This window comes from Streptomyces sp. NPDC052496, from assembly GCF_040679095.1.
Taxonomy (GTDB): domain Bacteria; phylum Actinomycetota; class Actinomycetes; order Streptomycetales; family Streptomycetaceae; genus Streptomyces.
The window spans coordinates 170,093-227,372 of record NZ_JBFAUH010000016.1 but is presented as its reverse complement, the minus strand read 5'-3'; the positions used below and the strand labels follow the sequence as shown (position 1 = coordinate 227,372).

48 protein-coding genes and 1 pseudogene (2 of these 49 cut by a window edge) are annotated in these 57,280 nt (G+C 73.7%); 19 read left to right on the top strand and 30 right to left on the bottom strand.

Annotated features, from left to right (window positions below; all coding sequences use genetic code 11):
• A protein-coding gene (locus tag AB0L45_RS22620; protein WP_365842578.1) for an aldehyde dehydrogenase family protein crosses the window boundary here: on the bottom strand, positions 1-369 show its 5' end (the start). Its footprint begins 951 nt before the window's first position; only the first 369 of its 1,320 coding nucleotides appear in the window; the start codon lies at positions 367-369; its stop codon lies off the left edge, out of view.
• 153 nt (positions 370-522) lie between these two features.
• Between AB0L45_RS22620 and AB0L45_RS22615 the strand changes: the two genes are divergently transcribed.
• Positions 523-951 carry a MarR family transcriptional regulator gene (locus AB0L45_RS22615; RefSeq protein WP_365842576.1) on the top strand — a complete coding sequence of 143 codons (429 nt, stop codon included), beginning with the start codon at positions 523-525 and terminating at the stop codon, positions 949-951.
• 181 nt (positions 952-1,132) lie between these two features.
• Positions 1,133-3,286, top strand: coding sequence for a restriction endonuclease (locus AB0L45_RS22610; protein WP_365842574.1), 2,154 nt, complete (start codon positions 1,133-1,135; stop codon positions 3,284-3,286).
• 303 nt (positions 3,287-3,589) lie between these two features.
• Here AB0L45_RS22610 and AB0L45_RS22605 read toward each other — a convergent pair whose 3' ends face one another.
• Both AB0L45_RS22605 and AB0L45_RS22600 read right to left on the bottom strand, forming a co-directional pair.
• A complete protein-coding gene (locus tag AB0L45_RS22605) occupies positions 3,590-4,537 on the bottom strand; it encodes an aminoglycoside phosphotransferase family protein (RefSeq protein WP_365842572.1) in 948 nt (315 codons plus the stop codon).
• 197 nt (positions 4,538-4,734) lie between these two features.
• A pseudogene (locus AB0L45_RS22600) lies at positions 4,735-5,030 on the bottom strand (alpha/beta hydrolase); the annotation flags it as partial.
• Between the two features lie 317 nt (positions 5,031-5,347).
• Between AB0L45_RS22600 and AB0L45_RS22595 the strand changes: the two are divergent.
• The 8 genes from AB0L45_RS22595 (at position 5,348) to AB0L45_RS22560 (ending at position 14,392) form a co-directional block, all read left to right on the top strand.
• Complete coding sequence (locus AB0L45_RS22595; RefSeq protein WP_365842570.1) at positions 5,348-6,526, top strand: CapA family protein; 1,179 nt, start codon at positions 5,348-5,350, stop codon at positions 6,524-6,526.
• Positions 6,527-6,710: 184 nt separating this feature from the next.
• Entirely contained in the window at positions 6,711-7,364 is a 654-nt protein-coding gene (locus tag AB0L45_RS22590) for a TetR/AcrR family transcriptional regulator (protein ID WP_365842568.1), read from the top strand.
• 183 nt (positions 7,365-7,547) lie between these two features.
• Positions 7,548-8,771: a cytochrome P450 gene (locus AB0L45_RS22585; protein WP_365842566.1), complete on the top strand. Its 1,224-nt coding sequence runs from the start codon at positions 7,548-7,550 to the stop codon at positions 8,769-8,771.
• Positions 8,772-8,814: 43 nt separating this feature from the next.
• Positions 8,815-9,009 (top strand): ferredoxin, encoded by a 195-nt coding sequence (locus AB0L45_RS22580; RefSeq protein ID WP_030022493.1) that lies wholly within the window; start codon positions 8,815-8,817, stop codon positions 9,007-9,009.
• Entirely contained in the window at positions 9,006-10,283 is a 1,278-nt protein-coding gene (locus tag AB0L45_RS22575) for an FAD-dependent oxidoreductase (protein WP_365842564.1), read from the top strand. Before AB0L45_RS22580 ends, AB0L45_RS22575 begins: the two co-directional genes overlap by 4 nt.
• Positions 10,284-10,372: 89 nt before the next feature.
• Positions 10,373-12,796: an excinuclease ABC subunit UvrA gene (gene uvrA / locus AB0L45_RS22570; protein ID WP_365842562.1), complete on the top strand. Its 2,424-nt coding sequence runs from the start codon at positions 10,373-10,375 to the stop codon at positions 12,794-12,796.
• Positions 12,797-12,897: 101 nt separating this feature from the next.
• Positions 12,898-13,110: an EF-hand domain-containing protein gene (locus AB0L45_RS22565; RefSeq protein ID WP_150245704.1), complete on the top strand. Its 213-nt coding sequence runs from the start codon at positions 12,898-12,900 to the stop codon at positions 13,108-13,110.
• 601 nt (positions 13,111-13,711) lie between these two features.
• Entirely contained in the window at positions 13,712-14,392 is a 681-nt protein-coding gene (locus tag AB0L45_RS22560; protein ID WP_365842560.1) for a transglycosylase SLT domain-containing protein, read from the top strand.
• A gap of 127 nt (positions 14,393-14,519) precedes the next feature.
• On the opposite strand, the gene AB0L45_RS22555 is transcribed toward AB0L45_RS22560, so the two are convergent.
• Complete coding sequence (locus AB0L45_RS22555) at positions 14,520-15,962, bottom strand: amino acid permease (protein WP_365842558.1); 1,443 nt, start codon at positions 15,960-15,962, stop codon at positions 14,520-14,522.
• Positions 15,963-16,123: 161 nt separating this feature from the next.
• Here AB0L45_RS22555 and AB0L45_RS22550 point away from each other — a divergent pair, with 161 nt between their 5' ends.
• Positions 16,124-16,345: a dodecin gene (locus AB0L45_RS22550; RefSeq protein ID WP_365842556.1), complete on the top strand. Its 222-nt coding sequence runs from the start codon at positions 16,124-16,126 to the stop codon at positions 16,343-16,345.
• Between the two features lie 70 nt (positions 16,346-16,415).
• On the opposite strand, the gene AB0L45_RS22545 is transcribed toward AB0L45_RS22550, so the two are convergent.
• The 9 genes from AB0L45_RS22545 to AB0L45_RS22505 all read right to left on the bottom strand — a co-directional run bounded on the left by AB0L45_RS22545 (position 16,416) and on the right by AB0L45_RS22505 (position 26,956).
• Positions 16,416-17,288: an ABC transporter permease gene (locus tag AB0L45_RS22545; RefSeq protein ID WP_365842554.1), complete on the bottom strand. Its 873-nt coding sequence runs from the start codon at positions 17,286-17,288 to the stop codon at positions 16,416-16,418.
• The gene (locus AB0L45_RS22540; RefSeq protein WP_365842552.1) at positions 17,285-18,064 is read right to left on the bottom strand and encodes an ABC transporter ATP-binding protein; all 780 of its coding nucleotides are present in this window, start codon (positions 18,062-18,064) and stop codon (positions 17,285-17,287) included. Before AB0L45_RS22540 ends, AB0L45_RS22545 begins: the two co-directional genes overlap by 4 nt.
• Complete coding sequence (locus AB0L45_RS22535; RefSeq protein WP_365842550.1) at positions 18,061-18,819, bottom strand: PIG-L family deacetylase; 759 nt, start codon at positions 18,817-18,819, stop codon at positions 18,061-18,063. Before AB0L45_RS22535 ends, AB0L45_RS22540 begins: the two co-directional genes overlap by 4 nt.
• A complete protein-coding gene (locus tag AB0L45_RS22530; protein ID WP_365842548.1) occupies positions 18,816-19,478 on the bottom strand; it encodes a DUF1796 family putative cysteine peptidase in 663 nt (220 codons plus the stop codon). The genes AB0L45_RS22535 and AB0L45_RS22530 overlap by 4 nt, the downstream gene beginning before the upstream one ends.
• A 65-nt stretch (positions 19,479-19,543) precedes the next feature.
• The gene (locus tag AB0L45_RS22525; RefSeq protein ID WP_365842546.1) at positions 19,544-21,064 is read right to left on the bottom strand and encodes a glycoside hydrolase family 3 N-terminal domain-containing protein; all 1,521 of its coding nucleotides are present in this window, start codon (positions 21,062-21,064) and stop codon (positions 19,544-19,546) included.
• Positions 21,065-21,238: 174 nt separating this feature from the next.
• Positions 21,239-22,432: a hypothetical protein gene (locus tag AB0L45_RS22520; protein ID WP_365842544.1), complete on the bottom strand. Its 1,194-nt coding sequence runs from the start codon at positions 22,430-22,432 to the stop codon at positions 21,239-21,241.
• Positions 22,433-22,704: 272 nt separating this feature from the next.
• Positions 22,705-23,166 (bottom strand): universal stress protein, encoded by a 462-nt coding sequence (locus AB0L45_RS22515; protein ID WP_365842542.1) that lies wholly within the window; start codon positions 23,164-23,166, stop codon positions 22,705-22,707.
• A 101-nt stretch (positions 23,167-23,267) separates the two neighbouring features.
• Complete coding sequence (locus tag AB0L45_RS22510) at positions 23,268-26,129, bottom strand: peroxidase family protein (protein WP_365842540.1); 2,862 nt, start codon at positions 26,127-26,129, stop codon at positions 23,268-23,270.
• Between the two features lie 83 nt (positions 26,130-26,212).
• Positions 26,213-26,956 (bottom strand): PAS domain-containing protein, encoded by a 744-nt coding sequence (locus tag AB0L45_RS22505; RefSeq protein ID WP_365842538.1) that lies wholly within the window; start codon positions 26,954-26,956, stop codon positions 26,213-26,215.
• Positions 26,957-27,061: 105 nt separating this feature from the next.
• Between AB0L45_RS22505 and AB0L45_RS22500 the strand changes: the two genes are divergently transcribed.
• Positions 27,062-30,262 carry a cytochrome P450 gene (locus AB0L45_RS22500; protein WP_365842536.1) on the top strand — a complete coding sequence of 1,067 codons (3,201 nt, stop codon included), beginning with the start codon at positions 27,062-27,064 and terminating at the stop codon, positions 30,260-30,262.
• 184 nt (positions 30,263-30,446) lie between these two features.
• The gene (locus AB0L45_RS22495) at positions 30,447-31,622 is read left to right on the top strand and encodes an FAD-dependent monooxygenase (protein WP_365842534.1); all 1,176 of its coding nucleotides are present in this window, start codon (positions 30,447-30,449) and stop codon (positions 31,620-31,622) included.
• Positions 31,623-31,644: 22 nt separating this feature from the next.
• Here AB0L45_RS22495 and AB0L45_RS22490 read toward each other — a convergent pair whose 3' ends face one another.
• The 7 genes from AB0L45_RS22490 to AB0L45_RS22460 form a co-directional block, all read right to left on the bottom strand.
• Positions 31,645-32,412 carry an endonuclease/exonuclease/phosphatase family protein gene (locus AB0L45_RS22490; protein WP_365842532.1) on the bottom strand — a complete coding sequence of 256 codons (768 nt, stop codon included), beginning with the start codon at positions 32,410-32,412 and terminating at the stop codon, positions 31,645-31,647.
• A 196-nt stretch (positions 32,413-32,608) separates the two neighbouring features.
• Positions 32,609-33,121: a DUF2165 domain-containing protein gene (locus AB0L45_RS22485; protein WP_365842530.1), complete on the bottom strand. Its 513-nt coding sequence runs from the start codon at positions 33,119-33,121 to the stop codon at positions 32,609-32,611.
• 74 nt (positions 33,122-33,195) lie between these two features.
• Positions 33,196-35,208, bottom strand: coding sequence for a glycogen debranching protein GlgX (glgX, locus tag AB0L45_RS22480; RefSeq protein WP_365842528.1), 2,013 nt, complete (start codon positions 35,206-35,208; stop codon positions 33,196-33,198).
• Entirely contained in the window at positions 35,208-36,461 is a 1,254-nt protein-coding gene (locus AB0L45_RS22475; protein ID WP_365842526.1) for a hypothetical protein, read from the bottom strand. The genes glgX and AB0L45_RS22475 overlap by 1 nt, the downstream gene beginning before the upstream one ends.
• Positions 36,462-36,473: 12 nt before the next feature.
• Complete coding sequence (locus AB0L45_RS22470; protein WP_365842524.1) at positions 36,474-37,604, bottom strand: cupin domain-containing protein; 1,131 nt, start codon at positions 37,602-37,604, stop codon at positions 36,474-36,476.
• Between the two features lies 1 nt (position 37,605).
• On the bottom strand, positions 37,606-39,414 hold the full coding sequence (locus tag AB0L45_RS22465; RefSeq protein ID WP_365842522.1) for a GMC family oxidoreductase: 1,809 nt from the start codon (positions 39,412-39,414) through the stop codon (positions 37,606-37,608).
• A gap of 12 nt (positions 39,415-39,426) precedes the next feature.
• Positions 39,427-40,497, bottom strand: coding sequence for a gluconate 2-dehydrogenase subunit 3 family protein (locus AB0L45_RS22460; protein WP_365842520.1), 1,071 nt, complete (start codon positions 40,495-40,497; stop codon positions 39,427-39,429).
• Between the two features lie 92 nt (positions 40,498-40,589).
• Between AB0L45_RS22460 and AB0L45_RS22455 the strand changes: the two genes are divergently transcribed.
• The 3 genes from AB0L45_RS22455 to AB0L45_RS22445 all read left to right on the top strand — a co-directional run bounded on the left by AB0L45_RS22455 (position 40,590) and on the right by AB0L45_RS22445 (position 44,993).
• Positions 40,590-41,576: an NADPH:quinone reductase gene (locus AB0L45_RS22455; RefSeq protein WP_365842519.1), complete on the top strand. Its 987-nt coding sequence runs from the start codon at positions 40,590-40,592 to the stop codon at positions 41,574-41,576.
• A 133-nt stretch (positions 41,577-41,709) separates the two neighbouring features.
• On the top strand, positions 41,710-43,125 hold the full coding sequence (locus AB0L45_RS22450) for an NAD(P)/FAD-dependent oxidoreductase (protein ID WP_365842517.1): 1,416 nt from the start codon (positions 41,710-41,712) through the stop codon (positions 43,123-43,125).
• On the top strand, positions 43,125-44,993 hold the full coding sequence (locus AB0L45_RS22445; protein WP_365842515.1) for a transketolase: 1,869 nt from the start codon (positions 43,125-43,127) through the stop codon (positions 44,991-44,993). Before AB0L45_RS22450 ends, AB0L45_RS22445 begins: the two co-directional genes overlap by 1 nt.
• Positions 44,994-45,058: 65 nt before the next feature.
• On the opposite strand, the gene AB0L45_RS22440 is transcribed toward AB0L45_RS22445, so the two are convergent.
• A complete protein-coding gene (locus AB0L45_RS22440) occupies positions 45,059-45,703 on the bottom strand; it encodes an endonuclease (protein ID WP_365842513.1) in 645 nt (214 codons plus the stop codon).
• 284 nt (positions 45,704-45,987) lie between these two features.
• On the opposite strand from AB0L45_RS22440, the gene AB0L45_RS22435 reads away from it, so the two are divergent.
• A complete protein-coding gene (locus AB0L45_RS22435; protein ID WP_365842604.1) occupies positions 45,988-46,971 on the top strand; it encodes a phosphatidylinositol-specific phospholipase C domain-containing protein in 984 nt (327 codons plus the stop codon).
• Between the two features lie 22 nt (positions 46,972-46,993).
• On the opposite strand, the gene AB0L45_RS22430 is transcribed toward AB0L45_RS22435, so the two are convergent.
• The 5 genes from AB0L45_RS22430 to AB0L45_RS22410 all read right to left on the bottom strand — a co-directional run bounded on the left by AB0L45_RS22430 (position 46,994) and on the right by AB0L45_RS22410 (position 52,135).
• Entirely contained in the window at positions 46,994-48,025 is a 1,032-nt protein-coding gene (locus AB0L45_RS22430; RefSeq protein WP_365842511.1) for a trypsin-like peptidase domain-containing protein, read from the bottom strand.
• Positions 48,026-48,089: 64 nt separating this feature from the next.
• Positions 48,090-49,187: an alpha/beta hydrolase family protein gene (locus tag AB0L45_RS22425; RefSeq protein WP_365842509.1), complete on the bottom strand. Its 1,098-nt coding sequence runs from the start codon at positions 49,185-49,187 to the stop codon at positions 48,090-48,092.
• A 26-nt stretch (positions 49,188-49,213) separates the two neighbouring features.
• Complete coding sequence (locus AB0L45_RS22420) at positions 49,214-50,119, bottom strand: phosphatidylinositol-specific phospholipase C (protein WP_365842507.1); 906 nt, start codon at positions 50,117-50,119, stop codon at positions 49,214-49,216.
• 141 nt (positions 50,120-50,260) lie between these two features.
• Entirely contained in the window at positions 50,261-51,304 is a 1,044-nt protein-coding gene (locus AB0L45_RS22415; protein WP_365842505.1) for an aminoglycoside phosphotransferase family protein, read from the bottom strand.
• 72 nt (positions 51,305-51,376) lie between these two features.
• Positions 51,377-52,135, bottom strand: a complete 759-nt coding sequence (locus tag AB0L45_RS22410) for a DUF4239 domain-containing protein (protein WP_365842503.1) — start codon at positions 52,133-52,135, stop codon at positions 51,377-51,379.
• On the opposite strand from AB0L45_RS22410, the gene AB0L45_RS22405 reads away from it, so the two are divergent.
• Together AB0L45_RS22405 and AB0L45_RS22400 are read left to right on the top strand one after the other, a co-directional pair.
• A complete protein-coding gene (locus AB0L45_RS22405) occupies positions 52,110-52,775 on the top strand; it encodes a hypothetical protein (RefSeq protein ID WP_365842501.1) in 666 nt (221 codons plus the stop codon). The two genes, AB0L45_RS22410 and AB0L45_RS22405, sit on opposite strands and share 26 nt — an antisense overlap.
• 116 nt (positions 52,776-52,891) lie before the next feature.
• Positions 52,892-54,175 carry a cytochrome P450 gene (locus AB0L45_RS22400; protein ID WP_365842499.1) on the top strand — a complete coding sequence of 428 codons (1,284 nt, stop codon included), beginning with the start codon at positions 52,892-52,894 and terminating at the stop codon, positions 54,173-54,175.
• A gap of 124 nt (positions 54,176-54,299) precedes the next feature.
• Here the strand turns inward: AB0L45_RS22400 and AB0L45_RS22395 are convergent, their stop codons facing one another.
• The 4 genes in view from AB0L45_RS22395 to AB0L45_RS22380 are tightly spaced (at most 6 nt apart) and all read right to left on the bottom strand, a layout consistent with a single transcriptional unit that may run on beyond the window.
• Positions 54,300-54,857, bottom strand: a complete 558-nt coding sequence (locus AB0L45_RS22395; protein WP_365842497.1) for a YbaK/EbsC family protein — start codon at positions 54,855-54,857, stop codon at positions 54,300-54,302.
• On the bottom strand, positions 54,854-55,663 hold the full coding sequence (locus AB0L45_RS22390; protein WP_365842495.1) for a hypothetical protein: 810 nt from the start codon (positions 55,661-55,663) through the stop codon (positions 54,854-54,856). The genes AB0L45_RS22395 and AB0L45_RS22390 overlap by 4 nt, the downstream gene beginning before the upstream one ends.
• Positions 55,650-56,420, bottom strand: coding sequence for a hypothetical protein (locus AB0L45_RS22385; protein WP_365842493.1), 771 nt, complete (start codon positions 56,418-56,420; stop codon positions 55,650-55,652). The genes AB0L45_RS22390 and AB0L45_RS22385 overlap by 14 nt, the downstream gene beginning before the upstream one ends.
• Positions 56,421-56,426: 6 nt before the next feature.
• Positions 56,427-57,280, bottom strand: the 3' portion of a protein-coding gene (locus AB0L45_RS22380) for an ATP-grasp domain-containing protein (protein ID WP_365842491.1). It continues 430 nt past the right edge of the window; the window shows 854 of its 1,284 coding nt (coding positions 431-1,284); its start codon lies off the right edge, out of view; its stop codon occupies positions 56,427-56,429.

Genomic DNA, 57,280 nt, shown 5'->3' with positions numbered 1-57,280 from the left:
CAGGGGGTAGTTCCAGGGGGCGATGACCAGGACGACGCCCAGCGGGTCGAAGACCGTCCAGGCTTCCGCGCCGCTGAGGTGCGGCGGCACCGGCGCGGGCTCGGGCCGCAGCCACTCCGCCAGGTGGCCGAGGGTGTGGTCGATCTCGCGCAGCGTGAAGTCGATCTCGGTGCGGTACGCCTCGGCCTCCCCCTTGCCCAGGTCCTCGTGCAGGGCCGCGGCGAGGTCCTTGCCGTGCTCGGTGAGCAGGGCGCGCAGCCGCCGCAGCTGGTCGGTGCGCCACTCCAGGGGAGCGGTGCGGCCGGTGCGGAAGGTGGCGCGCAGCCGCGCGACCACGGCGTCCGGCTGCTCGGGGGTGCTGCTGGTCATGGTGGTGTCTCCGATGCGTACGGGTTGACCGGGCCGGGCGGCGGGGGCTGAGGGCCCGGCCCGGAGCCGTTCGCTTGACAAGGTCAAGCACCGGCTTCGTTCCATGTAAATACCAACAATTGCTGAAGTCAAGTAACCCGCTATGCTGGCCATGTGTCCGACACCGACCGGCCCACCTCCGACGACCTCCTCCCGCCGTTCGCCGGCGTGGTCCGCGGTTACTACGACGACCTCGCCGCCGCCGCGCTGCGGCACGGCCTGAGCACCGCGCAGGCCCGCGCGCTCATCGCCCTGGAGGAGCCGCTGTCGATGAGCGCGCTCGCCGGCCACCTCGTCTGCGACGCCTCGAACGCCACCCGGCTCATCGCCCGCATGCAGGAGCGCGGGCTGGTACGGCGGGAGGCCGCGCCCCAGGACCGCCGGAGCAAGGTGGTCACCGCCACCGAGGAGGGCCGGGCGCTCGCCCTGCGGGTGCGCGCCGACATGCACGCCGTGCGCGGCGCGCTGGAAGCGCTCACGCCCGCGGAGCGCGCCGCGCTGCTGCCCCTGCTGGAACGCCTGCGTACGCTCCTGGGCCGCTGAGGCGCGGCCGGCCGGTCCGCCGCTTCGGCTCACCCCGGCCCCGCCCGGCCCGGCCCGTCGGGGGCGACCCGTCGGGGGTCGACCCGTCGGGATCCCGCTAAAGTCGGATGAATACCCGCTGGTGGATGGGCCGGTGCGGGCTGTTCGGGGTGGGCTGCCCCGGGGGAGGACGTAGATCCACATGAGTCGCCGCTCCAACGGATTAGTGGCCGTCTGGGCCGAGGCGCAGCGGCAGCAGCAGCGCCGCCAGGAGGCTCAGCGGCGGGCCGGCGAACAGGCCCGCCGCGACCAGGAGCGGCAGCAGCGCGACACCGAGCGCGCCATGGCCCGTATGCAGCGCGAACGGCAGACCGCGTACCGGCAGCACCGCGAGGCCGACGCCCGCCGCCGCACCGAGGAGCTGGAAGCGCGCATGGCCGAGCTGTCCGGCCTGCTGGCCGACGGCTGCCGGGCCCCGGCCTTCAGCCCCGGCACGCTGCGCCGTCCCGAGTACGTCGAGCCGTTCGCGCCCGGCCGGCTCGCCGTCCCCGTACCGATGCCCGACCCGGCCGCCTACCAGCCGCAGGCCACCGGCTGGGACCTCGGCGGCGCCCGCCGCGCGCAGGCGCAGGAGGAGGCCAGGGCGCGTTACGCACACGACTGGCACGCCGCGCAGGCCGCGGAGGCGCAGCGCCTGCGTCAACTGGAGGAGTACCGGCGGCAGTACGACCAGTGGGCCGCCGGGCAGCTCGCGCAGACCAGGAGCCACAACGCCGCGGTCGAGGAACTGCTCACGGGGCTGCGCTCCGGCGACCCCGATGCGGTGGTGGAGTACTTCTCCGCCGCGCTGTACGCCGCCACCGGCCGCCCGGAAGGCTTCCCGCGCCGTGTCCGGGCCGCCTACGACCCGGCGGCCCGCCAGCTCGTACTGGACTGGGAACTGCCCGGCTTCGACATCGTGCCCGCGGCCAAGGCGGTGCGCTACCTGTACGCGGCCGACCAGGACAAGGACGTCGCCCGGCCGGTGACCCAGCGGCGGGCGGCCTACCGTGACGTGCTGGCCCAGTCCGTCCTGCTGGTGGTGCACGACCTGTTCGCGGCGGACCCGTCCCGCACGCTCGACTCGGTGGTGGTCAACGGCTTCGTCGACGACGTGGACCCGGCCACCGGACGCCCCGCGCAGATCTGTCTGGCCACCGTCACCGCTCCCAGGGACACCTTCGGGGAACTGCACCTGGCACAGGTCAGCGCCGTGGACTGCCTCACCGGCGCCCTGCCCGGGCAGCTGTCCGCGCGCCCCGACCAGCGGGCCGCGGTCCGGCCGGCGCGGCAGCCCGGCGACGTCGGCGGCGGTGTGGTCACCCACGGCGGCGCGGCGGAACCGGACCTGTTCACCATGGACCCGATCGCCTTCGAGGACCTGGTCGCCGAGCTGTTCCGCGCGATGGGGATGCAGGCCCTGACGACCCGGCGGTCCGGGGACGGCGGGGTGGACGTGGACGCGCTGGACTCCGACCCCATCCGCGGTGGCAAGATCATCGTGCAGGTGAAGCGCTACCGCAACACCGTCCCGCCGACCGCCGTACGCGACCTGTTCGGCACCGTCCAGTCCGAAGGCGCCAACAAGGGCGTCCTGGTGACCACGTCCCGCTTCGGCCCCGGCGCCCACGCCTTCGCCAACGGCAAACCGCTGACCCTGATCAGCGGGTCCGAACTGGTCGACCTGCTGGCCCGCCACGGCCTGCGCGGCCGTCTCGGCCCCGCCCCGGTCCCGGACCGGCGGCAGGCACCCGCCGGGGAGGACGACGACGCGACGCGCCCGGAGCAGACCCCGCACCCGGACCCGGGCTCCGGCCCGGCCCCGGCCACCGACTCCGGCAGCGTCCTCGGCATGAACTGGTCCGGCAGCGTCTCCCTCGACGTCTGCGCGCTGGTCTGCCAGGGCAACCGCGTACTGAGCGACGACCACTTCGTCTTCTACAACAACCCGCGCACCCCGGACGGCACGGTACGGATGCTGGCCGGCTTCGCCCCCGACCGGGCCGCCGTACAGGTGGCCTTCGACGCGCTGCCCGCCACCGCGGACCGGCTCGTCCTCGTCGCGGCCGTCGACCCCGAGACCGACCCGCACGCGGACCTGTCCGGCTTCACCGACGCGTGCATCCGCCTCGTCGACCCGTCCGGCACCGAACTCGGGCAGCTGGAGGTCTCGGACGGCCGCGGCGGCGAGACGGCGCTGGTCCTCGGCTCCTTCCGCCGGCGCGCCAACGGCGACTGGGACTTCGTCCTCGGCGGCAAGGGCTACCCGGGCGGCCTGGAGGCGCTGGTGCAGGAGTTCGGGATCGAGGTCGCCTGACCCGCGGCGAGGGGGGACCGCCAGGTCTTCCTGCGGAGCGCGGAGGGGCTGCTCACGCGTGAGGCGGACGTCCTGCGGCTGCTCGCCGCCACGGACGCGCCGGCGGCGGCAACTGGGGCGCGACGGCCTGGCCCCGGCCCTGCTGGCGAGCAGGCTGGGGTCCGGTTCGGTCGCGGGCGGCTCAGCGTGGAGGCACCCTCGCGTGATCGTGGGCGACCGCCGAAGTCCCGGTGAAGGCAGCTGCCAGCACGGCCCTGTCGAAGGTGCGTTTCCCGGGCCGAGTGGCTTCTCGTACCGGCCGTTTCACAGCCCCGCCAGATCGGCCAGTACCGCCGCCACCTCCAGCTCTTCCGCTCCGTCCGGTACTTCACCGTGGGCGGCGCACCACAGCGCGTTCTCCACGGTGCGGGCCGCCGCCCAGGCCGGCAGGCGGGCCGGGTCCTCGCCGAGGGCGTCGGCCACCAGCGCGAAGCGTTCGCGCAGGACCGGGCGCGGGTCGTCGTACTCGAAGGGGTCGTCGATCTGCTCCAGCAGCGGCCAGGGGTCGTAACCGGGGTCGCCGACCATGGACTTGGGGTCGATGGCCAGCCACGGCCGGCGGCGCGCGGCGAGCACGTTGCCGGGGTTGAAGTCGCCGTGCACCACGACCTCGCGGGTGGCGGTGGCGGGCAGGTCGCGCAGCAGCCGGGCGCCGAGCCGGACCAGACCGGGGTCGTAGCCGGGCCGGATGCGGGCCATGCGTTCCTCGATCGTGTCGGCCCATTCGGCGCACACGTCGGCGACCCGCTCCAGTTCGCCGTCCGGTGGTGCGGGCGCGGCCCACAGGTCGCGCAGCACGCCGGCGCCCAGCAGCAGCCGTTCGGCCGCGGGGAGCGGGCTGTCGCCCAGTTCTTCGCCCGGTGTGCAGCGTTCGATCAGCAGCGCGTACCGCTCCCGGTCGTGGCGCAGCAGCCGTACGGCGCCGCTCCCGCCCCACGCGCGCAGGGCCGGGGCCTCCCCGGCGGCCTCGCGGTGCGGCCAGGTGACCTTGAGCACCGCCTCGCCGCCGTCCGGGAGCCGCACGGGGGCGACCCACGAGCAGCTGCCGCCGTGCAGGGGCGGACCGAGGCGCAGGTCCCACTGCTCCTGCACGGCCCGGACGGTGGCGGGCAGCCGGTCCAGCCAGGCACGCCCGTCCGCGGTGCGGCCCACGGTGGCGTACACGGGGAGGCCGGCGGGGAAGAGGTCGTCACTCAGGGGAGGGCGGGTCATCCGGGTACCTTAAGGCGGATCGTCCGCGCGGCGGGACGGGGCGCCGTGCGGCGCCTGTGGGGGCGCTCGGCACCGTCTCAAGGGGCTGTCAGGCTCCCGGGTGCCGACCGGCCCGCGGCCGGTGCAGGTGCCGGGTGAAGAACTGGGCCGCGGCGTCCCCCGCGGACTGCGGGACACCGGTGTGCCCGCCCATGCGCCGCCCGGCGAAGGCCGGCGCGGGCCCGGTCGAGGGCGGGCCGACCGGGCCGGTCGCCGCTTCCGGGGAGCTCGACGGTGGCCGTGGCGAAGCCCTGCGCCGCGGAGTGCCGGGCCCGGGCCACCAGCCGGGGGCGCGTCGTGCGTAGCCCGAGCGTGGGGTGGCCGAGCAGGATCAGTGGTACCGGCGCGGATGCGGATGCGGCTTCGGGCGTCCGCAGGATGCCGGGGATCCCGTCGAGGGTGAGGGCGCGCTCGACGACGCCTCGTCGAGGCGCTGTTCCGTGGTGATGCGCATGGCCGTGCCTTTCGGGAGGGCGCTGGAACGGCGCTCCCGGACGGCCTGTCGCCCGACCGTGACCCCGGAGGAGAGCCCCCATGTCGAAACGTTCACGGGTACCACCTCCTCGTCCTTTCGCACGGCCGCCGGAAAAAGCAGCAGGGGCCGCCCTGGGGGACCAACAGGTTTTCGCGGTGCCGCGCGGTCCGGATTATGCGGCCCGGGCCGCTTCGCGCGAGCCGGTGCGCCCCGGTCGGGCGGTGGCGGGGGACCACCGGGGTCGGCGGGCGTATTAATCGGTTTATTGCTGCATTCGGGCTGTTATGCGTGGATGCATGAACCAGTACCGACCGTACGGCGTCGCCCTGCTCCTCATAGCCCTGGCCGTGAGCTGCGCGCCCCAGCAGGAGACCGGACGGCCGGCGCGCCCCGCCTCCGGTCCGGACGGCCGTACGCCCGCCCCCGCGACCGGCGTGCCGCAGCACTCCGGCCACCGGGCCTCCGCGGGCTTCACCCTCGCCGCGTCCGGGGACGTCATCGCCTCGTACCCGTCCGTGCTGGAGACGGCGCGCCAGGACGCCGGAGGCGGCGGCTACGACTACCGGGCCATCCTCGCCGGGGTGAAACCCGTGATCGAGGGGGCCGATCTGGCGATCTGCCACCTGGAGACACCGTTCGGTCCCGAGGGCGGGCCGTTCACCGGCTACCCCGCCTTCAAGGCGCCGCCCCAGGTGGCCGACGCGCTCAAGGCCACCGGGTACGACTCCTGCTCCACGGCCTCCAACCACACCCTCGACGACGGCGCCGAAGGCGTCCGGCGCACCCTCGACACGCTGGACCGGGCCGGGATCAAGCACACCGGCTCGGCCCGGGACGCCGCCGAGGCCGGCCGGCCCGCGCTGCTGAAGGCGCCCGGCGGGGCGCGCGTGGCCCAGCTCTCGTACACGTACGGCACCAACGGCGTGCCGCAGCCGGCGGGCAAGCCGTGGACGGTCCGCGTCATCGACGCCGGGAAGATCGTCGCGGACGCGCGGGCCGCCCGCCGGGCCGGCGCCGACGTCGTCGTGGTCAGCCCGCACTGGGGCACCGAGTACCGGACCGAACCGGACGAGCAGCAGCTCAAGGTCGCCAAGGCGCTCACGGAAGCGCACACCGGCGGCCGGCCCGACATCGACCTCGTCGTCGGCACCCACGCGCACACCCCGCAGCCGTACGAGAAGCTGAACGGCACCTGGGTGGTTTACGGCATGGGCGACCAGATCGCCGGGATCATGGAGAGCCCGCGCGGCAACTGGGGCACCATCGCCCGCTTCCGCTTCGAGCCGCCCGCGAAGGAGGGGGAGCGCTGGCGGGTCACCAAGGCCGAGTACATTCCCCAGCTCTCCGCCCACGGGCCGCCGCTGCGCATGGTCAATCTCGCCGCCACCGGGGACCGTTCCGTTGTACGGGAAGGCATCCGCGAGGCGGTTCTCAGCCGGGGAGCGGCGGGCGCCGGGCTCACGATGGGCCGGTGACGGGGGAGCGGCCGGGACGTCACGGTGCCCCCGGAGGGAGACGGCGGGTACGGGCGCCTTCCGCGATGTGAAACCCTGAAGGCCGGCCCGGACCGGTCGTGAGCACCACGGACACGGGCGCGCCGGGCGGCTGCCCCGCCCGGCGGTCGACAGCGGTGCGGGACGCGGAAGGGGCGTGACGGCGGTGGGTGAGAGTGCGGCCGTACGGTCCCGCAATCCGCGCGGGCAGGGCGAGCGCCTGCGCGAGGAACTGCTGCGCGCCACCGAACGCCTCCTCGAAGAGGTCGGCAGCGAGGACGCCCTGTCGCTGCGCGCCGTGGCCCGCGAGGCGGGCGTCGCCGCTCCCAGCATCTACCGGCACTTCGCCGACAAGACCGAGCTGGTCTGGGCCGCGCTGGAGGTCAGCTACGAGCGGCTGCGGGCGGCGATGGCGGAGGCGTCGGCAGCGGCGGACACCGACGACCCCGTGGACCTGCTCCGCGCCCAGCTGCGCGCGTACTGCCGGTACGCCGTGGACCACCCCGCCAAGTACCGACTGCTGTACGAGACCCGGCAGACGCCGGTCGAACCGGAGCGGCTGGCCGGCCACCCGGCGGGGCGCCTGGTGCGCGGCCTGCACGACGCCCTCACCGCGTGCGAGACCGCGGGGTGGCGGGTGCGCGGCACCCGCGAGGAGGCGCCGTACGTGCTGTGGTCCGCGGTGCACGGCCGGGTCATGCTGTGGCAGGTCATGCCCAGCCGCAAGGACGCCGGACGGCTGTACCGCTACGTGGACGAGATCCTGCACCTGCTGATGGAGCGGGACGGCTCGCCGGACGGACCGGGCGAGAACCGCTGAACCCGGGCGCTTCGGGAGCGCCCCGGCCATTTCCGGCACCCCCGCCGACGTGGCGTGCCGTTCACCGGACACCACCCCCACCCCCACCGTCGCACCCGTGGATTACGCATGTAAGTTTACGGGCGTTAGGTGAACGTCCGACACAGGGCGCACGCCCCTGCCCGCGTGCTCCCAAGGAGCGACATGACCCCCTCTCCCACTGCCCCCGCCGCCGCGCCGGCGCTCCCCGTGCAGCCGCCGCAGGGCTGCCCGTTCGACCCGCCCGCCGAGTTCGCGCGGCTGCGCACCGAGGCGCCGCTGTCGAAGATCTCGCTGCCGGACGGCACCGAAGCCTGGCTGGCCACCCGGTACGCCGACATCCGCGCCATCCTCGGCGACACCCGCTTCAGCTCCGACACCACCCGCCCCGGCTACCCGCTGAGCGGCATGACCGGCGGCGCCACCACCGAGCACCGCGGCTTCATCCGCATGGACCCGCCCGAGCACACCCGGCTGCGCCGCATGGTCACCCGGGAGTTCATGGTCAAGCGCGTCGAGGCGATGCGCCCCGAGATCCAGCGCCTGACCGACGAGCTGTGCGACGCCATGGAGCAGCGCGCCGGCCAGGACGTGGACCTCGTCGAGGCGCTCGCGCTGCCGGTGCCCTCGCTCGTCATCAGCCTGCTGCTCGGCGTCCCGTACGCCGACCACGAGCTGTTCCAGCAGCTCACCGGCACCCTGCTGTCCCGTACGGTCACCCACGAGGAGCGGGAGAGCGCGCGGGCCGAACTCCGCTCCTACCTGCACCAGCTGGTGAGCGCCAAGGAGGCCGCGCCCGGCGACGACATCCTCGGCCGCCTGATCGCCGAGCAGCAGGTCCCGGGCGAGATCACCCACGACGACGTGGTGGCCTTCGCCGGGCTGCTGCTCATCGCGGGCCACGAGACCACCGCCAACATGATCGGCCTGAGCGCGCTCACCCTGATGCGCGACCGGGAGACCGCGGACCGGCTGCGCGCCGAGCCCGCCCTGATCCGCGGCGCCGTCGAGGAGCTGCTGCGCTTCCACAGCATCATCCGCAACGGGCCGCGCCGCGCCGCCACCGAGGACATCGAGATCGGCGGGCAGCTCATCCGGGCCGGGGAGGGCGTGGTGGTGGCCGTGCCGTCCGCCAACCGCGACCCGGAGGTCTTCGAGGACCCCGACGCGCTCGACGTGTGCCGCCCCAACGCCCAGCACCACGTCGCCTTCGGCTACGGCATCCACCAGTGCCTCGGCCAGGCCCTGGCCCGCGTCGAACTCCAGGTCGTCATCGGCACCCTGCTGCGCCGCTTCCCGGAGCTGCGGCCCGCGGTCCCCCTGGACGAGATCCCGTTCCGCAGCGACATGGCGATCTACGGCTGCCACGCCCTGCCCGTCACCTGGTGACACCCCTCTTCCCCGCCCCGCCTGCCCTCAGGAGACTCCTGCCATGAACATCACTCTCGACGCCGACAAGTGCTGCGCCGCCGGTCAGTGCGTGCTGATCGCCCCCGACGTCTTCGACCAGCGTGACGAGGACGGCGTGGTCGTCCTCCTGGACGCCGCGCCGCCCGCCGACCAGCACGACATGGTCCGCGAGGCCGCCGCCATCTGCCCGGCCGCCGTCATCCAGGTCCACGAGTGAGCCCCCGCCGCATCGCCGTCGTGGGCGCCTCGGCGGCGGGACTCGCCGCCGCCGAGGCCCTGCGCCGCTTCGGCTGGACCGGCACCCTGACCCTCGTCGGGGACGAGCCGCACCCGCCGTACGACCGGCCGCCGCTGTCCAAGCAGCTCCTCCAGGGCGCCTGGCAGCCCGACAAGCTCCACCTGCGCGCCGCCGACCAGCTCGACGCGCTCGACCTCGACCTGCGCCTGGGCACCCGGGCGACCGGCCTGGACACCGCGACCCGCACCCTGACCCTGGACAGCGGCGAGCGGCTGGCCTGCGACGGTGTGATCGTCGCGACCGGTGTCGCGGCCCGCACCCTCCCGGAGGCGGCCGGACTGGACGGGGTGCACACGCTGCGCACCCTGGAGGACGCCCTCGCCCTCAAGGAGCGGCTGTCCGGCACGGGCCGGCGCCTCGTGGTCGTCGGCAACGGCGTGCTGGGCTGCGAGGCCGCGGCCGTGGCGCGCGAGCTGGGCCACGAGGTCACGCTCGTCGGACGCGAGGCGCTGCCGATGGCCCGCACGGTCGGGCCGCAGATCGGCGAGCTGCTGGCGGCCGAGCACCAGGAGCGCGGCGTGGCGCTGCGTACCGCCGCTGTGGACGGCTTCGAGGCGGACGGGGACGGGCCGGCGCGGCACGTGACCGCCGTACGGCTGGCCGACGGTACCCGGCTGCCCGCCGACACCGTCCTCGTCGCCATCGGCTCCGAGCCCGCCGTCGGCTGGCTGCGCGCCGACCCGGCCCTGGACACCACCGACGGCCTGCGCTGCGACGCGTACTGCGCGGCCGCGCCCGGCGTCTACGCCGCCGGTGACGTGGCCCGCTGGCAGCACCCGGTGCACGGGCGCGAGCTGCGCGTCGAGCACCGGATGAACGCCACCGAGCAGGGCATGGCCGCCGCCCGCAACCTCCTCGCCGAGCTGGCGGAGACGCCGGCGGGGGAGGAGGCACTGGCCCCCGCCGCGGGCCGCGAGCGCCGTCCGTTCACGCCGGTGCCGTACTTCTGGTCCGACCAGTACGGCCTGAAGATCCAGGCGTACGGCGTGCTCGGCGGCGCCGACCGGTCCGAGGCCACCGTCCTGGACCCGGACTCCAGGAAGGCCGTCGCCCTCTACGGGCGGGACGGCCAGGCCACCGGCGTCCTGGCGATCGGGGTGCCGCCCCGCCAGGTCAGGGGCCTGCGGGCGCTGATCGCGACGCCCGCGCCCTGGGAAGAGGCCCGCGAGGGCGTACGCAACGCCCTCGCGTGACGGCTGCCGCGGGCCCGCCCCCGATCCCGACCCCGACCACGGGGACGGGCCCGCGTGCCGCCGTCCGGCGGTGACCGATCATGGAAGGCATGACCGACTCGTACGTCCGGGTGCGCGGCGCCCGGGAACACAATCTGCGCGGCGTCGACGTGGACATCCCGAGGGACACCGTCACGGTGTTCACCGGCGTGTCCGGCAGCGGCAAGTCCTCGCTCGCCTTCGGCACCGTCTACGCCGAGGCCCAGCGCCGCTACTTCGAGTCGGTGGCCCCCTACGCCCGCCGTCTGATCCACCAGGTCGGCGCCCCGAAGGTCGAGGACATCACCGGGCTGCCGCCCGCCGTCGCCCTGGAGCAGCGCCGCTCGGCCCCCACCTCCCGCTCCTCCGTCGGCACCGTCACCACCCTCTCCAACACCCTGCGCATGCTCTTCTCCCGCGCCGGGACGTATCCGGACGACGCGCCGGAGCGGCTGGACTCCGACGCCTTCTCCCCGAACACCGCCGCCGGCGCCTGCCCGGAGTGCCACGGCCTGGGCCGCGTCCACCGGGTCACCGAGGAATCGCTCGTACCGGACCCCTCCCTGTCCATCCGGGACGGCGCCATCGCGGCCTGGCCCGGTGCCTGGCAGGGCAAGAACCTGCGGGACGTGCTGGCCGCGCTCGGGTACGACATCGACAGGCCGTGGCGGGAGCTGCCGGCCGCCGACCGGGACTGGATCCTGTTCACCGACGAGCAGCCCGTCGTCACCGTGCACCCCGTACGGGAAGCGGGCCGCATCCACCGCCCCTACCAAGGCCAGTACCAGAGCGCCAGGCGCTACGTCCTGCACACCTTCGCCGACTCCAAGAGCGAGACGCTGCGCCAACGCGTCCAGCGGTATCTGGTCTCCGCGCCCTGCCCCGGCTGCGGCGGGCGGCGGCTGCGGCCGGAAGCGCTGGCCGTCACCTTCGCCGGGCACGACATCGCGGAGCTGTCCGGGCTGCCGCTGAGCGGCCTGGCGCGGCTGCTGCGGCCCACGGCGGAAGCCGCGGACGACGGGGTGGCGCCGGCCCTGGCCCGGGACCTGGTCGCCCGTATCGACGTCCTCACCGAGCTGGGCCTGGGCTATCTGAGCATGGACCGCGCGGCCCCCACCCTCTCCGCCGGGGAACTCCAGCGGCTGCGGCTGGCCACCCAGCTCCGCTCCGGCCTCTTCGGCGTCGTGTACGTCCTGGACGAGCCCTCGGCGGGCCTGCACCCGGCGGACACCGAGGCCCTGCTCACCGTCCTCGGGCGCCTCAAGGAAGCGGGCAACACGCTCTTCGTGGTGGAGCACGACATGGACGTCGTGCGGCAGGCGGACTGGATCGTGGACGTCGGGCCGCAGGCGGGCGAGCACGGCGGGCGCGTCCTGCACAGCGGCCCCGTCGCGGACCTCGCGCAGGTCACCGAGTCCGCCACCCGGCGCTTCCTCTTCGACGACGCGCCGCCCGCCGCCCGCCCGCCCCGCGAGCCCGTCGGACAGCTCTCCCTGCACGGCGTCACCCTGCACAACCTGCGCGGCGTGGACGCCGCCTTCCCGCTCGGCGTCTTCACGGCCGTCACCGGCGTCTCCGGGTCCGGCAAGTCCACGCTGGTCACCCGGGTCCTCGCGGACGCCGTCACCGACCACCTCGGCGCGGGGCCCGAGGAGGACGAGACGGACGCCGCACGGGCACGGCTCACCGGAGCCAAGGGCCTGGAGGCGGTCGACCGGCTCGTCCGCGTCGACCAGAAGCCCATCGGCCGCACCCCGCGCTCCAACCTCGCCACCTACACCGGTCTCTTCGACGCCGTACGCAAGGTCTTCGCCGCCACCGACGAGGCCCGCGCCCGCGGCTACACGGCGGGCCGCTTCTCCTTCAACGTGGCGAGCGGGCGCTGCGAGACCTGCCAGGGCGAGGGCTTCGTCGCCGTCGAGCTGCTCTTCCTGCCCGGTACGTACGCACCCTGCACCGCCTGCCACGGCGCCCGCTACAACCCGGAGACCCTGGAGATCACCTACCGCGGCCGTACCGTCGCCGACGTGCTGGGTATGACGGTGGACACCGCGGCGGACTTCCTCACCGACGTACCGGCCGCGGCCCGCAGCCTGCGCACCCTCCAGGACGTGGGCCTGGGCTACCTGCGCCTGGGCCAGCCCGCCACCGAGCTGTCCGGCGGCGAGGCCCAGCGCATCAAGCTCGCCACCGAGCTCCAGCGCGCCCACCGCGGCCACACCCTCTACCTGCTGGACGAGCCCACCACCGGCCTGCACCCGGCCGACACCGAGGTGCTGCTGCGGCAGCTGCACGGGCTGGTGGACGCGGGCAACACCGTCGTGGTCGTCGAGCACGACATGGGGGTGGTCGCGGGCGCCGACCACGTGGTCGACCTGGGGCCGGGCGGCGGCGCGGCCGGCGGCCGCATCGTGGCCACCGGCACCCCGGCCGAGGTGGCGGCGTCGCCGGACAGCCGTACGGCGGCCTACCTGGCACGGCGCCTCACGGGCTGACCTGCGGCGCAGCGGCGGGCCGGGGCGTGGTCGGCGGCCCGGTGACAGTCGGTTAATGTACCCAGGTCAATGCAGCGACACCGACATCAAGGGGGCACCCCGTGGCAGACATCGAGGCGGCGAAGGCCGCGTTCAGCCGGTTCGACGCGGACGGCGACGGGCTGATCACCGCGGACGAGTACAAGCGGGCCATGGCGGAGATGGGCGACCCCTACGTCACCGGGCCGGTCGCCGAGGCCGTCATCGCCGCCAAGGACGCGAACGCGGACGGCAAGCTCTCCTTCGAGGAGTTCTGGAAGTCCCTCCAGGGCTGACCCTTCCAGGGCTGACCCCTCCGGGGCGCCCCGGCGCCCGCACGGGCCGCACACGCGGCCGGCCGACCGGCCGGCCGCGTTTTTGCTTTCTCCGCGCCTATTGCGCTCATAGATTTCCCCGATCAATCCCTTTCCCGGGTGACCGGCGCCACTTACCCGCGCGCCGCCGCGGAAAAGGGTGACGCGGGCCACAAGGGTTTGCGCGCCGTCCCCGAAAATCGGGTTCCGAGGCCATTTCACGCGGTTTTCGGCGGGGCGGACGACGGGCCCCGAACGTGACGCGCAGCACGGGACTTCGGTCCCTTACGGCCTTTCTTAGTAATCGGCCGGTACGCGGCCGGGGCCCGCCCTCATGGACTGAGCGGCGCCAGCAGGCCCTTGCTACGTAAGCGGACCGTAGCGGGAGCCCGGTCAGCGGCTATTGCTTTCCAATTTCGCCGTCGCTAATCATTGCTGAGGCGCCGGGTTGAAGCGTCGCGTAAATGCCCCAGGGCGGACGCGGACAAGAACTCGGTTCTCGTGCCGCCAGTGGCTTCCTGCTCGAACCTCCCGCCAATGGCTGCCGCCCGCTCATTTCAGTGATTGGAAGAGGATTCCCCGCATGACCGCTCACACCCTGCTCCGCTCCGTTCGCCTGAACAAGACCCACAAGCTCTCCGCCGCCGTGCTGGCCGTCGCCGGTGCGACCGCGGCCCTGACGGTCCCCGCCGCGACCGGTGACGCGCACGCCGCCGCCGCTCCGGCCGCCGTCAAGCCGGTCTCCGCGAACGGTCAGCCCGCGGGTGCGAACACCAAGGCCGCCGACGCGCCCAAGGCCGGCGACGCGAAGGACGCGACGGACACCAAGACCCTCGCCGACTCCGTGAAGGTCACCGCCGTGGCCGCCCAGGGCCACACGGCCAAGGAGGCCGCCAGCCGCGCCGCCGACCGCAAGCCGGTCGAGGCCCCCAAGCCGAAGTACGCGAACAACCTGGACGGCTGGATCAAGGAGTCCCTGGCCATCATGAAGGAGAAGGGCATCCCCGGCTCCTACGAGGGCCTGCACCGCAACATCATGCGGGAGTCCAGCGGCAACCCGAACTGCGTCAACGACTGGGACATCAACGCCAAGAACGGCATCCCGTCCAAGGGCCTGCTCCAGGTCATCCAGCCGACGTTCGACCAGTACCACGTCGAGGGCACGGCCCACGACCTGTTCGACCCGGTCGCCAACATCACGGCCGCCGCGAACTACGCCGCCCATCGCTACGGCTCCATGGACAACGTCAACTCGGCGTACTGAGCCGGTGAGCGGGCAGCCGCCGCACCCGGGAACGAGAGCGCCCCAGGACCACGGTCCCGGGGCGCTCTCGTCAGGTCCGGGTGGCAGCGGGGGCCCGTGTCCTGACCCGGGTCCTCACAGCCGCCCGTCACCGTCCGCCGGCTCGGCGGTCTCCCTTCTCCGCCTTCGCCAGCTCGGAGCGCCGGTAGGAGTACGCGAAGTAGACGACCAGGCCGATCAGGAACCACACCGCGAAGCGCACCCAGGTCTGCCACTCCAGGAACGTGATCAGCCACAGCGAGAAGACCACGCCGACCGCGGGCACCACCGGCATCCCGGGCGTGCGGAACGTGCGCGGCAGGTCGGGCCGCTTGTAGCGCAGCACGATCACCGAGACGCACACCACCACGAACGCCAGCAGGATGCCGATGTTGGTCAGCTCGGCGGCCTCCCCGATGGGCAGGAAGCCCGCGATGGCGGCCGAGGCCACCCCCACGATCCAGGTCACCCGGGTGGGCACGTGCCGCGTGGGGTGGGTCTTGGCGAACCACTTCGGCAGCAGCCCGTCCCGGCTCATCGAGAACCACACCCGGGTCACCCCCAGCATGAACGTGAACATGACCGTGAGGATGCCGATGATCGCGCCCACCGCGATCACATCGGCCAGGCTGCTCAGCCCCACCGACTTGAACGCCGTCGAGAAACCGCTCTCCGGGTCGATGTCCGTGTAGTGCTGCATGCCGGTGAGCACCAGGCAGGCCAGGACGTACAGCACCATCGAGATCAGCAGCGAGTACAGGATCGCCTTCGGCATGTGGCGCTGGGCGTCCTTGGACTCCTCCGCGGCCGTGCTCATGGCGTCGTAACCGAACACCGCGAAGAAGACCGTCGCCGCGCCCGTGAAGGCGCCGCTGACGCCGAAGGGGAAGAACGGCGTGTAGTTCCCCGTCCTGATGTGGAAGAACCCCACAGCGATGACCAGCAGCACGACCAGGACCTTCAGGCCCACGACGATCGTCTCGAAGCGCGCCGCGTTCTTGATGCCCAGGGTCAGCAGGTACGCGATCAGCAGGCACAGCACCGCCGCGAACAGGTCCACCCGGTGCCCCGCGCCGGTCCCCGGCGCCCCCAGCATCCAGGCGGGCAGCTCCACCCCCATCTCACCGAGCAGGAAGCTGAAGTACCCGGAGATGCCGATCGCGACCACCGCCACGATCGCCGTGTACTCCAGCAGCAGGTCCCAGCCGATGAACCAGCCCGCCAGCTCGCCGAGCACCGCGTAACCGTACGTGTACGCCGAGCCCGCCTTCGGGATGAGCCCGGCGAACTCCGCGTACGAGAACGCGGCCGCCGCGCTGGCCACGCCCGCCACGAGGAACGACAGCAGGACGGCCGGGCCCGCCTTGCCGTTGGCGACGGTCCCGGCCAGCGTGAAGATGCCCGCGCCGATGATGCCGCCGACGCCGATGGCCGTCAGCTGCCACAGCCCGAGCACCCGGTTGAGCTGTTCGCCCGAACCGCCCTCCGTCTCCTGGATGAGTTCGATCGGTTTACGCCGCCACACTCCCTGCCCCGCGCGCACCCGCACCACTTCCTCTCCGTCGTCGGCCGACGGCCGATCATCATGGCCCTTCGGGGGCGGCAGGGGAAGGAGATCCAGCGGTGCGGCGGAGTGGAACCGGAAAATCCGGGCACCCAGGGCGTGAGCACGGACAGTCGGCTCGTACACCGGCAGGCTGAAGGGAAGCGGTCATGACGCATCACACGTACCGGGTGACGGAGATCGTGGGCACGTCCCCGGAGGGCGTGGACGCCGCGATCCGCAACGCCGTCCAGCGGGCGGCCCAGACGTTGCGGGGCCTTGATTGGTTCGAGGTCACAGAGGTACGCGGGCACATCGTCGACGGGGCGATCGAGCACTACCAGGTCGGGCTGAAGGTCGGCTTCCGGCTGGAGGACGCGCAGCAGGGCTGAGCCGACCGCGGCGTCCGCCCGGGCCCAGGGGCCGGGCGGACGCCGCGCCGTGCCCGTACCGGGCCGTGGCTCAGGAGTACCGGGTGACCAGCCCTCGGCGGCGGAAGGAAGCCAGCATCCGGCCCAGGAAGAACAGGGCCAGGACCAGCAGCGCTGCGGTGCCCAGCGTGGCCACGGCCAGCTCGTGCCACGGCGTGGGCCCGTCCCCGGCCAGCGCACGCCCGGCCGCGAAGACATGGGTGGTCGGCAGGGCCTCGGCGACCGGGCGGAGCGGCGCCGGGAGGGTCGAGACCGGGTAGAACACCCCGGACAGGGGCATCACCACCGACAGTCCGCCCCAGACCAGCGCCTCGGCGCCGCTGCCGTAACGCAGCACCAGACCCACCACCGCGAGGGCCACCGCCCACCCGCAGAGCAGCAGCAGCGCCGCGACGGGGATCAGCCCCAGGCCCAGCGTCGTCACGTCGAAGGCGTACGCGGCGAAGGCCAGCGACGCCACGGCGAGGGTGCTCAGCGCCGTACGGACCAGGGCGAACAGACCCACCCCGGCCAGGTACTCCCAGCCGCGCAGCGGCGTGGTGAGCAGCCCGATGACATTGCGTGACCAGGTCTCCTCCAGAAAACCGGTGGCCAGGGAGATCTGCGTCTGGTGGACCAGGTGCCACAGCACGGTGCCGCTGAGCAGGAACACCGCGAGCGTGGGGCCGGTGCCCAGCTCCGTGGCGGCGCCCCCGCCCGCTTCCGTGCCGCCGCCGGCCGCCTTCGCGGCGAACAGGCCGATCGAGCCGTACAGCAGCGTGTCGACGACCGGCCAGACCAGCACGTCGAAGATCCGGTGCGGGCTGCGGCGCAGCACCAGCCAGTGGCGGCGGGCGACCGCCCGGACGCGGTGGGCGCTCGCCGCGGCCGGACCGCGCAGTTCCGGAGCCTGGGTGGCATTCATACGGCACCGGCCCCTTCCCGGTCCCGCGCCGCGCGCTCGCGGTCCCGTTCCTCCGCCAGATGCAGGAAGACCCCCTCCAGGTCCTGCTGCGCGAACTGCCGCGCCACCTCCTGGGGCGTGCCGTCCGCGGTCACCCGCCCGGCCGCCAGGAAGACCACCCGTTCGCACAGCCGCTCCACCTCGACCATGTCGTGGCTGGTGACCAGCAGTGCGGTGCCGTGCCGGGCGCACAGGTCCAGCAGGCCGGTGCGTACCCGCAGGGCGATGTCCGGGTCCAGGGCCGCGGTGGGCTCGTCCAGGACCAGCAGCCGGGGCGTGTGCAGGGATGCCTTGGCGATGCCGACCAGCGTGCGCTGGCCGCTGGACAGCTCGGTGCCGATGGCGGTGGCCAGGTGGCCGATGCCGAAGTGCTCCAGGGCGTTCTCCACCGCCGTACGCGGGGCGCGCAGGCCGTACAGGTCCGCGTACAGCCGCAGGTACTCGCGCACCCGCAGCCGGTCGGGAAGCGGCAGGTAACCGGCCGCGAAGCCGACGCCGCGCATGGCGGCCGGCCGCCCGGCGGGCAGCCGGTGGCCCAGGACGTGCACACTGCCGGCGTCCGCCTCGACCGCGCCCAGGCACATCAGCAGCGTGGTGGTCTTGCCCGCGCCGTTCGGGCCGAGCAGGCCGACCCGCTCACCCTCGCGCACGACCAGCCGTACGCCGTCCACGACCCGGCCCCGGCGGTACTCCTTGACCAGGTCGTGCGCCTCCAGAACGGGCGGCAAGGCGGTCATGTGACCGCTCCGGCGGGCTGCGGCCGGCGCACCGGCGACCAGACGCGCTCGGCGCGCAGCGGCCCGCGCCGGGCCAGCAGGCTGCCGTGGTCGGCGGCCAGCGGGGCGAGCTGCGAGCCGTAGCAGAGCACCGCCTCCCGCTTGCGGGCCCACGCGTCGTCGTCCAGCACGAGGTCGTGCGCGACGTCGAGGTCGTAGCGGGTCAGCAGGTCCTGGTAGGAGAGCCCGTACGTCGGGTCGCCGCCGAGGGCGCGGTCGGTCTCCGCAGTGCCCCACTCGGGCAGGTGGCCGGTGTACGGGAGGTCGGCGTACAGCAGCGGCAGCGGCGCGCCCAGCCCGGCCAGGACGCGCAGGGCGCGGTCACGCACCCGCTGATGGTCGGGCTGGTTGGTGCCGATGGGCAGCAGGAAGAGCGGGAACGGCGCCGGCAGGGCGCTCAGGTACGCGTCGATGCCCGTCAGCTCGTCGCCCTCACCGTACGGGCCGTCGGGGTGGTCCAGTACGGCCCGGTCCACGCCGAGCAGGACCGCGGCCCGCGCGTCCTCGGCGAGCCGGGCGCGGTGCGCCTCGGCGGCCGTGGAGAAGCCGCAGGTGCTGTCCCACCAGGAGACGGCGTGGTGGGCGGCGGGCGCGCCACCGAAGACGGTCACCACGGTGACCGGGGCGGGGAGCCGGGGGATCAGGCCGGCCAGGGAGAGGGCGGCGTCGTCGAAGTGCGGGGAGAGGATGACGGTGCGCGGCGGGGGAGGCGTCATACGGGTTCCTTAGTGCGGGTAGTGCGGGTGCCTTGGCGCGGGGGCGGCGCGGTGGTGAGTACGGGGGTGAGGGCCGCGTCCCAGGCGGCGTCGTCGCCCTGCCAGCGGCCGGGCGCGGCGGCGACGGTGCCCCAGGTGATGCCGGGGCCGAGCGCCGCGGCGTCGGGCGGTGCGGTGCGGCGCAGCCAGTGCAGGTCGAAGCGGTGGCCCGGGTGCTGGGCCGCGATCACCGCGCGCAGCCGGCGCAGGTCGGCCGCGGTCAGCTCGTCCCAGGCGTCGTGGTGGACGTACAGCACCCGCGCGGCGGAGCCGGCGAGGGCCCGCCAGCGCTCGGCCAGGGCGGCGAACTTGGCGCGTACGCGCGGGAGTTGCGCGTCGATGTCCCGCTGGGTGACGGGCGTACCGGCACCGGACGCGGGGTGGAACTCGTGGTAGAAGCGGATGTCGCTGCCGCGGTCCAGGGCACACCGGCCCTCGTCGAACGGCTCGACCAGACCGGGACGCAGCACCCCCCGGAAGTCGTCCGCGATCGCCTCGACCACCGACTCGAAGTCGAGGTCCAGCCAGTCGAAGAAGTGGGCGCGGGTGACGCCGGTGATACGGCGGATCTGGTACGTGGACTCACAGTGGTAGCCGAGGCCCACGCAGTGGTCGTACACGCTGCTCGCTCCTTGTCCGTGCCGGGTCGCGCGGCCCGCGCCCCGGATCAGGGGGCGGACGCCGGTCATGTGCGCAGTGAGCCGCGCCAGGCGCGGCCGGTCAGGTACTCCGCCGCCGCGGTGGCGTTGGCCAGTCCGGCGCCGCGGGTGAACAGCGTCGCGGGGGCGGCGCCGGCGGGCAGCGGACGGGCCGGGGCCAGGCCCATTTCCACGGTGACCAGGTCCGGACGCCGGACCCGCAGCGCCTGGAGGACCGCGCGCTGCCAGGGGTCGCGCTCCGCGTCCCGTACGGCCACCGCGAGCGGTCCGCCGTCGTCGGGCGGCGGGACGACCACGGCCGGGTCGGTGCCCGGTTCCACGTCGGTGGCGGAGGCCAGGGCCCCGAGTCCCCGGAGCGGGGCCGCCAGCCCCCACGGCGCGTCACCGACCGCCATGTTGCCCGCGGCGGCCAGCCGTACGGTGTGCAGGCTGCGGCGGCCGGAGGCCGGCGGCACGCCGTGCGCGAGCAGGGCCCGCCGGGCGGCGACCAGGCCTACGGGTACCCGGTGCCGGTCGGGCACGGGCGGGCCGGTGTCCGGCCGTCCGGCGCTTCTGGCCGGGTCGGCCCAGGCGCGCAGTGACGCGACCCGGCAGGCCGCCTCCGCCACCCGCTCCAGGGTCAGCGTGCCCCGGTCCAGCGCCTCCCGCACCGCGTCGTGGATCTCGGGCAGCAGCTTCTCGCCGTCGGTCGCCCCGAGCACCACGAGGTCGGCGCCCGCGGCCAGCGCGGCGACCGCGGCACCGCCGTACCCCCAGCGCTCCACGACCGGCGCCATCTCCAGCGCGTCGGTCAGTACCACGCCCCGGTAGCCGAGCTGTTCGCGCAGCAGGCCGGTGATGATCCGCCGGCTCAGGGTCGCGGGCAGTCCGTCCAGCCGGGAGAGCCGGATGTGACCGGTCATCACGGCCTTGACGCCGGCCGCGATCCCGGCGCGGAACGGCGGCAGGTCCACCGCGTCGAGGGACGCCGCGTCGCGGTCGATGTCCGGCAGCGCGGAGTGCGAGTCGGTACGGGTGTCACCGTGTCCGGGAAAGTGCTTGACGGTGGCGGCGACGCCGAGTTCCTGCACGCCCCGGACGTACGCCGCGGTGTGCCGCGCCACCAGGTCCGGGCGGTCGCCGAAGGAGCGGACGCCGATGATGGGGTTGTCGGGGCGGGAGTTGACGTCCGCGCACGGGGCCAGGCAGAGGTTGACGCCCTCGGCCCGCAGGTCGCGGGCGATCGCCGCGCCCACCTCCCGGGTGAGCCCGGTGTCGTCGACCGCGCCGAGGGCGTGGCTGCCCGGATGGACGCTGCCGCGCCGGTAGTCGAGCCGGGTGACGTCACCGCCCTCCTCGTCCAGCGCGATCAGCAGGTCGGGGCGTACGGCGCGGAGCGGGGCGGTGATCTCCTCGTACAACGAGCCGGAGCCGGCGGGGAAGTTGGTCCCGAACAGGCCGACGCCCGCCAGGCCCTCGTCGGCCGCGCGCAGGATCCAGTCGGCGGGCGAGCGGCCGGCGTAGGCGGGGAGCAGGCAGGCGTTGACCAGGGAGATGTCGGCGCGCATGGGGGCCTTCCGGTACGGGGCGAAGGGGGACGGCGGCAGCCCGGCGGACGGCCGGACCGCGGCCGGTGGCGGCGCGGCGGGAAAGGGGGCGACGGGGAGGCGGGTACGGAGCGAGCGGACGCCGGAGAGCGGGGCGGCGGGCGGCGGAGGCCGGCCGGGCCGGTCAGTCCGGGGTCAGCCGTCGGTGCGGCGCAGGGCGAGTCCGACGCTGCCGCGCTTGCTCAGGTACGCGCGGCCGCCGCAGACCGGCTCCACCCGGGGCGGGACGAGCCGGACTTCCTCCACCGTCCGCCACACCGCGGACGCAGCGAGCCACGGCCGCAGCCGCGTCTCCAGGGCCTCGGGTTCCAGGGCGAGGAAGAGCAGACCGGTGGGCAGGTCGTCGAGGAGGGCCAGGTCCTGGCCGTAGTACAACATCTCGACCAGCAGGTACGCGGCGCCGGCCGGACCGTCCTTGGCCAGTCCGGCGAGGTCCTCGGCGCCCACCTGTACGGCGTCGGTGCCCCGGACGGCGGCGTCGAGCCGGGCCCGGAAGTGCGGATTGGGCTCGGTGGCGTACACGGAGAAACCGTCCGCCGCGAGCCGGGACGTCAAGGCCCCTTCGCACGCGCCGACTTCCACCAGCGGGCCGCCGCCGGGCGAGCGGTGCCGCCGCACCCAGGCGGCGGTCGCGTCCAGGCGGCGCGTCTCGTACGGGGAGGTGGCGAACTCCCACGGGTCGGCGACCGCGGCGGCCTCGTCGCCCAGGCTGGCGAGCAGCGCGAAGAGCCGTTCGCGTTCGGTGGGGTCGGCGGCGAAGAACCGCTCGGCGGCCGGGATGCGGGGCGTCTGCACCACGAACTCGGCCGACGGGGTGGCGAGCAGACCGGGGGCGGCGCGGTTGACGAAGTCCAGCTTGGCCGCGACCTGTTCGCGGCCGAGCGGGCGGTCGAGGTCGCTGACGAACTGGAGGTAGGGGGAGTACCCGACGGCGTGCCGCACGGTCAGCACCGGTGCGGCGCCGCCGGCCCCGTCCGCCGGGCCCGCGCAGGCGATGGCGGTGTCCCGGCCGACGCGGCCCCGGCTGCGCCGGTTGTCGGCGGGGGAGTGGGTCCACACACGGGCGGAGCGGCCGCCGGCGGCCCGGCGTATCAGGCCGGCGAGAGCGGCGGGGCCGGGGGAGGCGGCGTCCTCCTCGGCCGGGCGCACGTACGGCGCGAGTCGGGCGAGCCGTTCGGCGGACGGTGTGCCGGCGGGCAGGGTGAGGATGTCGCCGCGGTCGGCGAGGACCACGGCGGCCGGGCCGGCGCCGGGGTCGGGGTCGGTGAGGACGGAGAGGAAGTCGAGGACGGCGTCCTCGACCCGGAGTACGACCACGATTTCGATCATGGACCGGTCCCAGGGGCAGAGCTGGCGGGGGGTGGCGGAGCGGGGTGCCGGCAGCGTGCGGTCCGCGCCGGAGCGCGCCGGACCGGACCGGCGGGGCGGTGCTGTGAGCAGGGCGGTACGCGAGTCGTACGGCCGGAGCGCCGTACGGGAAGGACCCTAACCGCCGCCACCTTCGTGGTCCAGACCAATCTGGTTGAGCTCTGCATTCCAGCCGCCGCGGTGGCCGGAAACCGCCCCCTCGGGCACGCGCGCACCCCGGAGCCCCCGGCCGGTCACGGAACGACCGTCACCGGCCAGCGCCCCGCCTTGACCAGCCGTACCGCCACCGACCCCATGATCCGGTGCCCCGCCGACTCCGACGCCCCCACCACCACGGCGTCGGCCGTCAGCTCGTCCGCCATCTGCACCATGCCGGTGTACGGGTCGCCGCGCAGCGTGTGGAACTCCCAGCGCAGGTCGTACGTGCCCCGCGCCCGCTCCGTCGCCGCGCGGATCTCCGCCATCAGCTCCTCGGCCACCTCGTTCGTCGCGTCCACGACCGGCGCTCCCATGGCGGCCCCGGCCGGCAGTACCGGCTGGACGTACACCAGGGCCAGCTTGGACCCCTGCCGGCGGGCCAGCCCCGCCGCGTAGGCGGCGGCGCGCCACGACGAGTCCGACCCGTCGACGCCGACGACGATGACCTTCGGGCCGTCCGTACCGCGCTCGAAGGGCGCGGGCGTGTTCTCCTCCACGTGAGGAGGTTATCGGGCGCCTTACCTGTGCCTTACACAGGGCTGCGCGGGACCTGCGGGAGGCCCCGCGCCCCACCGGAGACGCGGCGCGGCCGTGTCCCTCACGAACCCGCGCCGCCGCCGCGTCCCGGGAGCACCGGCCGCCACGGTGCGAAGGCACTCGCGTCGCGCGGCAGCATCGCGGCCAGCTCCGGGCAGTGCCGCAGGATGATCGAGTTCATTCCGCCGCGGGCGATCCAGTCCATGCCGAGCGGGGTGTACAGCTCCGGCCGGAAATCGACGGTCAGGAAGCGGTCCGACTGGATGCGGCGGGTCGCCATCAGGATGAAGATCCGGAAGGCGGTGTCGCTGAAGCCGAAGCCCTCCGGCGGGTTCTCGGCGAACAGCCCCACCATGGTGTCGACCTCGTCGACGTTCCGGTAGACCTCCTTGAGCTGCGCGACCGTCTCCGGGTCGGAGCTGATGTCCTCGAAGCGGCGCACCCGCGGCTTGTGCAGCCCGGCGCGGAAGTCGTTGTAGCGCGGCACCCCGCGCCGCCGGGTCCGTACGAGGTCGACCACCGACAGGTCGATGATCTCCCCGTCCCGCTCGAAGCGGGTCAGCGCCCGCGGGTAGTTGTGCAGCGTGATCGCGCCCGGGTGGGCGATGCCGAGCGAGTACAGCGTGTCGGTCAGGCCGGTCTTGCGGGCCACCCCTTCGGCCGCCGTGCCCTGGATGTCGTCGAACGTGACGGTCTCCACGCGCTGCCCGAAGCGGTGCTCGCGCAGCTCGTAATCGTCCGGGATCAGCGGGTGCATCCGGTAGACCGTGACGAAGTCCTCGGTCAGCGAGTACGGCACCTTGTGGTGGTCCGGCAGGGTCTCCGGGATGCCGCGCAGCGCGTGCGCCTCGACCAGCCACAGCCCCAGCTTGCTCAGCCACTTGTCCGGCGGGCCCTGCCAGTTCGTCTTCAGGCCGACGTCGATGGCCTCGGTGGCGAGGATCGCCGGGGTCCACTCCACCGTGTGGATCTTCGCGATGAGCGCGGAGACGATCAGCCGGGCGGTGTGGTAGACGCGGTCCTGGCTCATGGTGGGGTACTCGGCGTGCAGCGCGTCGCACAGCGCGTTGTGCTCCCGCGCGAAGAGCGTGTGCATCACGCTCAGGCCCAGCCACCAGTTCTCGCTGAAGCCGGTGAGCGGGATGCCGCCGGCGCCGACCGGCAGATGGCCGTCCTCCAGCCGCAGCTTGGCGCCGTCCGGCTCGCGCAGCGACCGCGCGGTGGCCTCGTCGCCGCCGTACACCTCCGAGCCGTCCCACCACGGCGACGTGGTGTTGGTGAACAGCAGCGGCGGCTCGCCGGGCCGCTCCTTGCCGATGTTCTCGGCGAACCGCATCACGTCCTCGGGCGGGCCGCCGGGCGTGTTGGTCCAGGCGCTGCCGGGCGGCATCGGGATCTCCACCGCCCGCTCGCCGGTCCGGTACCGCTGGTGGTTGACCCAGTCGTGCACCTGGAACTGGATCCACGCCGCGGCCAGGATGTTCAGCGAGGGCGCGGGCCGGAACGACGTACGGTGCAGCAACTGGCGCGCCGTGGTGACCGGGTTCGGTACGAGGTCCAGGTCCGGCCGGTACACCGGCCGCAGGTTGCGGCCGAAGGTGGAGCCGATCGCGCCCATCCGGGGCTCCGACAGGTCGGTGGACGAACCGTCGTACGTACGGGCCGTCCGCGCGCCCTCGTCGACGGTCTCCGGCACCGGCACGGCCTGCGGCGGCGCCTCGGGGACCTCGGTGTCGATGAGGTTGGCGCGGCGCAGCGCCTGCCGCAGCGCCACCAGGTTGAGCAGGCTCAGGTTCAGCGGCAGCCGGTGCCACGGCACGTACCGGTTGACGGCCCGGAACGCCGCGCGCACGGGCACGCCGAGCACGGTGTTGCGCAGCGGCTCCTCCGTACGGAAGCGGGTGCCGAGCCGGTGCCCGGCGCTCGCCCGGTACGCGGCCTTGCGCGCCCGGTTCAGGTTGCCCAGCGGGCGGAACGCGTCCGTGGTGTGCCACGGGTTGAACGCCAGCGCCTCCACCCGGCGGGCCGCGGAGCGGGCCTCGGCGGTCGTCACGTCCTGCCGCGGGATCGTCAGCCGCCCGACCGGGACGACCGGCGCGTCCGCCTCCCGCCACTGTGCCGCGCCGTCCTCGATGGGCGTGCGCTCCTCGTTGACGTACCGCTGCACACACAGCTCGAACTCCACGTCGGCCAGCGCCAGCCGCCCCGCCAGCTCGTGGCGCAGGTGGTCGGGGTCGTGCCGGTCCGGGTGCGGCGCGGGGGCGCCGCCGGGCGCGGGCCGCAACTGGTAGCGGACCGGCCCCGCGTCGCCCCACATGACCGCGCCCCGGCTCCAGTACGTCTCGCGTGCCAGCGAACCGACCACGTGCCGGGTGGCGGCCCGCACGTTGCGGCGCATCCGTGCCGCCGTGCCCCAGCCCACCGCCAGCGGCAGCTTCACCAGCAGCCCGAACGCCTTCTGCAGCGTGCTCTCGGCGCCCGCCATCGCCTTGGCGAACGCCACGAACTCCCGCGCGTCACGCGCGTGCGAGACCGGGAAGTTGGTCGCGAGCAGATCGTGGGTCTCTTCCGCCGAAACCTCCACCCGTACGGCGATTCCCCGCAGATCGGGCGAGATGTCCGGCTGGGCCGTCCCGCTCGCGTTCGACAGCCGTACCACCGCCGGGTACTGCGCGCCCGGCTGCACGAACCCGGACGTCAGCGCGGCGGGCAGCTCCTCGTCGAACCGCAGCCGGGCGTTCTCCACCCCCAGCACCGCCTTGGCGTGGAAGGCCCGCTCGACCCCGTGCGCCGTACCGCTCCCGCGGTTGGCGAGCTGCACCCGCATCAGCTGCCGCGCCAGCTCCTCGAAGACCACCCGCTCCGCCTCCGGGCTGCCGCCCTCGTACCTCTCGTACTGCGTGTGACTCACGGTGTCGGCCATGGCAGGACACCCTCCGTACGGAAGAAGGGCGGAAGACGCTACCCGCCTCCCGCACGGCCGGACAGGGGGTGTTTCGGGCGGATTCAGGGATCTTTGCGGAGCTCGCACTCGGCGGCGGAGGCCGCCCCGGACGCCCCTCCCTGAGGGCTCCTCGGCCCCTCGGAACCCGGTGCCGCGGCGCCCGCCGGCGCCGGCGGCCAGACCCCCGGGGCCAGCACGCCCAGGACGTACGCCTTGGCCACCAGAGCGGTCCGGCCCTGCACCCGCCAGCGGCGGGAGAGGCGGGTGAGGTGGTAGTTGACGCCGTCGACGGTGAGATTGAGATGACTGCCGATCGCGGCGGTGGTGGCACCGGAGGCGGCCAGCGCGAGGATGCGGGTCTCCACGGGGCTGGCCGCGTCCCGCGCCGGCGCGGGCGGCGGGTCCTCGTGGACGCGGAGCAGCGCCAGCAGGGCGGGCGGGTTCTCCGACGGGTCGCCGACCGGATCGACCGTCAACTCGCCCTCCCGCTCCGCGCCGTCCGCACCGGTCCGCCAGCGCACCCCGACCGGGTACCGCGACCTGCGGCCCAGGCGCAGCGCGTCGACCAGCCGGTCTATCTGCGCCTGGGAGCGGGGCCGGAAGAGGTCCAGCAGGTTGCGGCCGCGCAGCCGGCCCGGCGCCGCGCCCCACTCGGCGGCCATCGCGGGATTGGCGACCAGCACCTCGCCGTGGGCCGTGCACACCGCGATCGGCACCGGGATGCGGTCCAGCAGGATCGAGAAGTAGTTGCGCCACGGGCTCGCCCCGTGCGGCCCCGCCGGGCCGTCCGCCGTCGCGTCGTCCATTGCTCCTTCTCCGGTCCGGCCGCAAGAGCGGACAGCGAAAAACCACTGCACAATCATGCAGTTACCCGGCGTCGCACGGTACACCGGGCGGGTCACGCTGGAGTCATGACCGAGACGATCCCGTTCGAAGCAGTCGACGGCGCGGCGCGCCCGACCGAGGAGGTGCCGGTCGTCGACCTGTCGGCCACCGGACTCACGTCCACCCCCCTCCAGCAGGCGATGAACCTGGCCCGCGAGCACGGCCCGGTGTACCGGCGGCGGCTGCACGGCCACGAAGCGATGTTCGTCTCCTCGCTGGAGCTGGTCACCGAGCTGGCCGACGAGGAACGCTTCGCCAAGGGCATCGCGGTCGCCCTGGAGAACGTCCGCGAGTTCGCCGGGGACGGCCTGTTCACCGCGTACAACGACGAACCGAACTGGGCCAAGGCGCACGACATCCTGATGCCGGCCTTCGCGCTCGGCTCGATGCGCACCTACCACCCGGCGATGCTGAAGGTGGCCCGCCGGGTGATCGGCGCCTGGGACCGGCGCGCGGCCGACGGCACGCCCGTGGACGTCCCCGACGACATGACCCGGATGACGCTGGACACCATCGGCCTGGCCGGCTTCGGCTTCGACTTCGAGTCGTTCTCCCGCGACACCCCGCACCCCTTCGTCGAGGCGATGGTGCGCTGCCTGGAATGGAGCATGAAACGCCTCGGCCGCGAACCGGGCGGCGACTACACCGAGCAGGACGCCGCCTTCCGGGCCGACGCCGATTACCTCGCCTCCGTCGTGGACGAGGTCATCGCCTCCCGTACGGGCGAGGCCGGCGCGGCGGACGGGGCGTCCGACGACCTGCTCGGCCTGATGCTCGGCGCCACCCACCCCGCCGACGGCACCACGCTCGACCTGGCCAACATCCGCAACCAGGTCATCACCTTCCTCATCGCCGGCCACGAGACGACCTCCGGCGCGCTCTCCTTCGCCCTGCACCACCTCCTCAAGGACCCGGCCGCGCTGCGCCTGGCCCAGCGCGAGGCGGACGAACTGTGGGGCGACGCGACCGACCCCGACCCGTCCTTCGAGGACATCGGACGGCTGCCCTACACCCGGCAGGTCCTCAACGAGGCGCTGCGCCTGTGGCCCACCGCCGCCGCCTTCAGCCGCCAGGCCCGTACGGACACCCTGCTCGCCGGCCGCTACCCGGTGAAGGCGGGCCAGCTGATCACCGTCCTCACGCCGATGCTGCACCGCGACCCGGCCTGGGGCGACAACCCGGAGCTGTTCGACCCCAGCCGGTTCGCGCCGGAGGCCGAGGCGGCCCGCTCCCCGCACGCCTACAAGCCCTTCGGTACGGGCGAACGCGCCTGCATCGGCCGCCAGTTCGCCCTGCACGAGGCGACCATGCTGCTCGCCATGCTGGTGCACCGCTACCGCCTGATCGACCACACCGATTACCAGCTGAAGATCAAGGAATCCCTGACCCTCAAGCCGGACGGCTTCACCCTCACCCTCGGCCGGCGCACCCCCGCCGACCGCGCGGCCGTGCGCGCCGCACTCGCCGTACTGCCCGGCGGGACACCGCAACCGGACGGCACGCGGCCGGACGCGGACGACGGCCTGCCCACCCGGGTCCACCAGGACACCGGCCTGCTCCTGCTGCACGGCACCAACTACGGCACCTGCCGCGACTTCGCCGAGCGCATCGCCGACGAGGCCACCGGGCTCGGCTTCACCACCGAGGTGGCCCCGCTGGACGCCGCGGCCGGCGCCCTGCCCACGGACCGGCCGGTCGTGATCGTCACCGCTTCCTACAACGGCCGGCCCACCGACGACGCGGCGCACTTCATGGAGTGGCTGGAGAGCGCGCAGGCGCAGGCCGACGGCGTACCGTACGCCGTCCTCGGTGTCGGTGACCGCAACTGGGCCGCCACGTACCAGCGCGTACCGACCGTGCTCGACGAGCGGCTGGCCGCCCTCGGCGCCGAGCGGCTGCTGCCGCGCGGCGAGGCCGACGCGTCCGGCGACCTGAACGGCGCGGTGAAGGCGTTCACGGCCGCCCTGCGCACCGAACTGCTGGTGCGCTACGGCGACCCCGCGACCATCGGCGCGAGCGCGGCGGCCGGCAGCACGGACACGTCCTACACCGTCCACGAGGTCACCGGCGGCCCCCTGGACGCGCTCGCCGCCCGCCACGGCCTCCAGCCGATGACCGTCACCGAGGCGTACGACCTCACCGCCCCCGGCCACCCCCGCGTCAAGCGCTTCCTGCGCCTCGCCCTGCCCGAAGGCGTCACCTACCGCACCGCCGACCACCTCGCCGTACTCCCCGCCAACGGGACCGCGGCGGTCGAGCGCGCGGCACGGGTACTGGGCGTGGACCTCGACACCGTCCTCGACATCCGGGCCGGCGCGGGCCGTGCGGGCCGGGACACCCTCCCCGTCGACCGTCCCCTCACCGTACGGAGCCTCCTCACCCACCACCTGGAACTGGGCGCCCGCCCCACACCGGACCAGCGCGCCGCACTGGCCGCCCACAACCCCTGCCCGCCCGAGCGAGCCGCCCTCGAAGCGCTCACCGACGACGACCCGCGCAGCGTCCTCGACCTCGTCGAGGCGTACCCGGCCCTGCGCGGCGCCCTGCCCTGGCCGGCCGTCCTCGACCTGCTGCCGGCCCTGCGCATCCGCCACTACTCGCTGTCGTCCGCACCCGCCGCCGATCCGCGCCACGCCGACCTGATGGTCTCGCTGCTGCCCGGCGGCACCGGCTCGGGCCACCTGCACACGCTCCGCCCCGGTGACACGGTGCTGGCCCGTGTCCAGCCCTGCCGGGAGGCGTTCCGCCTCGACCCGGCCGACCCGACGCCGGTCGTCCTGATCGCGGCCGGCACCGGTCTGGCCCCCTTCCGCGGCGCCGTCGCCGACCGCGTGGCCGCCGCGGCACACGGCCCGCTCGCCCCCGCGCTGCTCTACTTCGGCTGCGACGCCCCCGACGCCGACTATCTGCACGCCGACGAACTGCGGGCCGCCGAGGCCGCCGGCGCGGTGTCCCTGCGCCCGGCCTTCAGCGCCCGGCCGGAGAACGACTGCCGCTACGTCCAGCACCGCATCGCCGCCGAGACCGACGAGGTGGGAGCCCTGCTCGACGCCGGCGCCCGGGTGTACGTCTGCGGCGACGGCAGCCGGATGGCACCGGGCGTCCGCGCCGCCTTCCGCGCACTGCACGCGGCCCGCACCGGCGCCACGGACGAACAGGCCGAGGACTGGCTGCGCGAACTGACCGCCGCCGGGCGCTACGTGGAGGACGTGTACGCGGCGGGGTGACCCCGGCCGAGCCGCGGGCGGGCACTGGCCCGCCCTGTCCGGCCCGGCCTCGCCCCCGTGCCCGGCGGGAACCAGGACCGTCCCCGCGCACGGGTCTGGCTCCCCGCCGGTCACCGGCGGCATCGTGGACCGTGGCGACGCGGCTCCACGTGCCGCCGTCCGGCGATTCACCTGGGGGAGCGCCATGACGAAGGCCCTGATCATCGGGGGTGGCATCGCGGGAGCGGTGACCGCGATGGCCCTGCGGCAGGCGGACATCGACGCGGAGGTCTTCGAGGCGTACGAGGAAGGCGCCGACGACGTCGGCGCCTTCCTCGTCGTCTTCGCCAACGGCCTGGAGGCGCTGCGCGCCATCGGCGCGCACGGGCCGGTCCTGGCCAACTCCTTCCCCGCCGAGCGGGTGGAGTTCCTCAGCGGCACCGGGAAGCGGCTCGGCGAGCGCCCGCTCGCGGGCGCCGCCGGCGAGACGGGCATCGGCCCCCGTACGCTCACCCGCGCCGCCCTCTACCGGGTGCTGCACGACGAGGCGCGCCGCCGCGGGATCGCCGTGCGGCACGGCAAGCGACTGGTCGCCGCCGAGACCGTCGGCGACCGGCGGGTGGTGGCCTCCTTCGCGGACGGCAGCCGGGCCGAGGGCGACCTGCTGATCGGCGCGGACGGCATCCACTCGGTCGTCCGCAAGCTGATCGACCCGGCGGCGCCCCGGCCCCGCTACACCGGCCAGCACACCGTCTGCGGCTACGCCCGCGACATCAAGCCGCCGTCCGCCCCGGACACCTACACCATGATCTACGGCCGCCGGGCCTTCTTCGGCTGCACCGCGGCGGCGGACGGCGAGGTGTGGTGGTTCTCCAACGTACCGGGCCCCGAACGCTCCCGGCAGGACCTGGCCGCCGTCACCGCCGACCAGTGGCGGCAGCGCGTCACCGCCCTCCTGGACGGCGACCGCACCCCGGCCGCCGGCATCGTCCGGGCCACCGGCGACGACATCATCGCCTCCATGGCCTACGACCTCGCCACCACCCCGCACTGGTTCTCCGACACCATGGTGATCATCGGCGACGCGGCACACGCCGCCGCGCCCAACGCCGCCCAGGGCGCCTCGATGGCCATGGAGGACAGCGTCGTCCTCGCCAGGTGCCTGCGCGACCAGCATGAACCCCGGCGGGCCTTCGCCGCGTACGAGGAGCTGCGCCGTGCACGCGTGGAGCGGGTGGTCGCGCACAGCGCCCTGATGGCCCGCCGGGCGGCACCGGGCATGCTGCGGCGGGTGGTACGCGACGTGCTGCTGCCGCGCAGCGTCGCACGCGGCGGCGACGGCGCCGACACGTGGCTGACCGGTTACCGCGTCGAGTGGTGAGGGGGTGGGCCCGCGGGGGCGCTCACCACTGCACCGCCCAGTGGTCACTGCCCTTGTTCACCAGCACCTTGGCCTTCCATTTGGTGGTGACGACGTTGGAGACCAGGTAGTCCAGGATGCCGCCGCTCTGCTGAGTGGCCCGGTTCGGGGCGTAGAGGTGCGCGGCGGAGGGGAGGGCGGGGTCCTGCTGCAGCTTGGCGGGGGCGCGGTTGTAGTCGCCGAGGACCGCCCAGGACCTGGCCTTGTTCTGCGCGGCGTACGCGGCGGCGTACTTCACGAGGGTCGCGGCGTCCCCGCCGCCCTTGGCGCTGGCGTGCAGGGAGCACAGCAGGGCCGCGTTGCCGTTGTCCCGCACGCACAGCAGCGGACGGTACTTGCCGGGGATCTCCACGACGCTGCCGGAGGCCGGGGCCCAGTCGGTGACCAGACCCAGGTTCTTGGAGGAGTGTCTGAGGATGAAGAGGTGGCGGTAATGGGGGCGCGAATTCGTGCCCACGTTCCATTTCCACCCGGAGAGGTTCGGGCCGAGCTTCTGCTCGCGGCCCACGTTGGCGGGCGGCCGGGCGGAGACCTCCTGCAGCGCGACCACGTTGCGCTTCACGGCCAGGTTTCCCACCGCCGCCCACCGGGCGGCGGAACCCTGCACGTTCCACGTCGCCAGGGTGCGGTCCTCCGTCGCCGCCCGGGCCGGCTCCGGCAGCGCCACCAGCACCGCCGACGCCAGCACCGCGGCGGTCCCGGTCGCGACCGTTCTCCTGCTCAGCTTCCGTCCACCGACAGCACAGTTCATCGCCGCTTCCCTTTCCTGTCCCGCAGCCGCCGGCACCGCCGGCCGATGCGCATCCGTTCCGTAGCCGTACCGGCGCCCGGTGGCCGTGGCGGCTCCGGGCGCTCACGCAATGGATCGCCCCCGGCGCGGCCCCGTATGCCGTGCCGGCCACGGAATCATTCGAAAGGGTGTACGGAAAGGGCGGCCTTACGGATGCCTACCGCTCGTCCGCACCGCGCAGCTGCACCACGACCAGGGCGAGGCCCGCCAGCACGACGTTGCGGGTGGCGGCCTCCAGGCCGTTCCAGGTCTTGGACTGCCACATGGCGAACCACTCGCCGCCGATCGCGAGGAACCCCGCGCCGAACAGCAGCAGCACCATCAGCAGACCGGCCGTGCCCAAGCGCCGCGCGCCGGCGTACCCGGTGCCCCGGCGCAGCTCGCGCGCCCACAGCACGGTCGCCGCGATCAGCACCAGCGCCGCCAGCGTCTCCCAGGCGATGATCAGGACGTACGCGATGTTCTGGAGGGTGGGCGACTCGACGGCCCGCCACATCAGGTCGGGGTCCTTGAAGGTGGTGTCCATGGCCAGGACGTGCTGGACGAACGCCTGGTTGGTGCCGAAGTCGGTGATGTTGCCGAACGCGACGAGCGCCATGTAGAGCGCGACCGTGCCGGTGAGCACGGTCGCGGCGAGCGGCAGGGCCTGCACGGGTCTGGTGGCGGGCATCTCCGGTCCCCCTGGTTCCGCCGGAATTCCCGGCTCGCGGTGGAGCGTTGTCCCCGGGAACTCTACGGGCGCCGTCAACTGCCGGGCAGCCGGGCCGTCGCGACGAGAACCGTACGGGCCGGGACCGTGCACACGTCCCCGGTCTTCAGTGCCGCGGAAGCCGCCGGCGCGCCGTCGGGCGCGGTGGTGTCCAGCACCACCTCGTACACCGCGCCGAACCGCCCCGGGACGGGGAAGTCCACCGCGTCCGCACCGGAGTTGAGCAGGGCGAGGAGATCGGTGTCCGGTGCCGCCGCGCGATCGCCGGCCAGGAGGAAGGCCAGGAAGCGGGTGGCGGGGTCGTTCCAGCGGGCCGCGGTCATCGGCCGGCCGTCGCGGTCGTACCAGGCGATGTCGGGCGGATCGCCCGAGCCGGTCAGGAAGCCGGTGCGCTGGAGCACCGGGTGTTCGCGCTGGAGGGCCACCACCCGGCGTACGAAGTCGGTCAGGGGGGTGGGCGCCGACCAGTCGTACCAGCTCGTCGGGTTGTCCTGGCAGTACGCGTTGTTGTTGCCGCCCTGCGTGCGGCCGAGTTCGTCGCCGCCGAGCAGCATGGTGCAGCCCTGTGAGAGCAGGAGGGTGGCGAGCAGGTTGCGGCGCTGGCGTTCGCGTACGGAGGTGATCGCCGGATCCCGGGTGGGGCCTTCCACGCCGTAGTTCGCCGACCGGTTGTCGTCCGTGCCGTCCCGGTTGTTCTCGCCGTTGGCCTCGTTGTGCTTGCGCGCGTACGTCACCAGGTCGGTCAGGGGCATGCCGTCGTGGCAGGTGACGAAGTTGATGGAGGCGTCCGGGCCGCGCCGCTCGGGGGCGTACAGGTCGGAGGAGCCGGCGATCCGGCTCGCCAGGTCGCCGACGGCCGGGCGGCCCCGCCAGAAGTCGCGCACGGTGTCGCGGTAGCGGTCGTTCCACTCGTTCCAGCCGGGCGGGAAGCGGCCCACCTGGTAACTGTCGGGCGCGCCCACGTCCCAGGGCTCGGCGATGAGTTTGACGCGGCCGACGACCGGGTCCTGGTAGAGCAGGTGGAAGAAGGCGGCGAGGCGGTCGACGTAGCCGTACTGGCGGGCCAGCGTCGCGGCGAGGTCGAAGCGGAAGCCGTCGACGTGCATCTCGGTGACCCAGTGCCGCAGCGAGTCCATGACCAGGCGCAGTACTTCGGGTCGGCCGGCGTTGAGCGTGTTGCGGGTGCCGGTGGTGTCGACGTAGCGGGACGGGTCGGCGGGGTCGAGCCGGTAGTAGACCTCGTTGGCCAGGCCGCGGAAGCACAGGGCCGGGTCGTCGGGCGGGCCTTCGGCGGTGTGGTTGTAGACGACGTCGAGGACGACCTCGATGCCGGCCGCGTGCAGGACCTTCACCAGCTGTTTGAAGTCGGTGACCTGGCCGCCCTCGTGGCCCGCCGAGCTGTACGCGGCGTGCGGCGCGAAGAAGCCGATGGTGGAGTAGCCCCAGTAGTTGGTGAGACCGCGGTCCAGGAGGAACGGTTCGGGCAGGAACTGCTGCACCGGCATCAGTTCGACCGCGGTCACCCCGAGGCGGGTGAGGTGCCCGACGACGGCGGGGTGGGCCAGCCCGGCGTACGTGCCCCGCAGGGCCGGTGGCACCTCGGGGTGCAGCGCCGTCAGGCCCTTGACGTGCGTCTCGTACAGGACCGTCCGTGACCAGGGGTGGCGCGGCGGCCGGTCGTCGCCCCAGTCGAACGCCGGGTCGGCGACCAGCGGCAGCAGCGCACGGGGCCCGGCCGGCCGCAGCACCTGCGCGTACGGGTCGAGCAGCAGCCGCGACGCGTCGAAGCGCAGGCCCCGCGCGGGCGCGAACGGGCCGTGCGCCCGGTAGCCGTACGCCTGGCCCGGCCGTACGCCCGCCACGTACGTGTGCCAGATGTCGCAGTCCACCGCCATCGGGATCCGCCGCTCGCCGCCGTCGTCGAGCAGGCACAGCTCCACGGAACCGCCGTACGCGCCCGCCGAGGAGTACACGGCGAAGAAGGTTCCCGTACCGTCCCAGTGGGCACCGAGCCGGTACGGGGCACCGGGCACCGCAGAGGCCGCCATCAGTCGTAACCGCCGAACATGAAGAGGGACGCCCGCTGGTCCGCGGGGTTCATCAGCCCGTGCAGATTCCCGCCCTTGAGGAGGGCGAGGTGGCCGGCGGGCAGCCGGCGCACCTCGAAGGCGCGGGCCCGGCTGCCGGAGTCGGCCCAGTCGCCGATCACCATCAGCCCGTCGCCCTCCAGCATCAGGAAGACCTCCTGGTTGTCGCGGTGCCGGTGCAGGCCGATGCCGCAGGCCGGATCCAGGACGTGCAGGTCCATGTAGGTGACGGCGAGGAACGGCTCCACGTCGCCGCTCGCGTGCCCCTTGCGGCCGAAGGCGTCGAGGTTGTACGGCTCCAGGCCGCGCCGCAGGTCGTCGGAGCCCGCCCAGCGGCCGTACTCGCTGAAGAGGGTGCGGTATTCGAGGAAGCCGACGCCGCCGTGCGGGTGGGGGCTGGTGCCGACGCCGAGGTAGTTCTCCCAGCCGCGGACCCGCATCTCGAAGCCCAGCCGCACCGACCCGGACGGCGGGTCGGCCGAGCCCGCGCCGTCCGGACTCGCGGTCCAGCGCACGTCGATGTAGCAGGGCAGTACGGGGTGCATGGCGTGCCGCGGGGCGACCAGCCGCAGGTCCTGGTTGGTCATCTGGTCGCGGTGGAAGTCCTGGCCCAGGCCGGTGACGAGGTCCGGGCGCGGTTGCAGGAGCCCGGAATCGAGAGCCGTCCGGCCGCGCGGGCCGAGGAGGTCGCGGAAGCCGTCGCCGACCCGGCCCCACAGTTCGATCGTGTAGAAGTCGGTCTCCTCGTCGTACGGCACCCGGACCGGCACCGGCCGGCTGCCCTGGACGGACAGCACACAACCGATCGCGTCCCCGAGCTGGCCCGCCTCGCGCCACAACGCCGAGTCCGGGCCGCCCCGGTAGGACAGCTGGAGGAACGGACCGCGCCAGTCGCCGATCTCGGCCCAGCCGCGTACCGCCCGGGTGTCGGCGAGGGTGAAGTCGCGGACGTTCTGCTTCTGGAAGTCGGCCTTGTCGTCCTGCTGCGCGGGGTCCAGCTGGTCCTGGGCGGGCGAGGCGGGCCCGTACAGCTGGAGCGTGCGCAGCGGGAACAGGTGCTGGAGCGAGGCGGGGTCGTAGTGCTCGCGCTCGGCGGCGAAGCGGGTGCGCTCGATCAGGCCGAGCAGTTTCAGCAGCGGGTTGGCCTCCGCGTAGTCCGGCGGTTTGACCGGGTCGACGCGGAAGACCGAGTCGGTGTGCACGATCTTGGGCATCGCGGGACCGCCTCAGGTGGTGTGGTAGAGGAACGCGACGAACTTCAGCGGCTCGGAGCCGGGGTTGCGGATGCCGTGCACGCCGCCGCTCTTGGTGTAGAGGACGCTGCCCGGTTTGACCGGCAGTTCCCGGCACTTGACCGGGCCGATGCCGAAGACCGGCCGCTCGACCAGCGGGTAGGCGGCGGTCGTCGGGTCGTCACCGTCGCTCATGTACGCGGTGCCGGTGCCGGCGACGACGTAGTACAGCTCCTCCGAGCCGATGTGCCGGTGGGTGCCCTCCACCGCACCCGGCGGCACCGTCACCTCGTGGAAGAACACCAGGTCGCTGCCGAGTTCGCGCTGGAACAGCCAGCGCATCTGCACGATGTTGTCGTCCCGGCGCTCCGGATTGCCCTCGTCGGTCATGGCGTTGCGGTAACTGACCGGCTGGATCCGTGACGCGTCCGGGATGAAGAAACCGCGCTGGAAGTCGAGCAGGTAGTTGCTGTCCGAGACGGTGTTCCGGGGGGCGCTGGGCTCCTGCGTACGCGGCTCCTGGTGGGAGCGGAGGTAGGCGTTGTCCCACTGCGGATTGCCCAGCCGCTGGCCCGTCGGGTACAGCACGCCGTCCTCCCGGAAGGCCATCGCCACCTCGGAGACCGAGCCGAGCAGCGGGGACAGCTGCGGCACCCGGGTGATCGGCGCGTCCCGGCCCATCAGCGGCAGCACCCGGTGGTCGTGCGCGGTGCCGTCCGGCGCCTCCAGCGTCTCCCAGATCTCCGCCGCGTACGCGCCGATCACCGGATCCCAGTGCAGCGTCACGATGGCCTCGGCGGAGTCCGCCGGGTCCTCGCCGGTGACCTTCAGCCACGCCTTCGTACGGGGCCCGAGCCGCCGGTTGAACTCCCTGGCCTGCTCCACGAGCCGGATGCCGGAGTACTCGATGCGCAGCATCGGGCACAGCTTGGTGCCGCCGAGGAAGACGTCGCCCTTGATGGCGGTGCCGTCCGCGGAGCCGCGCACCTCGGCGACGTAGTAGCGGTAGCGGGAGGAGCGGGTGGCGTTGAGGTAGCGGGCGTGGTAGATCCGGTCCGGGTAGAAGACGACGCGGAAGATCTCGTTCTCGGGGTGGGTGTAGACCTCGTCGAAGCGGCTGTCCATCTCACGGCCTCCCGACCCTGTCCAGCAGCACGTCGCCGACGCGGAAGGAGTTGGCCTCGATGGTCAGCGTCGGGTTGGCGCTGCCCGAGGTCGGCATGAACGCCCCGTCGGTGACGTAGAGGTTGTCGAAGTTCCAGGCCCGGCAGTCGGGGTCGAGGACGGAGTCCGCGGCGTCGCTGCCGAACCGGGCGCCGCCCAGTACGTGGTTGGCGATCCGGACGACCGAGCCGCCCACCGACCCGGAGCTGACGTCGCGCACGTCACCGCCGCGCACCAGGATCTGCCGGCACTGCTCGGCCAGGGTGTCCATCAGCGCCCGGTCGTGCGGGTGCCACGTCTTGACGATGTAGGCGACCGGGCGGCCCCACTTGTCCTTGACGCTCGGGTGCAGCTCGATGCGGTTCTCCCGCTGGGGCACCTGGTTGGCCATGAACGCCACGGACAGCCGGCGCCCGAAGCTCTCCTCCAGGTAGTCCTCGAAGCCGTTGCCGACGATGCCCGTGTCGTAGAGGTAGCCCTTCCACATGCTGTCCATGTCCATCGCGTGCCAGGTGCGGGCGAGGGAGATGGGCAGCGCGCCGTCGGAGGTGTTGTTGTAGATCACGCCGCCCGCCCACAGGCCCTGGGCGCGGAACCATTCGGGGCGCGCGCAGTGGTCGGTGGCCCAGTCCGAGTCCAGCGTCTTGGACTTGTCCGAGCGGTCCGGCACGATGCACTGCGCGCCGCCGAAGCAGTGCGTCAGGAAGTAGCGTCCCAGCAGGCCGTTGGCGTTGACGCGCTTGTCGAAGGCCGGGTCGAGCAGGCCGGAGAGCTGGAGCAGCCGTACGGACTCGATCGCCGAGCAGGCGACGACGACGGTGCCGGCGGTGAGCGTCCGGGGCCGGCCGCCGGGGTCGCGGTAGTGCACCTTCGTCACGCGCGGGCCGTCCGCCTCCAGGTGGGTGACGGTGCAGTTGGCCCGCAGGTCCAGGCCACCGCTGCCGTTCACCTCGCGCAGCGGCGCCAGCAGTGACACCCAGACGTTGGACTTCAGGCCCAGCGGGTCGCCGTAGCGGTTGACGAACGCCGTCTTGATGGTGTCGGTGTCGGCGGGCACGGTACGGCCGCTGGGCGCGTGGTCGCGGGTGATGACCGCGAGCGGGGTGCGGTAGCGGCGCATGCCGAGCGCGTCCATGCCGGCGGCCGCGTACGCGCTGATCGGGTTGGGCTCCAGCGGCGGCTGGTAGCGGTCCTGGGACGGGACCTTGGCCTGGCCGTCCCAGGTGCCGTTGATGCCGACCAGCTCCTCGGCCCTGGTGTAGTACGGCTCCAGCGCGGCGTAGTCCAGCGGCCAGTCACGGGCCTCCCGGCGTACGTCGCCGCCCGGGTCGTCGCGCAGGTCGGCCCGCGACGCGTTGAGGGTGGCCAGCCGCAGGTCCTCGGGCGTGAAGCGGGGGGACACCCCGCCGTACAGCTGGGTGCCGCCGCCCACCACTTGCGCCGTGTAACCCTCGATGGTGACCCGGTCCTGCCCGTCGCTGTCGCGGTAGACGTGCGGCTCGTCGTTCAGGTCCGGCTCGACGTGGCTGGAGAAGAACGACTCACCCGTGTTGGCCACGCCCTGGACGGTGATGCGCTTCTCCGAACCGGTGGCGAAGCACTCGTCGCGCTTGAAGTCCGACAGGCCGGTGGGACTCTGCGCCTGGGTGCGCAGCAGCGGCCCCTTCTCCAGCACGACCACCCGGTGGCCCGCCCGTACGAGCGTGTGCGTGAGCGGTGCGCCGCCCGCGCCGCTGCCGATGACGACGACCGTGGCACTCTCCCCGTCCATGCCGGCATCCCCTCAGCCGCGGTAGTCCGTGTTGTGGCCCAGCGGCGACTCCAGCGCCCGCCGCCAGTCGAAGAGCGTCGCGTCCCGCGCGTCCCGGAACCGGCTCTCCAGATACATCCAGCCCGCCGCGCCGGAATTCCCGCCGTGTTTCGGGTGGACGAACGCACCGGTCATCGCATGCCGGCGCAGGAGCAGCAGGAAGTACCGCGGACTTCCGTAGCGGGAGTAGTCCCAGCCGTCCACCTTTTCGGTTTCCATCTGCCGGTAGAGATCCGCGTACAGCTCCGGGGGCGCGTCCACCGGATCGAGTCCGCCGAACCGGGACCGCAGGATTTCCCCGATGATTTTGAGGCAGGTGTGGTAATCATCGGCGTGGTGCTGTTCCTGGCGGGCGATCAGCTTGTCGATGTAGTTGACCGTGCCCACCTCGTCGTCCAGCTGATAGGCCAGCGGGAATTCCTCGTCCCGGCTCGCGCGGTCCAGCGACTCGTACACCCCGCGGATGAGACGCCGGTTCTCGTCGAGCCGGAAGGGCAGCAGGTGGCGCACCAGCCGGCCCAGCAGGTCGCGCTCGGTGCGGCTCAGCGACAGCGGCACGGTGCAGGCGTCGGTGAAGAAGCGGGACCACGGCTCACCGTTGTCCAGGACGGTGCGCTGCGGGTTGACCGGGTCGAGCACGTACGCCCCGTCCACCGCGAACTTGTACGTGTGCACCTGCCCCTTCGGCACCCGCACGGTGGTGGCGAAGAAGCCCGTCGGCTCGCCCGCGAACACCAGCGGCCGCAGCGGCACCGGCGAGTGCAGCGGCCCGAAGGTGCCCAGTACGGCCACCGAGGCAGGCGCGGTGCGGCGGCCGTCGTAGACGAACGTCACGTCGTTGTACGGATACGACGCGGCCGCCGACGACCCGTCCCAGTGCGCGTCGACCACCGGGAAGCGCCACGCCTCGCAGATCGCCGCCCGCTCGTCACCCGGCGCGTACTGCCCGAAATCATGGCGCGCGTCCCGGCTTTCCCTGGCGAGGTATTTGGTGCAGTGATTGAGAATGTACTGATCGTCTTTCTCGATGACCTCGATCTTCACCGCGCACCCCCGGGAGGTCTTGAGGTGCCATTGAAAGTATTGCGCGCGGCGGGGGTTGTCCACGCCGTCGGCAGACGCCGTATCGTGCCGGTATGCGCGCCGCTTGGTACGAGAACAGGGGCCCGGCCCGAAAGGTGTTCCAGGTGGGGGAGCTGCCCACTCCCGAGCCCGGCCCCGGGGAACTGCGCATCCGGCTGGCGTTCTCCGGGATCAATCCCGGGGACGTGAAGAAGCGGCAGGTCTGGCTGGGCGCCGCCACGCCCGACTTCCCGCGGATCGTGCCGCACAGCGACGGCGCGGGGGTGGTGGACGCGGTCGGTGACGGGGTGTCCGCCGCCTGGGTGGGCCGCCGCGCCTGGTGCTCGTACGCGCAGAGCTACCGGCCGTACGGGACCGCCGCCCAGTACACGGTCGTCCCCGAGGGCTGCGTCGGCGCGCTGCCCGCCGGCGTCTCCGCCGAACAGGGCGCCTGCCTGGGCATCCCCGGCATCACCGCGCACCGCGCGGTCTTCGCGGACGGCCCCGTCACCGGGCGGACGGTCGTGGTGGCGGGCGCGCTGGGCAGCGTCGGCCGCGCCGCCGCCGTCCTGGCGCGCCGCGCCGGCGCGCAGGTCATCGGCACGGTCAGCAGCCCGGACCAGCTCGACGCGCTACGGGAGCTGGGCGTGGACCGGGCCGTGCACGCGGGGGGCGACGTGGCGGACGCGGTGCTCGCACTGACCGGAGGCCGCGGTGCCGACCGGATCGTCGAGGTCGCCTTCGACGCCAACGCCGCGCTCGACGCGCGGCTGCTCGCCCCGGGCGGCACCCTCGTCGCCTACGCCACCGGCGAGCCCGCCCCCGCGCTGCCCTTCTGGCCGCTGGCCTTCAAGAACGCGACCGTACGGCTGCTCGGTTACGACGACTTCCCCCGGGAAGCGGTACGGCTGGCCCTGCCCGACATCACCGCGGCGGCCGCCGCGTCCGCGCTGCGCTACCCCGTGGCGGCCGTGCACCCCCTGGAAGCGGTCGCCGCCGCGCACGAAGCCGTCGAACACCCGCGGACGCCGGGCCGGGTACTGCTCGCCCTGCCGGACTGAGCGCACCGGGCCGGTTGCCCGTGGCCGAACGCCCACCGGTGCGGTGCCACTGGGCCGGACGGCGTACATACCCGCGCGGAATGCGGGCACCCGGGCCGATCAGGGCAGGACCCCGAGGTGAGAGGAGACGCAGATGGTGGCGGAGGCCCGTAACGGGAGGCGGCCGCGCGTGGTGATCGTGGGGGCGGGGTTCGCCGGGTACGAGTGCGCCCGCACGCTCGCCAAGAAGGCCCGCGGCGCCGCGGAGATCGTGCTGATCAACCCCAACGACTACTTCCTCTACCTGCCGTTGCTGCCCGAGGTCTCCGCCGGGATCCTGGAGCCGCGCCGGGTCTCGGTGTCGCTCACCGGCACCCTGCCGGACGTCCGGCTGGTCCTCGGCCAGGTCGGCGGCGTCGACCTGGACGGCCGCCGGGTGGAGTACACCGACCCCGAGGGCCGCACCGGCTCGCTCGGCTACGACCGTCTCGTCCTGACCGTCGGCAGCGTCAACAAACTGCTGCCCGTCCCCGGCGTCGCCGAGCACGCGCACGGCTTCCGCGGCATGCCCGAGGCGCTGTACCTGCGCGACCACATGACCCGCCAGATCGAGCTGGCGGGCGCCGCCGAGGACCCGGCCGAGCGGGCCGCCCGGACGACCTTCGTGGTGGTCGGCGCCGGCTACACGGGCACCGAAGTGGCCGCGCACGGCGTGACGTTCACCCGGTCGCTGGCGCGCCGCAACGCCGGGCTGCGCGGCGAGCCGCAGCCCCGCTGGATCCTGCTGGACCTCGCCGACCGGGTGCTGCCCGAACTGGACCACCGGCTGTCGCGCACCGCGCACCGGGTGCTCAGCAAACGCGGCGTCGAGATCCGCACCAAGACCTCCGTCAAGGAGGCCACCGCGGAAGGGGTGCTGCTGGACGACGGTACGTCCGTCGACACCCGGTCGCTGATCTGGTGCGTCGGTGTCCGGCCGGACCCGCTGGTCGAGTCGCTGGGGCTGCCCACCGAACGCGGCCGGCTGTGCGTGGACGAGTTCCTCGCCGTACCCGGCCACCCGGAGGTGCTCGCCTGCGGCGACGCCGCCGCCGTGCCCGACCTGACCCGGCCGGGCGAGACCACGCCGATGACCGCCCAGCACGCGCAGCGCCAGGGCAAGGTCGCGGCCCACAACGTCGCGGCCTCGTACGGGCGGGGCGAGCCGCGCGCCTACAAGCACCACGACCTGGGCTTCATGGTCGACCTCGGCGGGGTGCAGGCCGCCGCCAACCCGCTGCACGTCCCGCTGTCCGGCCCGGTCGCCAACGCCGTGACCCGCGGCTACCACCTGATGGCGATGCCCGGCAACCGCGTCCGGGTCGCCGCCGACTGGCTGCTGGACGCGGCACTGCCGCGCCAGGGCGTCCAGCTGGGCCTGGTGCGCTCCTGGTCGGTGCCGCTGGACACCGCGGCGCCCGAGCTGGCCCGGATCCCGGCGGACGGCGGGAAGGGGGAGCCGGCGGCAGCGGGGGAGCGGACGACGGCGGACGACACGCCCGAAAAACCCCGAAAAGCGGAAGGAACCTGATGACCACGCAGAACGACCCGGGTGCCGACGCCCGGTACGACCGGCTGCGCGAGCTGGCACAGCAGCTGCGCGTCGACTCCGTACGGGCCGCCGACGCCGCCGGCTCCGGCCACCCGACCTCCTCGATGTCGGCGGCCGACCTGGCCGCCGTCCTGCTCGACGCGCACCTGCGCTACGACTTCGCCGACCCCGAGAACCCCGGCAACGACCACTTGATCTTCTCCAAGGGCCACGCCTCGCCCCTGGTGTACGCCATGGGCAAGGCCGCCGGGGCGCTCACCGACGAGCAGCTGCTGACCTTCCGCAAGAACGGCAGCCTGCTGGAGGGGCACCCCACCCCGCGCATCCCGTGGGTGGACGTGGCCACCGGCTCGCTGGGCCAGGGCCTGCCCGTCGGCGTCGGCCTCGCGCTGGCGGGCCGCGACCTGGACCGTGTCCCGTACCGCGTGTGGGTGGTGTGCGGCGACAGCGAGATGGCCGAGGGCTCGATGTGGGAGGCGTTCGAACACGCCGGGTACGAGAAGCTGGCCCACCTCACCGCGATCATCGACGTCAACCGGCTCGGCCAGCGCGGGGAGACCCGGCACGGCTGGGACCTGGACGCCTACGCGCGCCGCATCCGGTCCTTCGACTGGCACACGATCGAGGTGGACGGCCACGACGTGGCGGCCGTGGACCGCGCGTACGCCGAGGCGGCCGCCACCACCGACCGGCCCACCGCGATCATCGCCAAGACCCGCAAGGGCCAGGGCGTACGGGCCGTGGCCGACCAGGAGGGCAAGCACGGCAAGCCGCTGAAGGACGCGGCGGAGGCGATCGAGGAGCTGGGCGGCGTACGCGACCTGCGCGTGACGGTGCAGCCGCCGCGGGAGGCCGCACCGCGCCCGCGGGCCGGCGGCGGCGAGCCCGAACTGCCGGACTACAAGGTCGGTGACTCCGTCGCCACCCGCAACGCCTTCGGCGAGGCGCTCGCCGCGCTCGGCGCGGCCCGCGAGGACGTGGTCGCGCTGGACGGCGAGGTCGGCGACTCCACCCGGGCCCAGATGTTCGGCGACGCCCACCCCGACCGGTACTTCCAGTGCTACATCGCCGAGCAGCAGCTGGTGGCCGCGGCGGTCGGCATGCAGGTACGCGGCTGGGTGCCGTACGCCACCACCTTCGCCGCCTTCCTCAGCCGCGCCTACGACTTCGTGCGGATGGCCGCCGTCAGCCGGGCCGACCTCAACCTCGTCGGGTCGCACGCTGGCGTCGCCATCGGCGAGGACGGCCCCTCGCAGATGGGCCTGGAGGACCTGGCCGCCTTCCGCGCGGTGCACGGCAGCACCGTGCTGTACCCGTGCGACGCCAACCAGGCCGCCCGGCTGACCGCCGCCATGGCCGGCCTCAGCGGCATCCGCTACCTGCGGACGTCCCGGGGCGAGAGCCCCGTCATTTACGGCCCGGGGGAGGACTTCCCGGTCGGCGGCAGCAAGACGCTGCGGGCCACCCCCGAGGACCGGGTCACCATCGTGGCCGCCGGGGTGACCGTCCACGAGGCGCTGGCCGCCGCCGACACGCTGGCCGAGGAGGGCGTGCCCGCCCGCGTCATCGACCTGTACTCCCTCAAGCCGGTGGACCTGCCCACGCTGCGCGAGGCCGCCGAGGTCACCGGGCGGATCATCACGGTGGAGGACCACCACCCCGAGGGCGGCCTCGGCGACGCGGTGCTGGACGCCTTCACCGACGGCCGCCCGGTGCCGCGCCTGGCCCGGCTCGCGGTGCGCACCATGCCCGGGTCGGCGTCCCCGGAGGAGCAGCTGCGGACCGCCGGCATCGACGCCGAGGCGATCGCGGCGACGGCCAGGGGGCTGCTCACCGGTACGCCGTAGCGGCGCGGGTCCTCAGGTACGCGTCGGTGGCCCCGGCCCGCTGAAGGTCCGGGGCCACCGGCCGCTCACCCGGCCCCGCGGATCTCCGCCGCGCCCTTCTTGTCCAGCGCCGCACGCACCAACGCCGCCGCCAGGACGGCGGGTTCCGTCTTCCCGGCCGCCTTGACCAGCGCGTCGGGTGCGGACGGCAGCCCGACGCGCTCCGCGCCCTGCACCGCCTTGGCGTCCAGGTACGGCGCGAGCTCGGTCCACACGGCCTGGACCTCCCGCAGGAAGATGTCGACACCGGCCGGCCCGAGGCCGGGGACCTCGCGCAGCAGCGTGCGCAGCCGGTCCGTGTCGCCGTCCGCCGCCTCGCGCATCCGGCGCAGGTCGCCGCCGTACGTGTCGAGCAACAGCTCCGCCCCGTCACCCAGTTGGGTCGCGGTGCGTTCGTCGTAGCGGCGGTATCCGCCCTCGCCGAGGGCGTCCACGCGCTGCTGCCAGGTCGCGTCCTTCATGCGCCGCGCGGTCCGCAGGCCCGCCCCGGACAGCGCGCGGCTCGCCGCCACCGCGATGTCCGCCTGGATACGGGCGCTGAGCAGGCACGAGAGCACCAGCAGCTGGTACAGCGGCTGCGGTGTGTCCTTCAGGCGGATACCGGCCGCGTCCGCGTAGGTCCGGCCGTAGGTGTCCAGCAGTGCCCGGATCCGGGCGCGGTCGCTGCTCATGCCCGCCTCCCGGGCGCGGTGTCGTGCAGAGGTGTGTCCACGGTGTCCACGATGCCGTACATCTTCCTCACGTCCTGGGTTGCTCGGCCGGCACGGCGTTTCCCGGCCCGCGTACCCACCCGGTGGCCGGACCACCCGTCACCTCCCGTACGCTGCTCCTTCGACCGGAGGGGCTGGTGATTCCGCAGCCACAGGGGGCTGCCGGGGGGCCGGTGGAGTGAAAGCGGGGGAACGTGAACAGAACACGCAGGGCGGGGACGGCCGCGGTCGCGGCGGCGGCGGTCATGGCACTGGCGAGCCCGGCCGGCGCGGCACAGCCCGCCGGGTCGTACGGCGCCACCACGTCCGTCGGCGTCCACAACGCCTACGAGAAGGCCAAGTACCCGTACTTCGCCGACGCGTTGGACTCCGGCGCGAGCCTCCTGGAACTGGACGTGTGGACCAACGCGCTCGGCAAGTCCTGGCGCGTCTCGCACAGCAACCCGTTCGCCAGCAACAGCAACTGCGTGAACGCCGCCACCGCGGGTGAGCTGCGCACCAAGAAGCGTGACCAGGACCTCGGCGGCTGCCTCGCCGACATGAAGGCGTGGCACGACGCCCACCCCGGCCACCGGCCCATCACGGTCAAGGTCGAGATGAAGGACGGCTTCAACGACAAGGGCGGCCGGGGCCCGGCCGCCTTCGACGCGCTGGTCCGCTCCCGGCTCGGCGACGCGGTGTACGGGCCCGGCGACCTGGCCGCCGGCCACCGCGACCTCGACACGGCCGTACGGGCGAACGGCTGGCCCGCCCGTTCCACGCTGAACGGCAGGTTCCTCTTCGAGCTGATTCCGGGCACGGTCGAGGAGGGCAACCCGCTCGACAAGCTGTGGACCGACCGCGAGTACGCCACCCACCTGAAGGACCTCGCCCCCCAGGGCAAGCTGAACCAGGCCACCGCCTTCCCCGCGGTGCACGGCGCGGCGGCGGGCGACCCGCGCACCCGCTACACCGACGCGGCGCTGCGCCCCTGGTTCGTGGTCTTCGACGGCGACGCCGCCACGTACCTGAAGAACGGCATCGACACCGCCTGGTACGACAGCCGCCACTACCTCCTGATCATGACCGACGCGCACCAGGTGCCCCCGGTCATCGACGGCACCGAGCCCACCGAGGCCCAGGCGCTCGCCCGCGTCGGGCAGCTCGCCGCAGCCCACGGCAGCATCGTGACCGCCGACTGGTACCCGCTGCCGAAGGTCCTCACCACGGTCGTGCCGCGCGGCAAGTAGGACCTGCGGGCGGCGCCGGCTCTCAGGCCCGTTCCGCGGTGGCCCGCCGGTACAGGGCGGCGACGTCCGGCCCGAACCAGCTGCTGTACGAGGTCGCGTCGTCGCCGCCCTCGTCCCGGCCGCCGATGACACCGGTCACCGTGCCGAGGCCGGTGTCCGGGTCGACGCCGGTGAGCATCGGGCCGCCGCTGGTCCCGTTGGGGAAGCCCGCGCAGTCGAAGCGCAGCTGGCCGGGGACCGCGGTGGTGGTGTTCCGGCAGCTGACGGGCGACTCGCGGTCGTCCGGGTAGCCGACGGTCCGCGTCGGCAGCCCGGCGGGCGGCGAGAAGCGGATCCGCTCGGCGCCGGTGAGGTCCTCGACGCGCTGCTCGCCGGAACCGGCCCCGGCGCCGTGCGAGCGGCGCACCCGCAGGAACGCCACGTCGTGCTCCTCGTCGCGGCCGTCGGCCCAGCGCGGGTCCACGACGATGCGGGACGGCACCCAGACCCCGTACGGCAGCACCCCGTCGCGGTACCCGGGCGCGAAGACCAGATTCGTACGGAAACCGCCGTCGTAGACGCAGTGCGCCGCGGTGACGACCAGGTCGCGCGGCACGGAGTGCACCACGCTCGCCGTGCAGTGGTGGTCGGCGTCACCGTCGCCGCCCGGCGAGAAGAGCGGGCCGACGGCGGGGGAGACGGCCGCCGGGGCGGCTTCGAGAGGCCGGGAGACGGGCGGCCCGGCTGTCGTCTCCCGCTTCTGGCGTGCGGCCGCATCCTGGCCCGCTGTCGCACGGACGGTGGCGCGCGGCGGCGCGGGACGCTCGGTGTACGGACCGGACAGCAGCACACCGGCCGCCGCGTCGGCGTCGGCGGCCTCCCCGGCGTACGAGCCCGTGGCCGGATCGCCGGACGCCAGGTACCCGCCGTGCGCGAAGGCCCGTACGGCCAGCACCGTACCGGCGCAGGTCAGGATGAGCGCGGCACAGAGGCCGAGGGCGGCGGCCCGGCGGCGCCCGCGCGGCCCGCCCGGGGCCGGGAACCACGGGACGCGGTCACGCTCGGTCGTACTCACCAGCAGATCATACGGTGACGGCGCGGGGCCGCCGTCCGGGCGGGCCCCGTACGCCTCCGCCCCCTCACGCGCCGAGCGCGCCCATCAGCATCGGCCAGGACGCGACCAGTTCGCGCTCCCAGTAGGGCCAGCTGTGCCCGCCCTTCGAGGCGCACACGGTCGCCGGGATGCCCAACTGCGCCAGCTCGGCGCGCAGCTCCTGGTTCATGCCGTACACGGCGCGCTCGACCGGGTCCTGGGTGCCGTGCACCGGCGGGTCGGTGCAGCGTGCGGGGGACGGCGCGGGCGGGCGGTCGCCGTCGCCCCACGACCAGCCCGGACCGCCGTCGGTCGTGCCGTTCCCGTACGAGAGGTACAGCGGGGTACCGCGCAGCGAGGCCGCCTGCTCCAGCGGGCTGTTGCGCTTCCACAGCCACTGCTGGCGCAGATCGGCCGGGTCGTCCGTGTCGAACGGGTAGCCGGGCTCGCCCCAGACGCGCTTCCAGTCGGTGAGACAGGCCAGCGCGCCCAGCTTGACGCCGTCCGGCCCGGAGAGGCCGCCGTCGGGAGACTTGTACAGCGGGTGGACGGCGCCGCTGTACGAGGCGGCGGCGCGGAACATCCCGGGGCGCGCCGCGGTGAACTTCAGCGCGCCGAGCCCGCCCATCGACAGACCGGCGACGGCCCGCGCCGTCCCGGCCCGGTAGTCCCGCTCCAGCAGCGGCCGCAGCTGGTCGAGAAGGTACGTCTCCCAGGCCGGGGAGCCCCACGCGCCGCCGTTGTACCAGTTGCTGTAACTGCTGCACCCGCTGGTCTCCGGCATGACCACCAGTACGTCGCGCTCGGCGGCCAGCTGCTCGACGTGGGTGTTGGCGGTCCAGTCCTTGTGGTTGCCGCCACCGCCGTGCAGCAGCCACAGCACCGGCCACGTACGGGAGGCACTCTTCGACCAGCCCTTCGGCAGCAGCAGCCGCACCCACTTCACCGGCGCGCCGGTCTCGGGGGAGGAGATCCCGAGGTCGAGCATCCGGTCACCGACCGGCACCTCGGCGACGACCCGCGCCGGACCGCGCGCCGCGACGCCGGCCGCGTGGGCGGGTGGTCCCGCCGCCGGGACGGTCAGCAGTGGCAGCAGCAGGGCGAGCACCAGGCCCGCCCAGCCCGCGCGCTGTAACCGGGGCATACGGGGAAGTCGTGACAACTGCATGATCACCCTCCGGTGTTGTGCCGGATCAGCGTCTCGGCCAGGCCCACTTCGTTGGGGAAGTCCATCGGGACGATGCCCAGCCCCGTCCAGGCGCGCGCCTCCGCGCCGTCCAGGAAGCTCTTCACCTTCGGGTTGAGCCGGTCCGCGTTGCCACGCGGTGGCAGCAGGGCAGCGGTGCTCACATAGTTGACGAACAGCTTGCCGGGCTCCTGGACCGCCTTGCGGAACTGCCCCTCGATCAGCGGGTACTTGCGCAGCGGCTCGGCCATGTAAGCGTCCTGGATGTCGAAGAGGCCCGGATCGGCGTAGCGCACGCCCGGCAGCCCGCCGGAGTCGGCCAGCAGCACGACCTTGCCCCGGGCCTGCCCGAGGGAAGGCAGCGTGCTGTCCAGCCGGAACAGCGACCGCCAGCCCTTGCCGTCCAGATAGCTGTCGAAGATCCGCCGGAACTCCGCCGCGCTCTCCTCGGAGTACTCCTGCTTGACGCGCATCAGCACCGTCTCCGACGGATGCGCCCGCAGGAACGCCCGGCACGCCACCAGCACGTCGCCGAACATCAGGTTCTGGTAGAAGGCGCCGTGGTGGATCGCGAAGACCGAGTCGACGGCCCGGCAGCGTACGTCCAGGAACCGGATGCCGCTGTCCAACTGCTGCGCGACGGTGGTGTTCTGGCAGGCGACCCAGGGCCCGCCGAACCGCGCCCCGGAATTGTGCGTGCCCGGTACGGACAGCCGCCGCAGCGCCGTACTGTCCGGGAGGGCCGCCATCCAGTCCTGTACGGAGCCGGCGCGCCGGCTCCGCGTGGCCGCCCGCCCGGCGGCCGCCGCGGACTGCCCGCCCCCGACCCCCGCCAGCACACCGGCAGCCGACACCGCTGCCGTCCCCTTCAGGAACCTCCGCCGGTCCATGCGCCCACCCCGGTCTCTGCACCGCTCCGCCGCTCCGGTGCGAACGGATGATCGCAGCATCGAAGCACAGGAAGCCCCCGCTGAACAGGCAGCGGCGAGAACGCACGGCGAACCCACGACGGCCGCCCGGGGCAACGGCGGTCAGGCGTCCTCCGGCCGTTCCCGCGGCGGCGGCGCGAGGCCCGGCCGGAGGCTGAGCATCCGCTCGCGCATCGCGGCGGCCAGCCGGCTCAGACCACGCAGGTCGTCGCGGTCCGCGGTGAGCCGGGCCACGACACCGAGCCGGTACGCGAGCCGCTGCCGCGCGGTGACCGTGCCCCACTCCCAGTCCTCGTCGGGGAGCCGGGCCAGGTGGTCGGCGGTCCCGCGGTGCGCGCGCTGCACCAGCGCGTCGCCCCGGACCAGCCAGCCCGCGCACGCGTCGACGAGGTCGCCGGGCGGCGCGCCGCCGGTCGCCGCCTGCCAGGCCGCCCCGTACGCCGCTTCCGCCTCGCGCAGCAGCGGACCGGGCGTGTCCGTGACGCACCAGCAGGTCGGGAAACCCATGCGCAGGTAGGCCAGTTCGGCCAGGCCGTTGCCCAGGGAGGACTGCTCGAAGTCGATGAACCGGATGCCGTCCGGGGTGTGCAGGTCGTTGCCGGGGCACGGATCGCCGTGCAGCAGGGCACCGCCGGGCGCGGCACCGAGCCGCCGCAGCAACGCTTCCAGCTCGGCACCGGTCCCGTCCGGCACCGGCACCGCGAGGCGGCCGGCCAGGGCGAGGAAGGCGCCGAGGTCCGCGGGGCCCGGGCCCGACCAGGCGGGCAGGGACACGCCGTCCGCCGGTACGGACGCGGTGGCCGCGTGCAGACGGGCCAGCGCCGCCGCGTAGCCGACCACCCAGTCCGGCGACGGCCGCCGGTGGGCGACGTGCTCCAGCACCAGCACCCGTGCGCCCGGATCGGTGCCGAGCAGCCGCGGCACCACCGGCGGCGTCACCCGCGAGGCCAGCCGCAGCGCGGCCACCTCACGGGCGTACCGCTCGTCGGCGTCCGCGCTCCCGACGGCCTGCTTGACCACCGCGGGCGTGCCGCGCAGGTCGACCCGCCACACCCGGGACCGCGGGCTGCTGTCCAGCCGCACCGCGTGGCGGGCCGGACCGAGCCGGCCCCGCAAGCCCTCCGTGAACGGCAGTTCCGTCACCATGCGCGCATGGTGGCACGAGGTGATCGCCGCCGTCGCCGGAATTACCTCCCGCACGCGGGCCGGGTGGCCGCCTCACACCCGTGGGAAGAGGTCCGTGAACGGTTCGGCGGAGGTCGTGATGCCCCGGCTGAACGGCGCGTCGAAGTCCCAGACCAGGAACAGCAGGAACGCGATCAGCGCGCTGAAGAGAGCGGCCATCAGCAGCTCACGGCCCGACCGGCGGATCTGCAGCGTGAAGATCAGCCCGATGGTGATCGCGGCACCGGTGATCAGCCCGAACCAGACCACCGGCGGCAGGGTCGGCTCGATGCTGTCCGCCCGCGCGTTACGGGCGTCGTCCGCCGCCGCGACCTGGTCGAGCAGCGGCTGGTAGGACTGCCCCTCGTAATCGTCGCGCGGCCGGTAGTCGGTCACGTCGGCCCGCACCTTGGCCAGCAGTGCGGTGCCCCGGTCGGTGACCTGCCCCTGGTCGTCCATGACCGGCCACTCCTTGTGGACGACGTGCGAGACGTAGGCGTCGACGTCCGCGCGGATACGGTCCCGGGTGGCCTCCGGGTAGGCCCGCACCCGCTCGCTGACCTCGTGCAGCGCCTGTGCCTCGGTCCGTACGGTGTCCTCGGCGGAGCTGCGCGCCTCCCACACCCCGGCGATGGCGAGACCCAGCACGATCGCGTACACCACCCCCACCATCATCGTCATGTACTCGATGACGTCGGGCGTCTCCGACGGGTCGTCGTCCTCGCCGATACGGCGCTGCTTGAGGACCGTGATGGTCAGCACGACGGCGCAGACGGCGGCCATCGCGATGGTCAGGACCAGCCATTCCGACAAGGTGGCCTCCTACGAGGAACGGCGTCCGGACGACCCGGACGAGCTGGACGAACGGGGACGCAGCGCGGCGGCCGCGAGCACGGCGGGCGCGGTGAGCAACAGCATGGTGGTGACCGTCGAACGGCCGCCGTGCTGCTTGCGGGCGGTCGGTACGTACGTGCGGGGCAGCACGACCGACGGGCTCGTCGTCGGCGTGGGGCGCGGCGACGCGGGACGGCTGGACGGGGGCGGGGGCGGGGGCGGCGTCGTCTCCGGGGACGTGCTGGGAGCGGGCCGGGGCGCGGCCTCGGTCGGCCCGGGCACGGCGGGAGCGGGCGGCCGGGGCCGTGGGCGCGTCGGCGTGGGGGCGGGCGTGGGGCGGTGGCCCGGGGGAGGGGTGGAGGTGGGCGTGGGGGACGGCGGCGTAGGCGTGGGCCTGGGGGGTCTGGTGGGGGTGGGAGTCGGTGTCGGAGTCGGCGTCGGGGACGTGCAGGGAAAGTGCCAGTCCGGTGGCATCGGCCAGCCGGTCGGTACGTGCGCAGGGCCGCCCGTCCCGGCGGTCGCGCAGGCGTCGGCGGGCCGGTCCGGCGCGGCGTGCGCCAGGGCGGGGGCCAGCCACACGGCGACGGCCGCCAACAGCGGTATCAAAAGCGCAGGTTGAGCGCTGCGGAAACGTTGCGATCCCTTCACGCCCGTGATGTTGCGCAACGCAGGCCGCCATCAGCCGCCGAACGGGCCCGATTCCCCCGAACGATGGAATTGCGTACGGTCGCCTGCGTGAGAGCAGCCGAGGTGTTCACCCCGCAGACGTACGCCACCGGAGTCCCGTACGACCTGTTCCGCCGCCTGCGCGCCACCCACCCGGTGTGCTGGATCGAGGAACCCCCGGTCGGCGACTGGCCCGCCGGACCCGGCTACTGGGCGGTGCTCCGGCACGCCGACGTCAAACACGTCCTGCGCACCCCCGAGACCTTCTCCTCGTACCTGGGCGCCACCCAGATCCGCGACCCCGACACCGAGGACGACCTCGCGTTCGTCCGGGCGATGATGCTCAACCAGGACCCGCCGGACCACGGCCGCATCCGCCGGGTGGTGGCCGCCGCCTTCACACCACGCGCCGTACGGGAGTTGGAGCGGGTCATCGAGGCGCGGGCAGGCCGGCTGGTGGCGGAGGTGGCACGGGCCGGCGAGGCGGATTTCGTGACCGTGGCCGGTGACCTCCCGGTGTGGACGCTGGCCCACGTCATGGGCGTACCGGAAGAGGACCGGCAGCTGCTCTTCGACTGGTCGGACCGCGTCATCGGCTACCAGGACGACGCGTACGCCACCGCCGGCACCGCGGACCCCGCCCGCCTCAGCCCGATGGGCCGCGCCGCACTCCGCGCCCGCCCCGCTCCGGCACTCCGCCCGGACGGCCGCCCGGCCAACCCGCGTTCACGCCACGCACTCGCCGACATGTTCGCGTACGCCCACGCGCTGGCCCGGAACCCGCGCCCCGGCACCGTCATGGCACACCTGCGGGAAGGCGGCCTGACCCGCGCCGAGTTCGAGAACATGTTCTTCCTCTTCGCGGTGGCGGGCAACGAGACGCTGCGCAACGGCATTCCGGGCGGCCTGCTCACCCTCCTCCAGCACCCGGACCAGTTCGCCCTCCTCCGCCGGGAACCGCGACTGATCCCCGGCGCGGTCGAGGAAATGCTGCGCTACTGGCCCCCGGTCATCGACTTCCGCCGCACCGCCACCCACGACACCGAACTCGGCGGCCGGCACATCCGGCGCGGCGAGAAGGTCGTGGTCTACCACGCCTCCGCCAACCGCGACGAAACGGTCTTCCCCACCCCCGACCACTTCGACATCACCCGCACCCCCAACGACCACGTCAGCTTCGGCTTCGGCCCCCACTTCTGCCTGGGCAGCCACCTCGCCCGCGTCCAGATGCGGGCAACGCTGCGCCAGATACTGGACCAACTCCCCGGCCTGGAACTCGCGGGGCCACCGGTCCGCCTGGTCTCCAACTTCCAGAACGGTCTGCGGAGCCTGCCGGTGAGGGTGCGGGGGTGACGGGGAGGAGGCCGCCCGGAGAACGGTGCCGGACGCCGAACGCGCCCGAGTGGGGGCAGGACCCTCCCTGCCCCCACTCGGGCCGGTATTCACCTGACTCAGGCGGGTGAGGACACCGCCGCGGTCACGCCGCCCGCTCGGCCACGGGTGTCACCCGTGGCTGGGCCAGGCGCTCGTAGTCCTCTGTGTTCAGGGCGAGGGACAGGTGCAGTTCGGCTGCGTTGAAGAAGATTTCCTGGTGTTCCAGTAGGGCGGGGTCGACCAGCAGTTCCAGTGTGGGGTCGAAGGTGAACGGGACGATGGAGCCGCTGACGCAGCCGGTCAGGCGTTCCGCGGTGGGCTGGTCGGCGAAGGAGACGTGGCGGGCGTCGTACAGGTCCTTGAGGCGGGCGAGGTCCACCCGCCGGTCGCCGGGGACGACGGCGAGGACGTAGCGCGAGGACTTCTTGGTGACCTTGACGCGCATGACGATGCACTTCGCCGCCTGGTTCAGGGCGTTGCCGCGCAGCTCGCTGACCACGTCGGTACGGCCCTCGGGGGCGTGCTCGATCAGCCGGTGGCGCGCCTGCCCGTTCCGCAGGAGGGCCAGCAGCCGGTCCGCCGCCGTGCCGGGCAGCTCGTCCGTCCGCGGCGCCGTGTCCGCCTGTCCGGGGGCGTCGGGGGAGAGCGTGTGTGCCGTCATCCCCACACCACCGCGGAACGGAACGTGTCGTCGTCGAAGCCCATGAAGAAGCCCATGGTGAGGCGGTCGTCGCCGCTGACCCGCTCGATGGAGTGGTACTGCGTCGGGTTGATCAGGTACACGTCCCCGGCCTGCGGCTTGAACGCGTGGCAGGGGTGGCCGTGGACCACGGCCTCGTCGTACCCGAGGCCGTTCTCGATCTTGTACGTCTCGTCGGCGGGCTCCCAGGGCTTGCGGTACATCCGCAGCTCGCCGCCCTCGTCGCACTCCTGCAGGCAGACCACGCAGCTCAGTTGGTAGGCGAGGCCGGTCAGGGCGATGCCGGTGCCCCGGGCGTCGCGCATGATGTTGTCGTTGTGCAGCGGGTTGCGGACGCCGTCGGCGTGGATGCGTACGACCGACGCCGCGTAGTCGCGGCCGTCCGGCTCCCGCGCCACCGACACCGCGTCCAGGCCGAAGGCGTCCCGGAGGCCGCCGCGCACCCGGTCGGCGAGGTCGAAGCCGGCGGTGTCCAGCATGTCCTTGGCCTCGTCCGCGGCCTGGAAGTAACCGTCCAGGTCCTGGAGGTACTTCGCCAGGTAGGGGCCGATGGTGGTGAGGGCGCCGTTGGCGTAGCTCGTCGTGGAGGCGTTGGCGAAGAGCTTGCCGATGCGGACCCGGTTGTCGGCGAACGCCTCGGCGGGCAGCAGGTTGCGCAGCACGACCACGGCGGTCTCGCCGTGGGCCAGCCGGTGGAGCAGGCCGGCGTCGGGGCGCTCGGTGGCGGCGTCGACGACGACGCGGGTCCAGGTGTCAGTCGTGGGCATGGGCCGGGGCTCCTTCGAGGTCGTAACGGTTGCGGGGGGTCGGGCCCGTGGTCCACGGGATCTCCGTCACGCTGTCCGGCTTCAGCGGCTCCCAGTGGTCCGCGGGGGCCAGGTCCGGGATCACCTCGGAGGCGATCACCGTGGAGCGGTCGGTCTGCAGCCGGAACATGCCGAAGTACCGTGGTGAGACGGTGTCCGGCGAGGTCCAGTGGATGACGTAGGCGGAGTAGGGGTTCACCGCGATGGCGTTGCCCGAACTGCCGCCCCGCGGGATGCGGTGGAGCCGTTCGAGGGTGCGCGCCTCGTCCAGCCGGCGGGCACCCTCGGGCACGATGTAGTCGAAGTACTCCTGGGAGTCGAACTCCGACTCCGGCATGCCGAGGAGCTGGTGGACCGTCGGCAGGAAGCCGTTGTGCATGAACAGCCAGGGGAAGGAGCCGCTGGCGCGTTCCAGGGGGTGGGTGAAGCGCGGGCCGTGGTTCCTGGCCAGGGTGGCGTGGCGCGCGTGCACGGCCAGGAAGTCGGTGGAGAGGCCGGGCAGCGGCGACGTGCGGTAGCTCTCCGTGAGCGGGCGTACGTCCCGGTGGCGTCCCAGCCCGTACGGCGCGTCCTCCTGGCGCCATACCGCGCCCCAGCCGTTGGGATGCACATCGGTGGGACCGTCGTGGTCGGCGGTACGGCCACAGCTCATCGCCTCGGCTGCGGCCAGGATGTCCGCGGCACGGAAGTCCCCGGCGGCAACGATGAGTCGGCACATGAGAGGTCAGCCTCGCAATCGGTGGGCAACGAGTGAGTGCAGCAGGGCGGGGATCCGGTCGCCGGGGCCGCTGACGACGACCCGGCCGGCCGCGCCGGTGTGCCGGGCGAGGTCGGAGGCGAGCACGGGCAGGTCCTCCGCGGGAAGCGCTGCGGGGTCCGGCGGTGGCGCGGCGCGCTGGATCTCGACCGTCACGCCCGGTTCGCGGAGGGCTGCGGCCGCTGCCAGTTCCTGCTCGGACACGGCCGAGATCTGGCCGGCGATGCCCGTGCCGCCCGCGCCCGCGCCGGCGTCCGGTACCGCGTCGCCCAGATGGGTACGGAAGGCCAGTTCCGCCCAGTCGGCGCCGGTCGCCCTGGCGACGAGCGCCACCAGGCCGCCGCCGGAGAGCCGGAACCCCATCTCCACGAAGACCGGGCCGGCCGGGCCCTGGATCACGTCGACGTGGAAGGGCCCCGCCCGGTAGCCGGTGGCGTCCAGGCAGGCCTGTGCCAGCTCGCGCAGCGCGGGTGGTGCGCCGGCGCCGGGCCTGGCCACATGGCCCACCTCGCGGAAGCCCGACAGGCCGGGCTCCCCGGGCACCTCTTCGAGACCGGTGAGCTTCTCGCACACGCTCAGCAGCACGGCGTCGCCCTCGTGGGCGACCCCCTGGAGCGACAGCTCGGGCCCCTTGACGAACTCCTCCGCCACGATGCCCGAGAACGCGCCGCCCCCGTAATTGTCCAGAGCGCGGACCCGGTCCAGGGCGCGGCGGCGCTCGGCGGCACCGTCCACGAGCAGCACACCGAGCCCACCGCCGCCGTCCGCCGGCTTGACGACCTGCGGGAAGCCGAGCTGGTCCGCCGCGTCCCCGTCGTCGG

Coding starts and splice junctions, on each gene's coding strand:
- AB0L45_RS22610 (WP_365842574.1), top strand. CDS start 1,133: ATGAGTCGCCGCTCCAACGGATTAGTGGCCGTCTGGGCCGAGGCGCAG.
- AB0L45_RS22605 (WP_365842572.1), bottom strand. CDS start 4,537: ATGACCCGCCCTCCCCTGAGTGACGACCTCTTCCCCGCCGGCCTCCCC.
- AB0L45_RS22595 (WP_365842570.1), top strand. CDS start 5,348: ATGAACCAGTACCGACCGTACGGCGTCGCCCTGCTCCTCATAGCCCTG.
- AB0L45_RS22585 (WP_365842566.1), top strand. CDS start 7,548: ATGACCCCCTCTCCCACTGCCCCCGCCGCCGCGCCGGCGCTCCCCGTG.
- AB0L45_RS22580 (WP_030022493.1), top strand. CDS start 8,815: ATGAACATCACTCTCGACGCCGACAAGTGCTGCGCCGCCGGTCAGTGC.
- uvrA (WP_365842562.1), top strand. CDS start 10,373: ATGACCGACTCGTACGTCCGGGTGCGCGGCGCCCGGGAACACAATCTG.
- AB0L45_RS22560 (WP_365842560.1), top strand. CDS start 13,712: ATGACCGCTCACACCCTGCTCCGCTCCGTTCGCCTGAACAAGACCCAC.
- AB0L45_RS22550 (WP_365842556.1), top strand. CDS start 16,124: ATGACGCATCACACGTACCGGGTGACGGAGATCGTGGGCACGTCCCCG.
- AB0L45_RS22545 (WP_365842554.1), bottom strand. CDS start 17,288: ATGAATGCCACCCAGGCTCCGGAACTGCGCGGTCCGGCCGCGGCGAGC.
- AB0L45_RS22540 (WP_365842552.1), bottom strand. CDS start 18,064: ATGACCGCCTTGCCGCCCGTTCTGGAGGCGCACGACCTGGTCAAGGAG.
- AB0L45_RS22535 (WP_365842550.1), bottom strand. CDS start 18,819: ATGACGCCTCCCCCGCCGCGCACCGTCATCCTCTCCCCGCACTTCGAC.
- AB0L45_RS22525 (WP_365842546.1), bottom strand. CDS start 21,064: ATGCGCGCCGACATCTCCCTGGTCAACGCCTGCCTGCTCCCCGCCTAC.
- AB0L45_RS22520 (WP_365842544.1), bottom strand. CDS start 22,432: ATGATCGAAATCGTGGTCGTACTCCGGGTCGAGGACGCCGTCCTCGAC.
- AB0L45_RS22510 (WP_365842540.1), bottom strand. CDS start 26,129: ATGGCCGACACCGTGAGTCACACGCAGTACGAGAGGTACGAGGGCGGC.
- AB0L45_RS22505 (WP_365842538.1), bottom strand. CDS start 26,956: ATGGACGACGCGACGGCGGACGGCCCGGCGGGGCCGCACGGGGCGAGC.
- AB0L45_RS22500 (WP_365842536.1), top strand. CDS start 27,062: ATGACCGAGACGATCCCGTTCGAAGCAGTCGACGGCGCGGCGCGCCCG.
- AB0L45_RS22495 (WP_365842534.1), top strand. CDS start 30,447: ATGACGAAGGCCCTGATCATCGGGGGTGGCATCGCGGGAGCGGTGACC.
- AB0L45_RS22490 (WP_365842532.1), bottom strand. CDS start 32,412: ATGAACTGTGCTGTCGGTGGACGGAAGCTGAGCAGGAGAACGGTCGCG.
- AB0L45_RS22485 (WP_365842530.1), bottom strand. CDS start 33,121: ATGCCCGCCACCAGACCCGTGCAGGCCCTGCCGCTCGCCGCGACCGTG.
- glgX (WP_365842528.1), bottom strand. CDS start 35,208: ATGGCGGCCTCTGCGGTGCCCGGTGCCCCGTACCGGCTCGGTGCCCAC.
- AB0L45_RS22475 (WP_365842526.1), bottom strand. CDS start 36,461: ATGCCCAAGATCGTGCACACCGACTCGGTCTTCCGCGTCGACCCGGTC.
- AB0L45_RS22470 (WP_365842524.1), bottom strand. CDS start 37,604: ATGGACAGCCGCTTCGACGAGGTCTACACCCACCCCGAGAACGAGATC.
- AB0L45_RS22465 (WP_365842522.1), bottom strand. CDS start 39,414: ATGGACGGGGAGAGTGCCACGGTCGTCGTCATCGGCAGCGGCGCGGGC.
- AB0L45_RS22455 (WP_365842519.1), top strand. CDS start 40,590: ATGCGCGCCGCTTGGTACGAGAACAGGGGCCCGGCCCGAAAGGTGTTC.
- AB0L45_RS22450 (WP_365842517.1), top strand. CDS start 41,710: ATGGTGGCGGAGGCCCGTAACGGGAGGCGGCCGCGCGTGGTGATCGTG.
- AB0L45_RS22445 (WP_365842515.1), top strand. CDS start 43,125: ATGACCACGCAGAACGACCCGGGTGCCGACGCCCGGTACGACCGGCTG.
- AB0L45_RS22440 (WP_365842513.1), bottom strand. CDS start 45,703: ATGAGCAGCGACCGCGCCCGGATCCGGGCACTGCTGGACACCTACGGC.
- AB0L45_RS22435 (WP_365842604.1), top strand. CDS start 45,988: ATGGCACTGGCGAGCCCGGCCGGCGCGGCACAGCCCGCCGGGTCGTAC.
- AB0L45_RS22425 (WP_365842509.1), bottom strand. CDS start 49,187: ATGCCCCGGTTACAGCGCGCGGGCTGGGCGGGCCTGGTGCTCGCCCTG.
- AB0L45_RS22420 (WP_365842507.1), bottom strand. CDS start 50,119: ATGGACCGGCGGAGGTTCCTGAAGGGGACGGCAGCGGTGTCGGCTGCC.
- AB0L45_RS22415 (WP_365842505.1), bottom strand. CDS start 51,304: ATGGTGACGGAACTGCCGTTCACGGAGGGCTTGCGGGGCCGGCTCGGT.
- AB0L45_RS22405 (WP_365842501.1), top strand. CDS start 52,110: ATGGTCAGGACCAGCCATTCCGACAAGGTGGCCTCCTACGAGGAACGG.
- AB0L45_RS22395 (WP_365842497.1), bottom strand. CDS start 54,857: ATGACGGCACACACGCTCTCCCCCGACGCCCCCGGACAGGCGGACACG.
- AB0L45_RS22390 (WP_365842495.1), bottom strand. CDS start 55,663: ATGCCCACGACTGACACCTGGACCCGCGTCGTCGTCGACGCCGCCACC.
- AB0L45_RS22385 (WP_365842493.1), bottom strand. CDS start 56,420: ATGTGCCGACTCATCGTTGCCGCCGGGGACTTCCGTGCCGCGGACATC.